The 51,880-nt window shown below is 59.8% G+C and carries 42 protein-coding genes and 2 pseudogenes; 20 read left to right on the forward strand and 24 right to left on the reverse strand.

Annotated elements, in window-relative coordinates; genetic code table 11:
- A partial coding sequence (locus GSQ77_RS12900; protein ID WP_367889662.1) for a hypothetical protein occupies positions 1–342 on the forward strand: 342 nt, incomplete at its 5' end.
- A gap of 188 nt (positions 343–530) precedes the next feature.
- Here GSQ77_RS12900 and GSQ77_RS12905 read toward each other — a convergent pair.
- Entirely contained in the window at positions 531–1,421 is an 891-nt protein-coding gene (locus GSQ77_RS12905) for an AraC family transcriptional regulator (RefSeq protein WP_158902599.1), read from the reverse strand.
- A 196-nt stretch (positions 1,422–1,617) separates the two neighbouring features.
- Here GSQ77_RS12905 and GSQ77_RS12910 point away from each other — a divergent pair, with 196 nt between their 5' ends.
- From GSQ77_RS12910 to GSQ77_RS29790, 6 genes are all read left to right on the forward strand, one after another.
- Positions 1,618–2,400, forward strand: a complete 783-nt coding sequence (locus tag GSQ77_RS12910; RefSeq protein WP_158902601.1) for an SDR family NAD(P)-dependent oxidoreductase — start codon at positions 1,618–1,620, stop codon at positions 2,398–2,400.
- A 94-nt stretch (positions 2,401–2,494) separates the two neighbouring features.
- The gene (locus GSQ77_RS12915; protein WP_158902604.1) at positions 2,495–3,265 is read left to right on the forward strand and encodes an IclR family transcriptional regulator; all 771 of its coding nucleotides are present in this window, start codon (positions 2,495–2,497) and stop codon (positions 3,263–3,265) included.
- 33 nt (positions 3,266–3,298) lie between these two features.
- The gene (locus GSQ77_RS12920) at positions 3,299–4,549 is read left to right on the forward strand and encodes an MFS transporter (protein ID WP_158902607.1); all 1,251 of its coding nucleotides are present in this window, start codon (positions 3,299–3,301) and stop codon (positions 4,547–4,549) included.
- Positions 4,550–4,602: 53 nt separating this feature from the next.
- Complete coding sequence (locus tag GSQ77_RS12925) at positions 4,603–5,628, forward strand: amidohydrolase family protein (protein WP_158902609.1); 1,026 nt, start codon at positions 4,603–4,605, stop codon at positions 5,626–5,628.
- A 9-nt stretch (positions 5,629–5,637) separates the two neighbouring features.
- Positions 5,638–6,333 carry a 4-carboxy-4-hydroxy-2-oxoadipate aldolase/oxaloacetate decarboxylase gene (locus tag GSQ77_RS12930; RefSeq protein ID WP_158902612.1) on the forward strand — a complete coding sequence of 232 codons (696 nt, stop codon included), beginning with the start codon at positions 5,638–5,640 and terminating at the stop codon, positions 6,331–6,333.
- Between the two features lie 217 nt (positions 6,334–6,550).
- A complete protein-coding gene (locus GSQ77_RS29790) occupies positions 6,551–8,101 on the forward strand; it encodes a methyl-accepting chemotaxis protein (RefSeq protein WP_158902615.1) in 1,551 nt (516 codons plus the stop codon).
- 23 nt (positions 8,102–8,124) lie between these two features.
- On the opposite strand, the gene GSQ77_RS12940 is transcribed toward GSQ77_RS29790, so the two are convergent.
- Entirely contained in the window at positions 8,125–8,829 is a 705-nt protein-coding gene (locus GSQ77_RS12940) for an antibiotic biosynthesis monooxygenase (protein ID WP_158902617.1), read from the reverse strand.
- A gap of 248 nt (positions 8,830–9,077) precedes the next feature.
- Between GSQ77_RS12940 and GSQ77_RS12945 the strand changes: the two genes are divergently transcribed.
- Positions 9,078–9,962, forward strand: coding sequence for a PTS sugar transporter subunit IIA (locus tag GSQ77_RS12945; RefSeq protein ID WP_254067572.1), 885 nt, complete (start codon positions 9,078–9,080; stop codon positions 9,960–9,962).
- On the opposite strand, the gene GSQ77_RS12950 is transcribed toward GSQ77_RS12945, so the two are convergent.
- The 3 genes from GSQ77_RS12950 to GSQ77_RS12960 all read right to left on the reverse strand — a co-directional run bounded on the left by GSQ77_RS12950 (position 9,937) and on the right by GSQ77_RS12960 (position 15,413).
- A complete protein-coding gene (locus tag GSQ77_RS12950; protein ID WP_158902620.1) occupies positions 9,937–11,370 on the reverse strand; it encodes an MFS transporter in 1,434 nt (477 codons plus the stop codon). The genes GSQ77_RS12945 and GSQ77_RS12950 overlap by 26 nt on opposite strands.
- A gap of 116 nt (positions 11,371–11,486) precedes the next feature.
- Complete coding sequence (locus tag GSQ77_RS12955; RefSeq protein WP_158902622.1) at positions 11,487–13,784, reverse strand: TonB-dependent siderophore receptor; 2,298 nt, start codon at positions 13,782–13,784, stop codon at positions 11,487–11,489.
- Positions 13,785–13,952: 168 nt separating this feature from the next.
- The gene (locus GSQ77_RS12960; RefSeq protein WP_158902625.1) at positions 13,953–15,413 is read right to left on the reverse strand and encodes a TonB family protein; all 1,461 of its coding nucleotides are present in this window, start codon (positions 15,411–15,413) and stop codon (positions 13,953–13,955) included.
- A 276-nt stretch (positions 15,414–15,689) separates the two neighbouring features.
- Between GSQ77_RS12960 and GSQ77_RS12965 the strand changes: the two genes are divergently transcribed.
- From GSQ77_RS12965 to GSQ77_RS12975, 3 genes are all read left to right on the forward strand, one after another.
- Complete coding sequence (locus GSQ77_RS12965) at positions 15,690–16,466, forward strand: hypothetical protein (protein WP_158902628.1); 777 nt, start codon at positions 15,690–15,692, stop codon at positions 16,464–16,466.
- On the forward strand, positions 16,466–17,716 hold the full coding sequence (locus tag GSQ77_RS12970) for an AAA family ATPase (protein WP_174246427.1): 1,251 nt from the start codon (positions 16,466–16,468) through the stop codon (positions 17,714–17,716). Before GSQ77_RS12965 ends, GSQ77_RS12970 begins: the two co-directional genes overlap by 1 nt.
- A gap of 80 nt (positions 17,717–17,796) precedes the next feature.
- Complete coding sequence (locus tag GSQ77_RS12975) at positions 17,797–18,822, forward strand: hypothetical protein (protein WP_158902630.1); 1,026 nt, start codon at positions 17,797–17,799, stop codon at positions 18,820–18,822.
- Positions 18,823–18,868: 46 nt separating this feature from the next.
- Here the strand turns inward: GSQ77_RS12975 and GSQ77_RS12980 are convergent, their stop codons facing one another.
- Both GSQ77_RS12980 and GSQ77_RS12985 read right to left on the reverse strand, forming a co-directional pair.
- A complete protein-coding gene (locus GSQ77_RS12980) occupies positions 18,869–19,141 on the reverse strand; it encodes a hypothetical protein (RefSeq protein WP_367889663.1) in 273 nt (90 codons plus the stop codon).
- Positions 19,142–19,405: 264 nt separating this feature from the next.
- Complete coding sequence (locus GSQ77_RS12985) at positions 19,406–19,780, reverse strand: Rap1a/Tai family immunity protein (protein ID WP_158902632.1); 375 nt, start codon at positions 19,778–19,780, stop codon at positions 19,406–19,408.
- A gap of 257 nt (positions 19,781–20,037) precedes the next feature.
- Here GSQ77_RS12985 and GSQ77_RS12990 point away from each other — a divergent pair, with 257 nt between their 5' ends.
- Both GSQ77_RS12990 and GSQ77_RS12995 read left to right on the forward strand, forming a co-directional pair.
- The gene (locus GSQ77_RS12990; RefSeq protein ID WP_158902635.1) at positions 20,038–21,021 is read left to right on the forward strand and encodes a GyrI-like domain-containing protein; all 984 of its coding nucleotides are present in this window, start codon (positions 20,038–20,040) and stop codon (positions 21,019–21,021) included.
- Positions 21,022–21,379: 358 nt separating this feature from the next.
- Positions 21,380–22,273 (forward strand): annotated as a pseudogene (locus GSQ77_RS12995) (autotransporter domain-containing protein); the annotation flags it as partial.
- A 2-nt stretch (positions 22,274–22,275) separates the two neighbouring features.
- On the opposite strand, the gene GSQ77_RS13000 reads toward GSQ77_RS12995, so the two are convergent.
- Genes GSQ77_RS13000 through GSQ77_RS13010 form a run of 3 tightly spaced genes read right to left on the reverse strand, consistent with a single transcriptional unit; the run spans position 22,276 to position 26,718 of the window.
- Complete coding sequence (locus GSQ77_RS13000; RefSeq protein WP_158902638.1) at positions 22,276–23,556, reverse strand: HlyD family efflux transporter periplasmic adaptor subunit; 1,281 nt, start codon at positions 23,554–23,556, stop codon at positions 22,276–22,278.
- 34 nt (positions 23,557–23,590) lie between these two features.
- Positions 23,591–25,111, reverse strand: a complete 1,521-nt coding sequence (locus tag GSQ77_RS13005) for an efflux transporter outer membrane subunit (protein ID WP_158902641.1) — start codon at positions 25,109–25,111, stop codon at positions 23,591–23,593.
- Between the two features lie 44 nt (positions 25,112–25,155).
- Complete coding sequence (locus GSQ77_RS13010; protein WP_158902644.1) at positions 25,156–26,718, reverse strand: DHA2 family efflux MFS transporter permease subunit; 1,563 nt, start codon at positions 26,716–26,718, stop codon at positions 25,156–25,158.
- Between the two features lie 309 nt (positions 26,719–27,027).
- Between GSQ77_RS13010 and GSQ77_RS13015 the strand changes: the two genes are divergently transcribed.
- Both GSQ77_RS13015 and GSQ77_RS13020 read left to right on the forward strand, forming a co-directional pair.
- Positions 27,028–27,960, forward strand: a complete 933-nt coding sequence (locus tag GSQ77_RS13015) for a LysR family transcriptional regulator (protein ID WP_158903023.1) — start codon at positions 27,028–27,030, stop codon at positions 27,958–27,960.
- On the forward strand, positions 27,957–28,967 hold the full coding sequence (locus GSQ77_RS13020; protein WP_158902647.1) for a phosphatase PAP2 family protein: 1,011 nt from the start codon (positions 27,957–27,959) through the stop codon (positions 28,965–28,967). The genes GSQ77_RS13015 and GSQ77_RS13020 overlap by 4 nt, the downstream gene beginning before the upstream one ends.
- Here GSQ77_RS13020 and GSQ77_RS13025 read toward each other — a convergent pair.
- Entirely contained in the window at positions 28,961–30,295 is a 1,335-nt protein-coding gene (locus tag GSQ77_RS13025; RefSeq protein WP_158902650.1) for a PLP-dependent aminotransferase family protein, read from the reverse strand. The two genes, GSQ77_RS13020 and GSQ77_RS13025, sit on opposite strands and share 7 nt — an antisense overlap.
- A 95-nt stretch (positions 30,296–30,390) precedes the next feature.
- Here GSQ77_RS13025 and GSQ77_RS13030 point away from each other — a divergent pair, with 95 nt between their 5' ends.
- Positions 30,391–31,008 carry a DJ-1/PfpI family protein gene (locus GSQ77_RS13030; protein ID WP_158902652.1) on the forward strand — a complete coding sequence of 206 codons (618 nt, stop codon included), beginning with the start codon at positions 30,391–30,393 and terminating at the stop codon, positions 31,006–31,008.
- Positions 31,009–31,022: 14 nt separating this feature from the next.
- Here GSQ77_RS13030 and GSQ77_RS13035 read toward each other — a convergent pair whose 3' ends face one another.
- The 6 genes from GSQ77_RS13035 to GSQ77_RS13060 all read right to left on the reverse strand — a co-directional run bounded on the left by GSQ77_RS13035 (position 31,023) and on the right by GSQ77_RS13060 (position 38,708).
- Positions 31,023–31,463, reverse strand: coding sequence for a CBS domain-containing protein (locus GSQ77_RS13035; protein WP_158902655.1), 441 nt, complete (start codon positions 31,461–31,463; stop codon positions 31,023–31,025).
- 87 nt (positions 31,464–31,550) lie between these two features.
- The gene (locus tag GSQ77_RS13040) at positions 31,551–34,703 is read right to left on the reverse strand and encodes an EAL domain-containing protein (RefSeq protein ID WP_158902658.1); all 3,153 of its coding nucleotides are present in this window, start codon (positions 34,701–34,703) and stop codon (positions 31,551–31,553) included.
- Complete coding sequence (locus GSQ77_RS13045; RefSeq protein ID WP_158902660.1) at positions 34,700–35,500, reverse strand: ABC transporter substrate-binding protein; 801 nt, start codon at positions 35,498–35,500, stop codon at positions 34,700–34,702. Before GSQ77_RS13045 ends, GSQ77_RS13040 begins: the two co-directional genes overlap by 4 nt.
- Before the next feature lie 60 nt (positions 35,501–35,560).
- Positions 35,561–36,829: an MFS transporter gene (locus tag GSQ77_RS13050; RefSeq protein WP_158902662.1), complete on the reverse strand. Its 1,269-nt coding sequence runs from the start codon at positions 36,827–36,829 to the stop codon at positions 35,561–35,563.
- 111 nt (positions 36,830–36,940) lie between these two features.
- A complete protein-coding gene (locus tag GSQ77_RS13055) occupies positions 36,941–37,651 on the reverse strand; it encodes an SDR family NAD(P)-dependent oxidoreductase (RefSeq protein WP_158902665.1) in 711 nt (236 codons plus the stop codon).
- 130 nt (positions 37,652–37,781) lie between these two features.
- On the reverse strand, positions 37,782–38,708 hold the full coding sequence (locus tag GSQ77_RS13060; RefSeq protein ID WP_158902667.1) for a LysR family transcriptional regulator: 927 nt from the start codon (positions 38,706–38,708) through the stop codon (positions 37,782–37,784).
- 304 nt (positions 38,709–39,012) lie between these two features.
- On the opposite strand from GSQ77_RS13060, the gene GSQ77_RS13065 reads away from it, so the two are divergent.
- Positions 39,013–39,273: a hypothetical protein gene (locus GSQ77_RS13065; RefSeq protein WP_158902670.1), complete on the forward strand. Its 261-nt coding sequence runs from the start codon at positions 39,013–39,015 to the stop codon at positions 39,271–39,273.
- A 98-nt stretch (positions 39,274–39,371) separates the two neighbouring features.
- On the opposite strand, the gene GSQ77_RS13070 is transcribed toward GSQ77_RS13065, so the two are convergent.
- From GSQ77_RS13070 to GSQ77_RS13100, 7 genes are all read right to left on the reverse strand, one after another.
- Complete coding sequence (locus GSQ77_RS13070; protein ID WP_158902673.1) at positions 39,372–41,456, reverse strand: bifunctional diguanylate cyclase/phosphodiesterase; 2,085 nt, start codon at positions 41,454–41,456, stop codon at positions 39,372–39,374.
- 202 nt (positions 41,457–41,658) lie between these two features.
- A complete protein-coding gene (locus GSQ77_RS13075; RefSeq protein WP_158902675.1) occupies positions 41,659–43,380 on the reverse strand; it encodes an iron ABC transporter permease in 1,722 nt (573 codons plus the stop codon).
- Positions 43,380–44,315 carry an ABC transporter substrate-binding protein gene (locus tag GSQ77_RS13080; protein ID WP_158902678.1) on the reverse strand — a complete coding sequence of 312 codons (936 nt, stop codon included), beginning with the start codon at positions 44,313–44,315 and terminating at the stop codon, positions 43,380–43,382. Before GSQ77_RS13080 ends, GSQ77_RS13075 begins: the two co-directional genes overlap by 1 nt.
- A 46-nt stretch (positions 44,316–44,361) precedes the next feature.
- On the reverse strand, positions 44,362–45,051 hold the full coding sequence (locus GSQ77_RS13085; protein ID WP_158902681.1) for an ABC transporter ATP-binding protein: 690 nt from the start codon (positions 45,049–45,051) through the stop codon (positions 44,362–44,364).
- Position 45,052: 1 nt separating this feature from the next.
- A complete protein-coding gene (locus tag GSQ77_RS13090; protein WP_158902682.1) occupies positions 45,053–46,198 on the reverse strand; it encodes a porin in 1,146 nt (381 codons plus the stop codon).
- A gap of 248 nt (positions 46,199–46,446) precedes the next feature.
- A complete protein-coding gene (locus GSQ77_RS13095) occupies positions 46,447–47,091 on the reverse strand; it encodes an HAD hydrolase-like protein (protein WP_158902684.1) in 645 nt (214 codons plus the stop codon).
- A 334-nt stretch (positions 47,092–47,425) separates the two neighbouring features.
- Positions 47,426–48,334 carry a LysR family transcriptional regulator gene (locus GSQ77_RS13100; RefSeq protein WP_158902686.1) on the reverse strand — a complete coding sequence of 303 codons (909 nt, stop codon included), beginning with the start codon at positions 48,332–48,334 and terminating at the stop codon, positions 47,426–47,428.
- Positions 48,335–48,527: 193 nt separating this feature from the next.
- On the opposite strand from GSQ77_RS13100, the gene GSQ77_RS13105 reads away from it, so the two are divergent.
- From GSQ77_RS13105 to GSQ77_RS13115, 3 genes and pseudogenes are all read left to right on the forward strand, one after another.
- Positions 48,528–49,961, forward strand: a complete 1,434-nt coding sequence (locus tag GSQ77_RS13105; protein ID WP_158902687.1) for a M20 family metallopeptidase — start codon at positions 48,528–48,530, stop codon at positions 49,959–49,961.
- A gap of 122 nt (positions 49,962–50,083) precedes the next feature.
- Complete coding sequence (locus tag GSQ77_RS13110; protein WP_158902689.1) at positions 50,084–51,391, forward strand: MFS transporter; 1,308 nt, start codon at positions 50,084–50,086, stop codon at positions 51,389–51,391.
- A 33-nt stretch (positions 51,392–51,424) separates the two neighbouring features.
- Positions 51,425–51,880: pseudogene (locus GSQ77_RS13115) on the forward strand (serine hydrolase); the annotation flags it as partial.

Below are 51,880 nucleotides of genomic sequence, written 5' to 3' on the forward strand. Positions count from 1 at the left end.
GCAACGGATGTTCGAAGACTATCAGCTTTGCAGAGAATGCCTATGAGCAAGCGAGAGTTCGCATTTATTAGCTTTTATGATGAAGTTACGCAGCAAGTGAAGTTCTGTGTCGTGCCGCGTGCGCATGTACAAGCCTCGATAGACAGGGCAGTGATTTTGAATGCGGCGCCAGATGCACCAGAACATTCGAGCGACCCGATCACCGATGAAGATGCCCGCAAGCTTGGAGGCATTGCATATATGTGCCATGCAAGAGAGCACCTCGAACTTCGCGAGCGGCTTCAGATCACGACGGAAGAACCGACGAACTGGTCACCGACTCCTCCGCCCTCCATTGATTGATCGTTAAGGAGGAATAGGAGGCGACGTGATCTGGAACGAAAACGGGTCTATCGAATTCAAAGAAGGTATTCCGGACGACAACTTTCATGGCTATGCCTACTGACCGGGCCTCGAAATTGAGCGACCACGCGCTGGCACACGCGACATTTATCATATCCGGCGACGCTGTCGAGCCACTCCCAAATACCTCAACTCCCAATCGCTTTTAACGCAGCCACATCCCGCTTAGGCGGCGTCCCGAACATCCGTGAATACTCACGACTGAACTGAGACGCACTTTCATACCCAACCTGATAAGCCGCAGTTTCCACATTGGCCGCATCGTCCGCCATCAAACGGCGCGCTTCAACCAGCCGCAGTTGCTTCTGATACTGCAACGGCGTCATCGAAGTCAGCGCCTTGAAATGCTGATGAAAAGATGACGGACTCATCTGCGCCGCTTCGGCCAGCTCCTCAATTCGCACCGTGCGTGCATAGTGATCGCGCAGCACATAAATCGCATTAGCAACACGTTGCGTGTGGCTATTCGGCAGCGCAATTTTGCAGACCTCACCGGCATGAGGCCCGGTCAGCAACCAAAAGCAAATCTCGCGCATGATCGCTCGCTGAAGCACCGCAATCGCATTGGGCGTGTCGAGCAATCGTATCAACCGCAACACACAATCGGCCAAAGGCCCATCGCAGTCGCTGACGAACACGCCTAAACCGGCGGTCCCGTTGGGCTTCGGCGGAGCATCCAGTTCTTGCATAACTTCGCGCATCACGCCGATGTCGAATTCGACGGTAACACCAAGAAAGGGCTGCTGGGCACTAGCTTGCGTGACGCGGCCAAACGCAGGAAGCTCGACGCTTACGATCAGCGCTTGCATCGCCGTATAGTCCAGAACTTTCTTACCGATAGATATGGACTTGCCACCTTGAACCACCAGGCAAAGGGCAGGTCTGTAGATGAGATGAGCTGGTATGGCCGGGAGGGCCCGACGCATGAGAAACAGGCCGTCGATCGGCGTAATGAACAGACCATCACCGCCATTAGCGTCCATATGTCTGCTGATAACTTCGACCAAATTTTCTGACATTGCGATTTCCGAACCGAGGAGGCCACCTTTCAACACATACGGTGGAAGATTGAAGCCCACAGCATAGCGGGAAATGTAGAAGGCGTACGAACATAGAAACTGTAGGATCAGGCAAGAAATTCGAAAGATCGGGTATTCGCACGGCGGCTGCCCAAACGTAGACTGACTACTTGAAAACTCACTTAAGGATGCTGCGATGACAGATAAAACTGCGAACCCGTCACAGACGAAACTTGCGATCGTCACAGGCGGCAGCCGTGGTCTAGGCCGTAACACGGCACTGAACCTCGCGAAGAAAGGCGTCGATGTAATCATCACCTACCATTCCAATCAAACCGAAGCCGACACTGCTGTCGCCGCAATCCAGGCCGAAGGTCGCAAAGCCACCGCGCTTCAGTTGGACGCAAGCAACGTCTCCTCCTTCGATCCGTTTGTCGCTCAAGTGCAGCAAGCGCTTGCCAAGACTTTCGGGCGTGACCGGTTCGACTGGCTCGTCAACAATGCTGGCACGGGGCACTACGCGCCATTCGAGCAGACAACAGAACAAGCCTTCGACGAGATGGTGAACATCCACCTCAAAGGCGTGTACTTCCTGACGCAAAAGCTCTTGCCCGTGATCGCCGACGGCGGCCGCATCGTGAATGTTTCCAGCGGCCTCACGCGCTTCACGAATCCCGGCTCGTCAGCCTATGCCGTGATGAAGGGTGGGGTTGAGGTGTTGACGCGCTATCTCGCCAAAGAACTGGGTCCGCGCGGCATTGCCGTGAACACGGTCGCGCCCGGTGCGATCGAGACGGATTTTGGCGGGGGCAAGGTGCGCAACAGTCCGGACCTCAAGCGCATGATCGCCGAAGGAACGGCGCTGGGTCGCGTGGGTCTGCCCGACGACATAGGCCCAATGATCGCGTCGCTACTCTGCGATGACAATCGCTGGGTAAACGGACAGCGGATCGAGGTGTCGGGCGGGGTGCTGCTGTAATCGCGCCCATGCGTTGACGCGTTTGCCTAATATCGGTAAAGTAGTTCTATCCAATGAACGCAAGTTCTATCAGATAGAACAACAGTGAGTTACCGTGGCAAGATCGCGTAGCACCACCCAAGCTCCGTTAGGCGTGTCAGCCAGCGGTATCGATGTCCTGGACAGGGCCGTCGCGATTCTGGTTGCCTTCCGGCGCGACGACCTGCCGCTCACGCTGACCGAGCTATCGGTGCGTACGGGTTTGTACAAAAGCACGCTCTTGCGTCTCGCACTGGCGCTTTGCCATCACAGGCTGTTGATGCGGCTCGACGACGGTCGCTTTCGGCTCGGCTCCGCCACGCTGAACCTCAGTTCCCACTACGAATCCAGCCTCAACCTCGGCGACGTCCTATTGCCGCCGATGCGCGAGCTGAACGCCGAACTCGGCGAGGCCGTGTCATTTCACGTGCGTGAAGGCGACCATCGCGTATGCCTGTACCGCATCAAATCCCGCTTTTCGATTCGCGCCGAGGTGCAACAGGGCGACGTTCAGCCGCTTGACCGTGGCGCCGGCGGCCGAGTGCTGTTGGCATTCTCCGGTGAGGAAGGCGAGCCCTACGACTCAATTCGCAAGACGTTCTGCTACGCCTCTTTCGGCGAGCGCGATCCGGAAACATCCGGCATCTCGGCGCCGGTGTTTGGCGCACAGCAACGTCTCGTCGGCGCGCTCGGTATCGTCGGACCGACGAGCCGCATGAGCGCTGCCGAAATGGAACGGTACCGCCCGCGGCTGCTGGTGTTCGCGGCCCGCGCAACCAACTTGCTCGGTGGCGACGCCGCTGCACTCGTCGCTGCCGCCAATATCACGGCACCTGGCGCGGCCTAATAAAAAAAAGCATTAAACAAGGAGACGTAGACAATGTTTCAATGGTTCACCCACCTCTCGAAATCCGAGAAGCGTACGTTCTGGGCTTGTTTCAGCGGCTGGGGCCTCGACGCGATGGACACGCAGATGTACGCGCTCACGATTCCCACGCTAATCGCGTTGTGGGGCATCACCCGCGGCCAAGCCGGCATACTCGGCACCACGGTGCTGATCATGGCGGCATTAGGCGGATGGGCGGCCGGCATCCTGTCAGATCGCTACGGACGCGTGCGGATACTGCAAGTCACGATCGCATGGTTCTCGCTGTTCACCTTCCTGTCCGCGTTCACCGATTCGTTCTGGCAATTGATGCTCACGCGCAGCCTGCAAGGCATCGGTTTCGGTGGCGAGTGGGCCGTGGGCGCGGTGTTGATCAGCGAAACCATCGGTCCGAAGTTCCGCGGCCGCGTGGTCGGTGCATTGCAAGCCGGCTGGGCGATCGGCTATGGCATCGCTGTGCTGATGTCGACGGTGCTGTTCAATTACGTTCAACCAGGCATCGCATGGCGCATATTGTTTGCGCTCGGTATCGTGCCGGCCTTGCTGGTGCTTTGGATCCGCCGCAATATCGAGGAAGCGCCGGTATACGTGCGCCAGCAAGCGATAGCGCAGAAAAATCGCGACAAGGTCAGCATGTGGGAGGTGTTTTCCGGACCTAGCCGCGCGACCACGCTGAAAGCGATCTTGCTGACCTTCGGTATCTACGGCGGCAACTACGTGATGATCACGTGGCTGCCCGCGTATCTGAAGCTGGTGTTGAACCTGTCGATCAACAACATCGGCGGCTACCTCGCGATCAATATTCTGGGTTCCTTCGCAGGCGCTTTCCTGAACGGCTGGATGGCCGACGCATTCGGACGTCGCAAGACCTTCATGATCATCGCCTGCTGCCAGGCCGTCGCGGTAGGTGTGTACACACTCGCGCCGATCAACCTGACGGTGACGCTATTGCTCGGCTTCGTGCTCGGCACGCTGCAATCGGGCACCGCAGCCGGCACCGGAGCGTATATCGCGGAGCTGTTCCCGACGCGCATCCGCGGCTCCGCACAAGGATTGTGCGGCAACGCCGGGCGTGCACTGGGCGCGGTGATGCCGACGATGGTCGGCCTGCTCAGCGCAAAAATGCAGTTGGGTGCGGCAATGGGAGTCTGCGCGAGCGCCGCGTACTTCCTCGTCGTGCTGGCCGCATTCATGCTGCCCGAGACGCGGGGGCGCGACTTGAACGTTGTTCCCGAAACGAACTGACCTGACCTGATAGACCTGACGCTGCACCTCAATAACATGAAGGAGATACGCCCATGATTATCGACATCCACGGCCACTACACGACTGCGCCACCCGCGCTCGAAGCCTGGCGCAAGCGACAGATCGCGTCGCTCGACGGTGCGACGGCAGCGCCGTCAGCCTCCGAGCTAAGCATCTCCGACGACGAGTTGCGCGAGAGCATCGAAACAAACCAGTTGAAGAAGATGCGCGAGCGCGGCCTCGATTTGACGATTTTCTCGCCACGTGCGAGCTTCATGGCCCATCACATCGGCAACTTCGACACGAGCGCCACGTGGGCGGCGATCTGCAACGAGTTGTGTCACCGCGTGGCACAGTTGTACCCGGAACATTTCATCGGTGCGGCGATGCTGCCGCAGTCGCCAGGCGTCGATATCCGGACCTGCATCGCCGAGCTCGAGAAGTGCGTGCGCGAATATGGCTTTGTCGCGATCAACCTGAATCCCGATCCTTCCGGCGGGCACTGGACTTCGCCGCCGCTGTCGGACCGCTACTGGTATCCGATCTACGAGAAGATGGTCGAGTACGACATCCCCGCGATGGTTCATGTCAGCACGAGCTGCAACGCGTGCTTCCACACCACCGGCGCGCATTACCTGAACGCGGACACCACGGCGTTCATGCAGTGCCTGACGTCCGACCTGTTCAAGGATTTTCCGACGCTGCGGTTCGTGATTCCTCATGGCGGCGGCGCGGTGCCGTACCACTGGGGACGTTTTCGCGGACTCGCGCAGGAGATGAAGAAGCCGGATTTGCAGGAGCATTTGCTGAAGAACATTTTCTTCGATACCTGCGTGTATCACCAACCCGGCATCAACTTGCTCACCGAGGTCATGCCGGTCGAGAACGTGCTGTTCGCCTCCGAGATGATCGGCGCGGTGCGCGGTATCGACCCGCTCACGGGCTTTGCGTTCGACGATACGAAGCGTTACATCGAAGCGGCCAAGCTGAGCGCGGACGATCGCTACAAAATCTACGAGGGGAACGCGCGTCGCGTGTACCCGCGCCTGAATACCACACTTGCGGCACAAGGCCGCTAAGGAGCAGCAATGAATCCTTCCATGAACAATCTTGGCATCGTAAAGCGCGGCATCGAGCGCACCGAGCGCGCCATTGTCGAGCGCTTGCGCAAGTTCGGCGTTGCCACGGTGCATGAGGCGATGGGGCGTAGCGGCTTGATGAAGCCGTATATGCGCCCAATCTATACGGGTGCGCATCTGTGCGGTACGGCAGTCACGGTACTGGCACAGCCGGGCGACAATCTGATGCTGCACGTGGCGGCCGAACAAATCCGCGAAGGCGATGTGGTGATCGTTGCATGTACGGCGGAGAACGCGGACGGCATGTTCGGCGAGTTGCTGGCGACGTCGTATCGCGCGCACGGTGCGGTCGGCTTGGTCACTGACGCGGGCGTGCGCGACGTCAAGGAACTGAGCACGATGCAATTTCCGGTTTTCTCGCGCGCAATCAGTGCAAAAGGAACCGCACGCGCGACCTTGGGTTCGGTGAACGTGCAGGTGATTTGCGCAGGTGCGCTGGTCAACCCGGGCGATGTCGTGATTGCCGACGACGATGGCGTGGTGGTCGTGCCGCGCGAAGTCGCGGCGCAAGTGGCCGATGCGGCCGAGAAACGTGAGGCCGCAGAGGGAGCGAAGCGTGCACGCTTTACGGCAGGAGAGCTCGGCCTCGATATGTATCAGATGCGCGAGATGCTGGAAAAGATGGGACTGAAATATATCGATTAAGGTATTGGCAATGGGAACGAAAGGAAATTAACTTCCTTACGTTTCCATTGCGTTGCAAAAAAACTATTTCGCTTGTGTCGACATTAAATTGCATTCTATTATCTGCCCCGGACCTTCACGAACATTAAAATAAACGCTTCTTCTACAGCCTGGGCTCGGTTTGGTCGGCGGTAAAAGACCGAAGTTATCTGGTCTGTAGAGTCTGGATACGCAGAACATGTTGAATAAGATCGGGGCTAGGCTCACCGCCACTTTTGGGGCGGTGCTGGTTTTGTTGTTGGCGATTTGCGTGACGGTCAGCCTACTGATGGCGCGCATGAATGCGAATACGCAAACCATCGTCAAGGACCGCGCGGTTAAGGTGGCGCTGGCGAATCAGTTCAAGGAAGGTGCGTACCTGGGCAATCTCTGGGCGTACCGCGCACTCGACGAAACGACGCTCGAAGCGCAACAGGCCGACGTCGATCAAATCCAGGCTCAACGCAAGAAAAATGCGGCGCTCTACAAGGCGCTGCAAGACCGGATCAATACGGACGCCGAGCACGCCGCCTACGATCATCTTGTACAAGTGCGCACGCCTTACGCAGCGGCACTCGAACCTATCTACGCGCAATTGGCGCTCCATAACACCAACGGGGCGCACGCGGCGATGCTTGCCATCGTGCCTATGCAAACCGCGTTGTTCAAGGCGCAAAACGAATTTCTGGATTTTCAGCAAAGCGAAATGGACGCCGCGGTGCAGGACAGCGTCGACTCGTATGCGATGGCGCGCGCGGTCCTGTGGGGATTGGCGGCGTTGGCTTTGGTCATTGGGCTGACTCTGTGCGCGCTGGTGACGCGCTCTATCGTGCGGCCGTTGCAGCGTGTGGTTGAAGGCGCCGACGCTTTGGCGCAAGGCGACCTGTCCATCAAGATAGCGGTGACTCGGCAAGATGAAGTGGGCATGCTGGCCGACTCGCTGAACCGGGCGATTGCTCAACTGGCTCATATTGTCGGGGGCGTCAAGCAAGCCAGCCTGTCTATCTCAAGTGCGACTCACCAACTGGCGACGGGTAACACCGATCTATCGCAACGCACCGAGGAACAGGCCGCATCCTTGCAGGAAACCGCATCGAGCATGGAGCAGTTGACCGCGACCGTGCGTCAAAACGCAGACAACGCGCAACAAGCGAGCAAGCTGGCCGACGCCGCGTCGGGCATCGCGCAGCGGGGCGGTGAGGTGGTCGGTCGGGTTGTGGACACCATGCGTGGTATCTCCGACAGTTCGACGCGGGTGGCCGAGATCATCAGCGTGATCGAGGGCATTGCGTTCCAGACCAACATCCTCGCGCTGAATGCAGCAGTCGAGGCGGCACGCGCCGGTGAAGACGGGCGCGGTTTTGCCGTGGTGGCGGGCGAAGTGCGCACACTGGCCCAACGTAGTGCAACGGCGGCCAAGGAGATCAAGGAACTGATCGGCGAGTCGGTAAATCGGGTGGACGCAGGCTCGAAACTGGTCGAGGAAACGGGGAACACGATAGCCGAAATCGTTCAGTCGGTCAGGCGCGTGACCGACATCGTCAATGAAATCTCGTCGGCGTCGCTCGAGCAGAGCACCGGTATCGAGCAGGTCAATCAAGCCGTCGGCCAGATGGACCAGGTGACCCAGCAGAACGCCGCGCTGGTCGAAGAAGCTTCGGCGGCTGCGCATTCGATGGCCGAACAAGCGCACGCGTTGCGTGAAGCGGTATCGGTTTTCAAAGTGGACGAGCGCACGTCGAAGTTCTAACGCGGCTTCTCACGCATCGTGCTTCACTTGCCGGCGCGTAGTTCAGCTGGTACTGCGTCAGACAGTACTGCGTCGGGATAATATTGCGGCGCCTCGCGACGGTCGAACATGCCGTAGTCGCGTATGACACGCACGCGACGCAGTCTCGCGCCCTCGGGCAGATGGGCCGATGCCTCGAACGCCGCGGCCGCGCCTTGATCGCGCCAGGACATCAGCAGGATGATTTCACCGGGCGTGAGCACGGCATCGAAAACGTCCCAGGAAGTCAGGCCTGAAGCGTCAGGCGCCAGCCCCAACCACTTGGCGACATCCTCAGGCTTGCTCTTCTCGACCCACTCGGGTGGACGCGTGGCGTCGATCAGCGTCACCGTGGTCGCTTCGCCCGTCTGGGTCTCGTCAAGGCGCTGTTCGTGCAGGGCACAGCCTTCGGGCAATCGCGAGTCGCCCGTCAACTGGCCGACCCGCAGATGATAATCAAGGAAGACTTCGGAGCGACCTTTCTCCTGCACGCCGTGATGGACCGCCTGGGTGCGCCAGCGAACCAGCGCCTTCTCATCGCGCCAGCTCGACAGCGACAGGAGCCAGCCCTCGCGGGCGAGGCTGCGGTAGCGGATGTTGTCGACAAACCCCTCTACTTGTTCCAAATCCGGTCTAAGCAACTTGCCGTAGCCTAGATAGGCATCCCACCGATCCGATTTCGGATGAACCTCGAAAATCACTGAAAACATACGGTTGCTCCTCGTTCAGGCTCCTCGTGCAGGTGGTCTCGATAGGGGCCACCGGACAGTGCCGATATTGGCATAGATTACGCCGCCGCTGCGGACCGTCGATTCGGTCCGGATCGAACTGTCGCTGCGCTCATCGCTCATGCTTCCCCAATTGCGTCACGATGATGACAAGGTGTGCTTTTTTTACACTGTGTTAACGCGATCTTGGATAGCCTTGCAGTAGAGAAATATACGACAAAGGCTATCTGATGCGCTTCGCTGCAAGACTGCGGGCTCTCCTCGGATTGGGCAACGCCTCGGTTCATTCCCGCCAACGTCTCGAATCGGGACGCAATGTGATCATGCATGTCACCGTCGACGCACAGCACGCGACGCCGCTCAGGCAAGCGCTGATCCGCGACTGCGGCGATCAGCCGTGGACAATACGCGTCACGCCACTGCATGGCACCCGGATGCGTTTATCGCTTTATCTGCCCAAGGGCGAGGTGAAAGGGGCGATGCAACGCATCACGCGCATATCGCCAGCCGCCCAATTCGGCCGATTGCTGGAAATTCCGGACGCGGCGAGCGACGCATGGCGCAATTTCACGCATGTTGAAGCCCGCTCGCGGCCGCGCATCGATTTGATGAGATCGAAAAAATCCGAGGCCGAAGAGCCTGGCATCGGCGAGTTGATCTCGCAGGATCATGTGCTGCTTGGCCTGCACGTCGGTGGCCGGAATGCGCTCTTCCACTATGCTGGACGCTTCTTCTGCGAGCGGTATGCGCTGCCCGCGGAGAGTGTATCCGCCAGCCTCGAGGCACGCGAGGTGTTGGGTTCGACGGGGCTGGGGCAGGGGGTTGCGGTGCCGCACTGTCGAGTCAAAGGCTTGCGCCAGGCGTTGGCGCTATACGTGCGCCCGGCCACGGCAATCCGATTTGATGCGCCGGACGGGCAACCCGTGAGCGACGTGATCATCCTGCTGGTGCCCGAGTGGGCTAACGGCGTGCACTTGCGCCTGCTTGCGGAGATCGCACAATGCTTCTGCGACCACCATTTTCGCGACCAGCTCCATGCTTGCAGCGACGCGCACTCGGTGCAGCAGTTATTCGAGCATCATGATGAGCTTATGTCTGCGCATTCTTTAGCGTAGCGGCCGCTCGGTGGGGAATTCGCCACCAGATGAGCCCGAACGCGAGGACAAAACATAAGGCGAATGCGCCGAAGCCGACTCGTATGCTGACGGTCCAGTTGCTGATCAAATGCAAGGCGATGCCCATGACCGCGACGCCGGCGAGCGCTCCGATCTGACGATTTGCATTGAGCGTGGCCGCACCCACATTGGCGTCGTTCTTACCTGCCTCGTGCATGACACCCGTGATCATCGCGGGAATCGCGAGGCCCATGCCCGCGTTGCAAAGCGCGATCGGGGCGATCAGCATCCAATAAGGCACGCCGCCACCGATCAGCACGGCAAACGATGTTCCGATGATGGCGCACGAAAGGCCGATCAACATCACATGCCGTTCTCCCCAGCGGTTCGATAAATAGCCGGAACTCACGTTGAGGATCGAGAACATGCCCATGATGGGCAGCATGTCTATCCCCGTGACAAGCGCACTGGCGCCGTGGGCTTTCTGGAGATACAGGCTCACCAGGAAGACCTCGCCGAAGATCACGAAATTGACGAGGAAGCCCATGCCGTTGAGCGCCCAAAACGGCGCGTTATGCGCAAGCGTATGAGGAATGACAGGATGGGCAGCACTGCGCTCACGCATGAGGATCATGAGGAATGCGAGCGCTGCGATCGCCGCCGATGCGAGTATCCATTTCGAAAGCCAGCCGAACGTGGGGCCTTCGATCAGCACGAAGCTCAGTGCTGCCAGTGCAACCATGATGAACGCATGGCTCGCGAGATCGAATACATCGGCCTTGCGTAACGAGGGACGCAAGAACAGGGAAGTCAGGATGATGCCCAGGATGCCGATGGGCAAGTTGAGGTAAAAGATGCTGCGCCAGCCGAAGTTATAGACGAGCAGGCCACCAACGAAGGGGCCCGATCCCGCGGCGATGCCGACGATAGCGCCCCAGATGCCCAGCAGTTTGGTGCGGGTGACGCGATCGGGAAACGACTCGGTCAACAAACTCAGTGAGCTCGGCATGAAGAACGCCGCGCCGATACCCTGCAGTAAGCGCGCCGCAATCAGCATCACGCCCGAACTGGCGATGCCGCAAAACACCGACGCCGCGACAAACCAGGCAAGACCGATCATGTAGGTGCGTTTCGCGCCGAGCCGGTTCGCCAGCGCGCCACCTAGCAGCAGCAACGCCGCGAAGGTGAGCGTGTACGCGTCGATTACCCAGACCAACTCAGAGAGCGGCGCATGGAATTCCTGCTGGATGCTGCCGAGCGCCACGTTCACGACGGTGACGTCGAGCATGGCCATGACGAAGCCTAAGGAAACGGCCAGCACCACTCCGATTGTCCAGGCGCGTGTCGGTTTGGGCGCGCATTGTTCTGCCGAAGCGGCATCGCTAGGGCAGTCTGGAACTGAGGTCATGGTCGCATCCGTGGGTTTTTATCGCTTCAGCCGTATTATGAAGCGATAAAAAAATCGATGCAGTGTAGGGCGGGGCGCTCGGCTGATAGACCGCCACGCCCCGCTAGATCAAGCCATTAAAAATCGGCACGGACAGTAACGAAGGCGGCCAACGGCTCCCCAACATACGCTCCAGCCGCATTGGCTGCGACGAAATACTGCCGGTTCGTAATGTTATGCAAGTTGAGGTCGATGCCCCAGTGCGCTGCCTTATAGCCGAAAGCGGCGTTCACTATCACATAGGACGGGATCGAATTGACGTTGGTAATATCGCTATAACTCTTGCCTTCGTAATTCAGGCCTGCGCCGACGTGGAATCCAGGTATGCCGGCAATCGAGAACTGATAGGTCGTCCACAGATTGGCCATGAATGCCGGGGCGCCCTGAGGATGGTTGCCCACTGACGTGATGCCTTGTGGGTTATCGGTGATCACCGCGTGCTGGTCCGTTACATTCGCGAGAAGGTGCCATTGGTCAGTAATGCTCGCATCCAGCGACGCCTCGGCGCCCTTCGTCTTCTGGCTGTCAAAGACGACCGTCTCGATGGAGTTGATGGTCGTCAGCGAGGCAACGTTATCGCGAGAAACATCAAAGATGGCCGTGTTAAAGACATACCGGTTCTCGAGGAATGAGAATTTGATCCCGGCCTCATACTGCAATGCCGATTCCGGGGCGCCTATGCCGTTCTGCGTGTTTTCCGAGTTGAAGTTCGCAAAATGGCTTTTCGACACGCCGATATATGGCGACATCCACGGAAGGACTTTGTACAGCGCGCCGATGTTCCAGCTCACGGGGGCATCGTTGCGCGAGTCCGTCACGCCGGCCAGCAACGGTTGACCTGCGGTACCGAAGCGCCCGGGTACGGAAATAAGCGGAGTCAGCGACGTGTCCCACCAATCCTTGCGTACGCCTGCGCGGATCTTGAGTTTGTCGGTGACATCGATCTGGTCGGTGGCGTAAAGGCTGTAATAATCAGCAGATAAGTGATCGTCGTCGCATGAATGCGTCGCATCGCACAGGAACGTCAGGCCGGCCAAGGACGTTTCGGGAGGTACCGGCGCGAACGCATTGGCGATGTTGGGCAGATCGGCGGTGCTTCGCTGCGTATTGATCGTCTGATGCTGATACTCAAAGCCGGTCAGCAGGGTGTGCCCAACACTGCCGGTTGCGAACTTCCAGACGGGCTCGAGTTGGTAGTCGAGGTTGTTGTCGTTGTCGGTCTGCTCGCGTAGCTGTCGACCGACCACTTGGTCGCCGCTGATTTTCGTGCTCGTACTGTCGCCGTTCCCTAGAACGTCGAGCGAGCGATGCAAGTAAGAGAGTCGATTGTTGATCGTCAGAATGTCGCTGACTTTCCACTGATCCGTGAGCGTGGGGCGCACGTAGTTTTCGTGGGCGAAGGCGAACGGCGTCGAGTACTTCGCGTCGTCAGACACGCCCGTGATCGGCGAGCCATGGAAATAGATCAGGCCGTAGGAGTCTGGCGTTTCATGAATATTGCGAGCATCGAGTGCAAAATCGATCGTGTGGTTATCCACTTTCCACTCGAACGATGGCCGGGCCTCGTAATCATGGCTACTCAGACTGCGGAACCCGTCCGAATGCTCGAACGTGCTATCGATTCGGTAATTCAAGCCGGAAATGCCAGTCGGGCCGGTGATGTACTCGCTGTTCGAGACGGTGCCGAACGAGCCGCCTTCCACGCTAACGCCGTAGTGCAGATCCGGCGACGGCGTGTAATGAACGATATTGATCGTCCCTCCCGGCGGCCCGCTGCCGAACAGTGCCGATCCGGGTCCTTCGAGAATTTCGACTTGCTGGACGCCGTTGAGCGAGTGTGAAATGCCGCCTAGTGCGTCGCCGTCGGAAAAGCCGTCGCTATAAACCTGGGCATTCAGGCCACGGATCAAGAAGTGATCGTAATACCCTTTGGTATCTTGGCCGCCCACGTTGATACCGCTGGCGTTGCTGACGCTATCGCGCAGGTAATTGGCGCCCTGCTCGTTGAGCAGGGCACGTGGAATGACCTGGACGTTCGCGGGGATATCTTTGAGCTTCGTACCGGTCTTGCTGGACGCGGAGACTTGATTCGGATCGTTGACGTTATCGGGGGCCACTGCGGTCGCTTTGACCACGATCGCAGGCAAGGTCGTGTCATTGGCCGGCGCTGCGGTTTGATTGGTCGAAGCGGGCGGCTGTGCCTGTTGCTGCGCGGGGGCGCTTTGCGCGCGGGCGTCGGTGGCGGGCAGCGTGGCGCCCAGCGCAAGCAGGAACATAAGCCCGGGTATCGTTGACGCCAACGGCCTGAGCGGGCTGGCAGGAAGCGCGCGGCTGCGCAGCCGCGCTATGGCTGCGCCGGAGCGAAGATGGGACATGACAGGTTCTCCAAGAAGCATGAGGGCGGGGGACTTCTATCCTGTATGCCGATTGAGAATTCAAATCCCCTCACTTTTTCTTAAAGATTTTTTGTCCTTGGATAGTGACTTACGATGCCCGGGCGGGCATGCATCGGAATCGGGCGTGTGTGCTTCTACTCCCAACGGCTAACCCGCAGATCGAAGTACGATATTGAATACCATTGGTGTGACGCCATCCTCCTGCACCGGAAATGGGCTCGATGCCTGAACCGCCTGCAAAACGGCAGCATCCCAAGCAGCGTTGCCACTGCTTCGGGAGATGGTTTCGGAAAGCAACGCTCCGGCCGGCGTGCAGCGTATCGTTATCGCTGCTTCCACATCGAGAGGATAACTGGGCCACGCTATGTTGCGTGTGACCCGCGTAAGCACGACCGACGCGATGGTCTGGGGCGATATGGTTTCGATTTTTGCACTTCCGTGCGCTATGGCACGTCTGGCTTTCGAACTCGTGTCACCCGCCAGGATCATCCAATCGCGGTAGGGCTGAGGTGTAGCCAGCACCGCCCGAAAGAAAGTGCGTGCGTTCTTGCACCAGACTTCGGGTGGGCTATCTTTCAGGTGCGATACTATCTCGGCCACATTTCGCGCGGCGTCGGCATCACCGTGTATCAGGCCTTGCAGGGTCTGCATCATGGTCAAGATACCTATGGTGCGCTGGTCCTCCGTGACCTGAGCAGGGGGGAGCCCCAGTGCCGTTCGTTTAATGACTGCGAATCTGACGTCCAAATAGGTCGCGAGATCTTTGTCAGACATTTCTGCCAACTGCAGCGAGTGTGTGGCAAGGCGTGACTGCCTTTCGACGCCACCGCAATCCAAAGGCGCGCTGTCGAGCGCGTTCACCGTCAATTCGACAAGCCTGCTTCGATCTTCTGGCGAAAGTCTTAGCTCTCCGTCGGAGAAAAAAGTTGTGCGCATCGACGGATTTAGGGCCGCTAGGCCGGCCATATTAGGCCCAAGAAAGCGCCGGATATCAGGATCGCCGTCGGCGCGTTGCGTCCAACGTTCAACCTGGGAGGCAGCGACAGAATTGGGTGCGATATTAAGCTGTCGAAGAGCCGCATCCTGACTGTTCTCATTCGATGGTGATGGAAGTGAGGATGCGGTTGACTCCGCCGCTGTAGATGAAGGATTGGCGATTGACGTTGTGCCGCGCTGATTCGCCGACGGCGGATGGGGGGCGAAGTCGATCGTAATCTGATGCACAGCGCGACGCGCAATACCGTCTACTACATAAGGCGTGCAGGTTGCCCGAAGTATGGCGTTGCGAGCTGCGTCGTCGAATTTTTGATAGCCGCTGCTTCTATCGACGACAACCTGATCGATATGACCCGCCGCGTTGACTACATACGTGATATGGACGCTGCCGCTCACCCCCTGTTCGGGCTGAAGCTCGTCATAGGTCGGGATCTGTGTGCCGCAGGACCCTCCATGGGTCGGGGTGAGCGCATCGGCAAAAGCCGCAGGATTGGATTGGGCACTAGGAGCACGGGATCCAGACTGCTGAGCCGGCGCATACGATGCAGCTAAGAGTAATACTCCGGTGCAGGCAAAAAGGCGCGTAGTGTGCAGTATGGCCGATGCTTTCATTTTATTTTTTAGTCGCATTCTTCAATGTCTGGAATTTAGCACACGCGAACTAGGTTCTGCCGCGTAATTCAGATCGCTGGGCGGTCTATTCCCACTGATATTTGCGGCAAAAAAAGAAAAACACCGCAGTTGCATTTCAGAATTTTAAGCGTTTTAACATCCATTCGAGTTCCCAGCTTCCAGGGATTCGCGGTATCCTGTCTTTAATGTTGCAAAGCGGTTGAGTGCTAAAAATCGAAAGCCTGCACAAAATAACACTTCGGGATGACGTTCCCAATGGCCTTTGAAAGACCAAACTTTGAGCAAACTCCGCAGGCAAATAATCATTACAAAATACTTTCAATATTTACTAAATCCGCTTTAGCAACTGCGGTGCTTGCAGGCTTGATCGCGGCGGGTGCCTTATATACCTCAGGGACTCATTTGTTTGCATCGCCTTCCGGCGATGACGTCAGCGATGCCGATCAAAGGGCACGCATCGAAGCTTTCAATTCCCTTAAATTTCTGCTGGTATCGAGAGTGGTCGCGAAGGATATTCCCGGTGCCATTAATACGATGCATCTGGCCTCGGCCGATGAAGCAAAAATCCGGATTGAAATCGGTCAAGTTCCGAGCGCGTCGTCGCCCGCTGGTTCTGATATCAGTTCGTCCCATCCGCCTGAAGAACAGGGCAAGTCGGACACGGGCGCCGCGCCAGCCCCTGCGGACCATTCACCGGCCGTTGCCAGCGATGCGTTGCCATCGCGCTCTACGTCTTTAGCCAGCAACGGTTCTCAAATGACCCTCGCATGGGTTCGCCTATGGGATACCGACGTAGAGGATGGGGACGTCGTTCGCATAGATAGCGCAGGCTATTCGCGGACGGTGACATTGACTAGTGGCGGCGTTACATTTGCGATCCCGGTTCCTGCAAACGGACAGGTACGCATCACGGGCGTCAGAGATGGTGATGGTGGCGGTATCACGGTGGGTCTAGCTTCGGGATCGGCGCAGGCGATTTTGCCCATCATGAGCGTCGGCCAAGTGCTGACTTTGAACGTCAGGACAAACTGATGCGAGGGTTAAATTCATTCGCGACACGATTTGCTCCCCTGGCCTTCATTGTCATGGCGTGCATTGCGGTGGCCCAGTTCTTTTTTCAGCATAGTCCTGATCTCGCCCAGTTCGAACGCTACGCACATAACGTTGCGACTTTCTTGCGCGCTCATGCGTGGGGTGTGTTCGCCGTTGCCAGCGCTTTCTGGTTTCTAACCTTTGCAGGTTATTTCCACGATCGGCAACAAGGCAAAAATCTCGATGTTAATAAAGGCGGGTGGTTCATGGATGCACTTGACAGACTTACGAATCGGCGAGTGCTTGAGCAGAAACTCGAGCAGGATCCTGGGCCACAGATTATTGACTCTGAGAAGCTGGCTGCTTCGCTAAAAAGCAAGATCATCGGCCAGGATGCAGTCTGTGACGACATCGCGGCGCAAATCCGTCGTCGGCTTGCACTCAGGCAGCGCGACAAGCCGATTGGCGTATTCATTCTGGCGGGGCCTCCAGGGACAGGAAAAACCTATCTGGCGAAATGCCTTGCGGCAGAGTTGGAGCGCCGCCTGCTGCACTTTGACATGACGCAGTTTTCAAGTGGCGCGCACGCGGCTACGCAGTTATTCGGCGCGTCCAAAGGGTACGTTGGCTCGAATACCTACGGCAAACTAACTGCGGCTCTGCGCGACACCCCTGACGCGGTTGTCTTGCTTGATGAAATCGAGAAAGCTCACCCCGAGATCCACAAGAATTTTCTCACGGCCTGGAATGACGGTTTTGTCACCGAGGCGTCCGATGGTCGGCAAATATCGACCACGCGAGCGATCTTCATCCTGACTACGAATGCAGCAACGGATGACTTGCAGTCGTTGAGCGTCACGTTTGCAAGCGACGCAGACGAACTACGGCGTGCATCCACAAATGCACTACGCGAGGCAGGGTTTGCACCTGAAGTACTAAACCGCATCGATCGGATCTTTGTCTTCAAGTCACTTTCCGGTCTGGACATTGCACGTGTGGTAGCGCTGGAAATCGAAGCGATGATCAAAAGCTACGGGCTGGAGGTCGCTGCTGAAGGTATCGACCCAGATATCCTGCTTGACATGATGCGACGCCAGCAGCGGATCGGAGCCGGGGCTTCCTCAAGAGATCTCGTGCGTGCTGTCGAAGAATCTCTCGCCGACACCCTCATCGACGCAAAGCAGCATGGGCATACCAAGGTGACTCTCGTATCGGTGGAGGGTGGCGTTATCGCCAAGCCGGAACAATGAGTTCGAACAGCCTCGACCTTATCAACGGCATCGGAAAGTCTCTGTGGAGGCGCGCGCCGTTATGGCGTGTTTGCCTATCAATGGCTTTTTTGCTTTCCGTTGCCGTCGTGCGTTTTCCGCCGAATTGGCGGGCGACAGACGTTAAGCCGCCGTCGCCCACGCCAGAGGCGGTGACTTATAACTCGCAACAGAACCAAACGATAGTGCATGCCGCTCCAGCAGGCGACGTGACGCCCAACGCAAAGCTGGCGCATACCGTAACAGCACAGGCGTTGGCTAATACGATTCAGAAGCAACCAAACAAGGGGGCCACTAGCCAATCAATCACTGCTGTGCCAGCTTCGACCCGAACGACTAGAGCGCCGGCGAATGCGCAGATTTCGCTGGCATTGCCCAATGGTGCTGAGTCGAAAGATCCGTCCGGCCTAGACAATGCGCTTCTTGGCCGTACCTATCGCCAATCGATCTCTGTCATTGGTTTTGATGTGCCACTTCCCCCGGGACAGTGGGCCGAACTAGCAAACAGCAGCATTCATCTGCGTGGAGCATCGGGTATGGCTTATTTCCTGGGGCGCATAGAGCACAAACGACTTGTTGGCGGGGTCCGTGTGTTCGCGGTGCGCAGCAGTGACTTGCCTGGAACAGGTTTTTCCGCAGCGAATGGGTGTACAAGCGGAAATCCCGACCTGAACTACCTTTTCATTGAGTCGATAACGCCGTTCGACCACCAAGCATGCTGGCTGATCAACAATTTCTTTACTCCGCCTTTGCAACAGTGGGCGGATCGTGCCATCAGAATCTCCAGTCTTGATCGTGCAGCGGCCGGTGATCTTGCGGCAAAAGGGGTGAGCTATCCGCAGGATCTGGTAGACGTTCGATTTACAAGAGCTGAAAAGTGGGGGCTGCTCGAAGTGACGTATTTGTTTAATCCCGAAGGGGACGGGATAGCTTCCAATACCGCGCTCTCCGCACGTGAGTCGGATTGGCATGCGCCAAACATTGGCCGCTTCGCGGATAAGGTCGCGTACGTCGCAAAGATGCGTGATTGGGGGGAGAGTTTCTGGCCCAGGTTCCAGCAGGCGTTTGCGTCCGGCAAATCACCTTGAGTGGTGGGTGACCTCTGACTTTCGTTTTTCGCGGCAGACGGCGCATTTAGCCAAAGTGAACGTCGTCCATCATTCTCATATGATGGGCTTCCGTCGCGTCATCCGCCGGAAACATGCACTCGATACGCAGTTCCTGCGCGGCGATCGTTTGTGGTGTTCCGACGGTCGTGATCATCGAAAAATAATTCAACACCTTATTATCTTTCACAAAGCTAAGGGGTATGACGGGCATGGTGGGCGTGACTGGAGTGGCCCTTAAGGCTTTTGGGTTTTTCCAGTCGGTTTTTACGCCAGGGTAGGCGAGCAGCGTGGCCAGCAATTGGTGCAGCTTAGGAACTTTCGCCCGGCGACGAGCCCGCTGCCGGGGAGCGAATGAGGGCAGGCGTTGAGCGGTGCGGCGACATCCTGTTCTCCATCGAATGCATCAAGCAGCATCTTGCAACGCCTGCGGTGCGCGGTTTGCCTCCTTCATGCATGTGAGCCACTTCGCGTGAGTGCGCAAAGTAAAACTGAGTCAGTGGTTTATCGATTTCGATAGGCGACTTTCCTTACGTCACTCGCCGAAGTGCGCCTCGGCAGTCGGTCAATCGATCGCCGTGCTATGAGTCGCGCAAACCTGCCGCATTGCGCTCAGGACTATCGGTTGCATCTGCTCGCTCCACGACTCAGGGTGTGCATCAAGATACTGGTCGACAACGGTGCCGACTTGTCGCGCGTCGGCATGCATTGTTCCGACACAACGCCGTAGTTTCTCGATTTTCGTGTCTGGCGCGCCAAAGACGGGAGCGTAGGAAAAGCCATCGAGCACGCCGATGACGTAGGCGGTACGCATCGATTGGCTTCCGCCTCGAAACGATTTTCCTGTGAGAAACCCGTTGTTGATATCGGACGCCGGACTCGCGTGCGCGATCGAGCAAAGTGTGATGAGTGCCAAAGCGGCAGCCGTTGATTTGTTCATCGGATGTCGATTCAAAGAGTTAGGGTGCGCTATTGTGTGCCGCCATTGTGACGATTGATGCATCGGCCTTCCCAGTCTGCATCGGGGATGCATTCCTTATGCAAACGCCAAATGTCCGTTTTTGCGGAAGTTTGGAACTCAAGTTCTGGACGGTTCTGACGTATATACATGCTGATCTGTCCGGTCGATTCTTGAAAGTTTTTGTCTGGAGAAGCGAGGCGGGCCCGTAATTCTCGTTGGTTCGAATACCCATCACGATGCCCGAATCGATAGATGCAATTCAGCATGACTTGACTGCTCGAGAGCAGGCGCAGATCGACCGCGAGAAGAAGCTGTTGCACGCCGTGCCCCCTGCCGGTTCGCGCCATCCGCCCAAGCTGCGTGCGCCGCTGCCGGACACGCTCGACGACAGGCGCTTGGCGCAGGCCATTCGCTTCATGGAAAGCGGTATGGCCGAATCTGTGCGCATGACCGCTGTCGCGGCACACGTCAATCTGAGCCCTTACCATTTCCAACGCTATTTCAAAGAGACTATGGGTGAGACCCCCGCGTCCTATGTACGGAGGGTGAAACTCGACGAAGCGGCGGTGAGCCTGCTGATTAACGACAAGCAGGTGATCGAAATCGCGCTTGGTGCCGGCTACGGCAGCCACGAAGCCTTTGTGCGCGGGTTTTTTCGCCAGTTTGGTCTGGTTCCGACGCAATATCGGGTATATGCGAGACAAGCGGCGAGCCAGCCTCGACCGGAAGACCTCGCGCGCGCCAAAGCGGTGCTCGTTCGCCAGCGTCAACACATGCCGCTACTGGCGATGCGCTTTTACGGCTCCTATGCCAACGTCGAAATGCATTGGCAGAAGTTTGCGGCAACATTACGCGCGGCTGGCATGCAATTGGACGGACTGCAGGCGATCGGCGTTGCGCACGATAGTCCGGAAATCACGCCGAATGAACTGATCCGCTACGACTGCGCAATTGTCGCCCCTGGCGTTGATACCCCGTGCAGCGCGCTAACCGCGTTGACATTCCCGGCCGACACCTACGCATCGCTTGAGCATCACGCACCGTACGACGAGATCTTCGACACTTACCGGATACTGAGCATCGCGTGGCTGGCGAGTAGCGCGCAGGAATATGCGGTCGAGGTGATCAAGGCATACGAGCTCTATCGGGAACCGCCGTGGGAAAACCATCGCGGCGCGCAGCGATTCGACCTGTTATTACCGGTAATAAAAGTAACGTAATTTTTACGAGCAAACCGCAAGTTTTATCAAGCCGCCGCGATCCGTCACCAGTAGCAATAGCGGAACCCTCCTGGGCGGTAACGGTGGGGCTGGCAGCGGTTCCGTTTCAGCGACTACTGGCGCAGGTGGCGCAGGTGGCGACGGTGGGATGGGCGTTGCCATCACCGGAGCGGGTACGTTCACGAATACCGGCACCGCTACGGGTGGTGACGGGGGGAACGGAGGGTCGGTCAGTGACGGCGCCGAAACAAACGCAGGTGGGAACGGTGGGGCGGGTGGCGTCGGCATCAGCGGCTCAAACATCACGATCACCAACAGCGGCACGATTGTGGGCGACGTGATCAATAATGGTTTCGTAATGCCGGGTGGCTCGGTGGGTACGCTCACCGTTAATGGCAACTACAGCCAGGCCAGTACCGCGACACTGACCATCGAGGTCAATCCGACCACGGGTTCACAGTTGAAGGTGAATGGCGCGGCCAACCTGAACGGCAGTCTCGCGATCCTGTATGACCCGGGCACCTATGCGGCCACGCAATACACGATCCTGAGTGCGACCAACGGCGTGAACGGTCGCTTTAGCAGCGTGACCAACACCGTGCAAGCGGGCGCGAACCTCGGGGCGTTGCAGCAGTCCGTGAGCTATCAGGCCAACGAAGTCGATCTGGCGCTCACTGAAGCGGCAACGCCTGCGGCCCAGATCGTCGTTGGACCGATTGATACCAGTATCTACACCGCCTTGGGCTCGACACTCGCTCTGGGAGCACAAGATACCAATGCGGCCTTGCTCGATCGATTGAGCCAGCCGCGTGATACCGGAGCGCTTAACGGTTGGGCGACGGCCACCGGCGCGCATACGCGAATTGGTGCCACCAATGGCGAGCCGGGTTTCCAGGCCGACCAATATGGGTTCATGACTGGGCTCGATCATCAAGTTGGGAACTACACGGTTGGTGTTGCCGCAGGTTATAACCACGCCGATATCGATGAACAGACGACCGGTGATAGCGGCACCACCGATACGCTGCGCGCAGCGGTGTACGGCAATCGCTGGCTCGGTCCGGTTGGGGTCTCGGCGACCTTGGGCTATGGGCTGGACTTCCTGTCGCAGAAGCGTCCGTTTGGCGCAGCGATCGGCACGGCGACGGGTGACCACATGGGGCAGGAAGTGACGGCGGCCAGCCAAGCGAGCCTGCCGATGACGTTCGCCGGACTCACGTTGACGCCACGCCTGGGCTTGCGCTATGCGTACGTTCACGGCAATGCATTCGCCGAAGGCGGGGCTAATGGCATCGCCGGTGTCGCCATCTCGTTGCGCTCAATGATCTTCGCGATCTCCGCATCGGCTTGCGTGCCGTACTGCGCAAACACATCGGTGCGATAGCTCGTGTTCACAGCAGCGGCGAGCTGCGTGCCGGAGTCGTCGCGCGTGTCGGCCGCGACCTGCATCGACAGCCCAATGCGAAGCGGATGCGCTTCCAGCTCCTTCTGGTCGAACTGGATACGCACCGGCAAGCGCTGCACGATCTTGATCCAGTTGCCGGTTGCGTTCTGCGCCGGTAGCGTCGCGAACGCGCTACCCGTGCCCGCCGAGAAACCGATCACCCGTCCGTGGTACTTGACGCTCGAACCATACACATCCGCCGTCATCGTAATCGGCTGACCGATGCGCATGCGGCGCAGTTGCACTTCCTTGAAGTTCGCATCGACCCACACGCCGTTGAGCGGCACGATAGCCATCAGCGGTGTGCCCGGCGAGACGCGCTCGCCTACTTGCACCGAGCGTTGCGCGACGTAGCCCGTCACCGGTGCCGGCAGCGTATTGCGTGCGTAGTCGAGGTAGGCGTCGCGGACCTTGGTGGCGGCGGCTTGCACGTTCGGATGCTGTTCGATCGACGTGCGGTCGGTCAGCGCATGGTTCGATTGCGCCTGCTGACGAGCGGCGTCGAGCGATGCCTGAGCGACGGCCACAGCGTCGCGGGCGTGCGAGACGTCTTCCGCCGATACCGCGCCGGTGTTGAGCACCGCGACACGGCGCCGCAAATCGTCCTGCGCGCGCGCCAGGTCCGCCTCGCGCTGCGCGACGTTGGCCGCGTAGTAGTCGTTGTTCACGTAGAGCGTGCTCACCTGGCGCACGGCCTGACCGAGCGCCGCCTCGGCGTTCAGAAGGGCGATTCTCGAATCGGCCGGGTCCAGCGTGACGACCGGATCGCCGGCTTTCACGATCTGCGTGTCGTCCGAGTTGACCGCGTTGACTGTGCCGGTCACTTGCGGCGTGAGTTCCACGAGATTGCCATCGACGTACGCGTCGTCGGTCGACTCGTGATATTGCCCATACGTGATGTAGTACGCGCCATACGCCGCGCCCGCGACCACCACGCCGATGCCCAGGAGTGCGAGCCACAGCTTGCGCTTGCCTGAGCCGCCGGACGGCGCCGCATTCGGCGAGGTTGCGGCGGAGGCATTGTGGGCACGGTTGCTGTTAGCGTGTGCCGGGTCCGCACTCGTGCGGTCAGCCTTGATGGTATCGCTCATGTCAATTCACCAGAGAGTTTGCAAACGTGCCGGCTCAACGCGCGGCGACGGAGGAGTTGGAAAGCGCAGCTGAATCCGCGCTGCGGGATGCATGGGACGACGCATCAGACGACGTATCGACGTAGCCGCCACCGAGTGCCGATGCGAGCGCGATCTGCTGGTCGCGCCGGTTCATCAGCAAGTTAGCGACGGCCTGATCGGCCCGCAGCGTGTTCATGTCGGCGTTGAGCACGGTCAACTGGTTCGTCAGGCCAGCCTTGTACTGCGTGATCGCCAGATCGTCGGCCCCGCGCGCGGCTTGTTGCGCCGCTTGCGCATCGCCAAGCTGCACGTCGCTCGATCGGATTTGCGCAATTTGCGTCGCCACCGAGTTCAAGGCGGTAATGAGCGTCTGGTCGTAGGTTGCGACGGCATCATCGAAATCGGCGTAACGGCCCTTCAATTGCGCACGCAGCGCACCTGCGTCGAAAATCGGCAGATGGATCGCCGGACCCGCGTTGACCGTGCGGCTTGCCGCCGTCAGGAAGCGGCCGAAGCCGAACGAGTCCAGACCGATCGCGGCGCTCAGATTGATGTCCGGGTAGAACTCGGCCTTCGCCGCCTTCACTTCATGCGTAATCGCATCGACGCGCCAGCGGGCCGCGACGATGTCCGGGCGGCGGCTCACGAGGTCGGCAGGCAGGTGGTCCGGCAGGCGCACCGCGTCGCCGAGGCCAAGCGCAGGCCGCGCGACCGCGAGCCCGCGGTCCGGGCCTTCGCCCATGAGCGCTGCCAACTGGTAGCGAGTCGTCAGGATGCTGCCGTCGAGCTCGGCAAGCGCCGAGCGGGCGGTCGCGAGATTCGCCTGCGCCGTCTTGCGCTCGACGGCGGTGTCGAACCCGATCGCGATGCGGCCGGCCGTGATGCGGTCGATCTGTTCGCGGCGCTCGACTTCTTGCTGGGCAATATCGTGCAGTACGTAAAGCCGCGCAAGCTGGTTATAGGTGCGAGCGAGCGCGGTTGTGAGCGTGAGCTTGACGACCTCCGCGTCGGCCTCGCTTGCCTGCACTTGCGAGATCGACGCCTTCAGCGTTTCGCGATTCTTGCCCCACAGATCGAGATCGTACGAAAGCGTCAGCAGTGCACTGTTCTGGGTTTGCCAGGTGCCCGCGTAGGGCGGCGGCACGTCGAAGGTGCTGCTGAGCTGCTGGCGCGTGAGCGAGTAGTCGGCGTCGACGCGCGGCATCGTGCTGGCCTTCGCGGTGTCCGCATAGGCTTGCGCCCCGGCAATGCGGGCGCGCGCCTGCGCAATCGTCGGGCTGCCCTTGAGCGCTTCCTCAAGTAGGGCCTTCAATTGCGCGTCGCCGAATTGGTCGGCCCAGTCGGTCGCCGGCCAGTGACCCCTTTCAGCCGGCAGGCTTTGCGTCGTGTTGAATTGTTGCGGCTGGGCCATTTTCTGGTCGCTGTGTATGCCCGCATAGTTGGCGCATGCCGAGAGCACCGCCGCCAGGATCGCCGACAGTCCTGCTTTCATCGCGCGGGTACCGCTGGCGGATTGAGTGATCTGCGCTTTCATTTTCTGACCTGTTGGATTGATGGGAAAAAAAGGGCGAGCGCTGCTCAGTGGCCGCCCGCGCCCGCTGCGTTCTTCGCGCCGCTCTTGGTGGGCTTGGTAATCCAGATGAGCGGAATGATCACGATAAAGGTCACCGCCGACAGCAAGAACACATCGTTCACGCCGAGCATTGCCGCCTGCGCGCTTAATTGCGCTTCGAAAAAGTTCTGCGCTTTGAAGACATTCGCGTGCAGCGTCGTCTGAATCCCGGCAAGCGCATGCACATAGGCCGGGCTATTCATACTGGTCTGCTCAGCGAGTTGTGCATGGTGCAGGATCGTCCGGTCGTTCCAGATGGTGCTCATAATCGAGGTGCCCGCAGCACCCGCGAAGACCCGCGCGAAGCTCGACAGGCCTGCGGCAGCCGGGATTTTCTCCGGCGGCAAGCCCGACAGAATGATGGCCGTGAGCGGCGTGAAGAACAGCGCCATCGGGATGCCCTGCAGCAACGTTGGCAGAACGAGCGTGTAGGGGTCGACGTCCGTCGTGTACCACGAGCGCATCAGGAACACGCCCGCAAAGCAGAGGAAGGCGAGTGTCGCCAGTATCCGCGTGTCCGATTTCGGCATGATCTTGCCCATTACCGGCGCAAGGAATATGGCGAGGATACCGAGCGGCGCAATGATCAACCCCGCATCGACGGCTGGGTAACCCAGGCTTTCCTGAATCCACGTAGGCAGGATCACGAGGTTGGAAAAGTAGAGCGCGTACCCGATCGATATCGCGATGGTGCCACCCAGGAAATTGCGTCCCTTGAACAGACGCAGGTCGACGATCGGCTTGGCCTCGGTCAGCTCCCAAATCACGAAGAACAGGAACGCGATCAGCACGACGATAGCGAGCGCCCAGATCACCGGCGAATTGAACCAGTCGAGATCCTTGCCCTTGTCGAGCATGATCTGCAGCGCACCCACCCAGACGATCAGCGAGAAAAGCCCCACCTTGTCGACCGGCAGCTTGCGCGACGGCGTTTCGCGCTTGCGGTAGAGCGCCCAGATCACTGCGGCGGCAAACAGGCCAACCGGCACGTTGACGTAGAAGATCCACGACCAGCTGTAGTTGTCGGTGATCCAGCCGCCGAGAGCGGGTCCAGCGACCGGCCCGACCGTTGCGGTCATCGCCCAAAGCGACAGCGCACTCGCGCTCTTATGCTTCGGAAATGAGCTGAGCAGGAGCGCTTGCGAGAGCGGTATCATCGGCCCCGCCACTGCGCCTTGTATGACGCGGGCCACGAGCAGAGAGGGCAAATTCGGTGCGAGGCCACACACGGCGGAAGCCACTACAAACAGCAAAATCGAAGCCACGAAAAGCCTGACCTGACCGACCCGCTGCGTGAGCCAGCCGGTCAGCGGGATCGCCACCGCATTGGCCGCGGCGAACAGCGTGATGACCCACGTGCCTTCATCCACGGACACTCCGAGGTCGCCGGACATTGTCGGGATCGCGACGTTGGCGATCGACGAGTCCAGCACGTTCATGAAGGTGGCGAGGGCCACAGCGAATGCGCCCAGTGCAAACTGCCAGCCAGTCAATGGCGCAGGAGCGCTCGCGGTATTTGGCGGGTTCATGTTGTGTCCTTCATGTGACTTCATTAAGTGGCTTGATGGTCGGTCTTGATTTAGCTGTCACCGAATATCTGATATGTCAGATATTCGGTGAAAAAAATGGCTCACTTGTCGTGCGCTGGTCGACGGTGTGTCATACCTGCGGTCTTGCCATTGACCCTTGACCAGGAGGCCCATATTGATGGTCCTTGTTGACGATGCTGTGCGCCTATGCCGACTGCGAAAGGCGTTTGTGTTCGTTGATGCATGATGGACCGAGTCCATGGTTTTGCCGTACGATATTCCCGATGAAAACGTTCGATGGAGTTGAACATGTTGTCGGAGGAAGAACTGGCACTGCTGAACGCGATTCGCGAAACGGGGAGCCTGTCGCGCGCGGCGGCTCAACTGGGCAAGGCGCCGTCGACCGTCTCGCATGCGGCGCGCCAGCTTGAAAGCCGCTTCGACGCATTGTTGTTTGATCGTCGGCGCTACCGGTTACAACTCACGCCGGCCGGGCTCTTGCTGGCGGACGAGGCGGGGCGGCTCATGCAGGACATGGCGCGCATGACGCAGCGGGTTCGGCAGATTGCCAATGGGTGGGAGGACCGTCTGTGGATCGTGACCGACGAAATCATCGAGTTCGATCTGGTGATGCCGGTAATCCGTACGTTTGATGCGTTGCAATCCGGCGTCAAGCTGCGTCTGACGAATGAAGTGCTGCGCGGCACGTGGGAGGCCCTGCGGGATGGCCGCGCCGACCTGATTGTAGGGGCTACCAATGAGCCCCCTGCGATACCGGGTCTGCGATGGTTTGAGCTGGGTGAGATGGAATGGGTATTTGCGGTTTCACCGCGCCATCCGCTGGCGGCGGTTAAAGGCCCGCTCAAGCGGGAAGACATTTCGGCTCATCGTGCTATCGTCGTTGCCGATTCGTCGAGAGTGACGTCCGGACGCGCCTACGGACTCGTTGGCGGCCAGATGTCGCTGGCTGTACCCAACATGCGGGCGAAGATCCTCGCACAGCGCGACGGCCTGGGCATAGGCTGGCTGCCGAAACGGCGGATTGCATCGCTGCTCAAGCGCGGCGATCTGATTGAGAAAAATACAGTCGATCCCCGTGAGCCCAACGTACTTTATGTTGCCTGGCATGGCGATCACGAAGGGCGCGCTCTGCAATGGTGGCTGGAACAACTGCATCAACCGCGTCTCGCGCGGCGACTGCTGCAAGGGCTTGATATGTTTGATTCCTGGAACGGCAAATGAGCGAGATCGACTTATCTAAACGTCCGGTCAAATCGTACTTCCACCCATGGGCCAGCATTTTACTGTCGCCGCATGCCCGCCTGAACGCCCTTGCATGGGCCACTGTGATGGCGGTCATTCTCATTGATTATGGTTGGATGCGACAGGCCGGATTCACTGTGTCCGCCGGATCGGTGACGCGCAGCGTAACAAAGCTGCTGGTGCCGACGTGCGTAATGCTGATCCTTCGCGGCATCGCATTCATGCCTCGCTACTCAAAGGGAGTCGTACGCCTTCGTATTCACAACGGATGCGTGATTCTTCATGCAGTGGTGCTAATGAGTTTGTTCGCACAGGCCGCGGTGATTCTGCAAAACCTTGGTGTATCGCTCGCTCGACCATTGATCGACCACGAACTGATCGCACTTGATGCAGCGCTTGGATTTCATTGGCCCGATCTGCTTGCATGGCAGATGCGGCACCACGTCTCCAGTGTCGTGCTAGCGACTATTTACTTGAGCTACGTCCCCCAAGTGGCGCTTACAATTGTTGCGCTTGTTATTGCGGGGCGCGCCGATGATCTCGCTGATTTTATGTTGTTGTTCATGGCAATCGCGATTGCCACGATCCTGATTTCTGCACCATTCCCAGCTTCAGATCCCTTGATCCATTTTGGCTTATTGGGCCCACATGAGGATACGCCTTGGTCGCAATTCTATGCATTGCGAGAGGGATCGATGAGCATTTTCGATCTGGATAAACGGCAAGGACTTATCTCAATGCCGTCGCTCCACGCCGCCCACGCGGTCCTGTTTGCCTATGCGGTGCGGCACATTCGCTGGCTTTTTCCTGTATCCATCGTGTGGAATGTCGCGATGGCCTATTCAGCGATTCCATTTGGTGCGCACTACTTAGTCGATATTATCGCGGGGGTGGTACTCGCTGCAGCATCGATCGCAATCGCACGCTATCTGAAGCGCCGAAGGGGTGTCGAGTTCCTTGAACCGTCGATTCAGCCAACTCAATAAGAATAAGCACCGACCACGTCTCTAACCTTTTCCAGCGCCTGTCGCAGGGCGGTCAAATCGACGGATCCGAGCGCCAGGCGAATCGCATGCGGTACATGTTCTGATGTGGCGAACGGTTCCGCGGTCGACACGGCGATGCCCTCGCGCATGAGCGCCATCGCAACACGGTCGGCTCGAACCTCTTCGGCCAACGGCAGCCAGACGAAGTAGGATGCCGGATGGCAAACGCGTGGCAGTCCGGCGAGAACGTCGGCCGCGATGGATTGACGAGTCATCGCATCCTGACGCTTTTCGATCTCCAGTCGAGTGACGGTGCCGTCCTCGATCCACCCGCAGGCAATCGCCGTCATCACGCCGGGAGTGTTCCAGGTGGTTGCCCTGACCGCTCGCTCGATCAAGGGCACCCATTGAGCGGGCGCGGCGACGAATCCGACGCGAAGTCCGGTGGCTACACTTTTGGAAAGCCCTGAGATGTACACGGTCGTCTCGGGCGCAAGCGTCGCCAGCGGGGCCGGTGCGTCTTCGGCAAGGAAAGCATAAGCCGCGTCCTCGATAATGAGCAGCCCGTGTTTGCGGGCAATCGACGCCAATTGTTGCCGCAGTTGCGCACCCATCACCCATCCCAGCGGGTTGTGCAGTGTCGGCATCACGTACACGGCACGCACCGGCCGATTCATGCATAAGCGCTCCAACGCGTTAAGGTCGAGACCTTCACCCGCCATGGGAATCGGGGCGAGTTCCAGGCGATTCGCTTCAGCAACCACCTTGAACCCTGGGTAGGTCAATGCGTCGACCGCGACCACGTCGCCGGGCTGCAGAAGTGCCATGACCGTTGCGGCCAACCCATGCTGCGCGCCGCTCACAATCAATACGTGATCGGCTTCGACCGTCAGCCCTCGACACGCGAGGTGACGCGCGACAGTCGCCCGCTCATGCTGGCGTCCAGCGTGCGGTTGGTACCGCAGCAAAGCGTCCAAATCGCCGGAAGACGCGAGTTGGCGCAGCGCATTTCTTAGCAGTTCGGTCTGGCCGGGGAGGGACGGATAGTTGAAGTTGAGGTCCACCAAACCGGTGGCTGTGGCGTGCTGATCGATGCCCAAGCGGGGAGGCAGCGAGGTTTCCCTGACGAATGTGCCGCGCCCGGTTTCCCCGCTGACCAAACCCATCGTCTCAAGCTCGGCATAGACGCGTGTCGCAGTGACCAGGGCCAGCCCTTCCTTGGCTGCCAGTTGGCGGTGGGTCGGCAAACGGGTGCCCGGCGGCAAGCGCCCGGCGCGGATGTCGCTAGCAAAAGCGTCGACTAGCAGCTTGTAGCGAGCACGGGCCATCGCGGATTGTATCCATGACAATAATTTGATTGTACTGATTTTCGTGCCTATGATACCCGAGATCCAAGCCCCTTTTTGCACAGGAAGACGACACCATGCACATTGCCATTCTCACCTTCGAAGGTTTCAACGAACTCGACTCGCTAATCGCGCTGGGTGTCCTCAATCGCGTCAAGAAGCCAGGCTGGCGCGTCTCGATCGCCAGCCCCACGGCGCGCGTACGCTCGATGAATGGTGTGGTTCTTGAATCCCACGTGTCGCTGCGCGAGGCCAGTGATGCCGATGCGGTCATTGTGGGCAGCGGCATAGGTACGCGCGAAGTGGTCGCCGATGCGGCGATGATGGCGCAGTTGCAGTTCGATCCGGCTAGGCAGCTACTCGCGGCGCAATGCTCCGGCACATTGGTGCTGGCCAAACTCGGTTTGCTCGATGGGGTGCCGGCATGTACGGATCTGACGACGAAACCGTGGGTCCAGGAAGCCGGCGTTGACGTCTTGAACCAGCCCTTTTTTGCCAGCGGCAATGTTGCTACCGCGGGGGGATGTCTCGCGTCGCACTACCTTGCTGCCTGGATCATCGGGCGCCTGGAGGGTATCGAAGAGGCGGTCAAGGCGATCCATTACGTCGCTCCGGTAGGGGAGAAAGACGATTATGTTTCGCGCGCAATGGGACACATTGCCCCGTTCCTGCAGGACAAGCCCGTCACCGTTTGACCCAGGAGCGGTGTTCAGTAACGCTCGCCCGAAATGTAATGTTCGAGCTGCTGGATCGTGAATTGCTGTTCGGCGATGATGTTCTTCACCAAGTCGCCGATCGAGACCATGCCGACCAGCCGTTCATGATCGATCACGGGCAGATGGCGCATCCGGCGCTCGGTCATCAGCGCCATGCATTCGTCGCTCGTCTGGTCGAGCCGCACGAAGCGCACCGCTCGACTCATGATGTCGCCCACCGGCGTGTCTTTCGACGAGCGGTCCATCAGCACCACTTTTCGCGCATAGTCGCGCTCCGTGATGATGCCGGCGATGTTATCGCCATCGGTGACGACCAGCGCACCGATATGCTTTTCCGCCATTAGTTTGATCGCTTCATACACGGAATCCGATACCGCGACCGTGTAGACACCTTCGTTGGGTTTGGATTTGAGGATTTGCGCGACGCTGGTCATAGTGCGGCTCCTAGGTTTGTCCTCGTGAGAGACAGACAATTCCAGTATAGGCCGCTCCTGCCCATTCGGCGACTGTCGGGCAAATACCTAGTGCGGTCCGACACTCAATCGCTTGAGGGGGTCGCGGTAGCTACCCACCGCCGAGAACCGAACCCTGCTTACGAACTCTTCAAATTCCGTGATAGGCAGCGGCCGGCAGAAATAGTGCCCTTGATAAGCGTGACATCCCGCGCTGGCCAGGAAGTCCCGCTGCGCTTCGGTTTCCACACCCTCGGCGATCACACCCAGTCCGAGGCTCTTGGCCAGCGCCACGATGGTCTTGGCAATAGCGGCATCGTTGGGGTCGATCAAGACGTCACGCACGAACGATTGGTCGATTTTCAACTGATCCAGAGGCAGACGCTTCAGATACGACAACGAGGAATATCCGATACCGAAATCGTCGAGTGCAAACACCACGCCCCGGGCCTTGAGCTCGCCCATTTTCTGGATGATGTCCTCCACGTTGTCCACCAACAGGCTCTCGGTCAGCTCCAGTTTCAGCCTATGCGGGTTGGCGCCGGTTCGAGCGATGATGGTCAACACCGTATCCACGAAGTCGACTTCGCGGAACTGCTGGGCGCTGACGTTGACCGCAAGGGTGAGGTCGGCCATTTCCGGCTGGCCTGCCCATACCGCCAACTGTGTACACGCGGTCTCGAGCACCCAGTGGCCGAGCGCCAGGATGATCCCGGTTTCTTCGGTTAGTGAAATGAAATCGGTCGGCGGCACGATGCCGCGCTCGGGATGGTGCCAACGCACCAGCGCTTCGGCACCGGTTATATGATCGCCGTCGCCGAGCACCTGTGCCTGGTAATGCAGCACGAACTGATTGCCCTCGATGGCTTTACGCAAATCCACCTCCATGGCGGCGCGTTCCACCACGACGGTCTGCATCGCGGGATCGAAGAAACATAGCGCATTGCGCCCGGTTTCTTTCGACTTATACATCGCCAGGTCGGCCTGCTTCAGCAGTTCGTCTATGGAGGTCTGGTGCCCCCGGAATACCGTGGCGCCAATACTCGCGGTGCTGCGGTATTCGGTATCGTCGAGTTGATAGGAGCAGCCGAGAACCGCGAGGATTTTTGCGCCCACGACTTCGGTCTCGCGCATCGCGCCTTGCCGGCTTTCGTTCAAGCCGCCCAGCACCACCACGAACTCGTCGCCACCCACGCGCGCGACCGTGTCGCCCTCACGTACGGCGGCGGCGAGACGTTGCGCCACTTGTTGCAACAGCAGGTCGCCTTTGTCGTGGCCCAGCGTATCGTTGAGCGTCTTGAAGCGATCGAGGTCGACGAACAGCAAGGCGCCACAAGACACGCTGCGGGCGCTGAGCGCTATGGCCTGTTTCAAGCGATCGAGCAGCAGGGTGCGATTGGGTAAGCGAGTCAGCGCATCGAAGAAGGCCAACTCCTTGATCCTTTCTTCCGCGATCTTGCGTTCGGTAATGTCGTGATGGGTGCCGACATAATGGCTGACCACACCATCGTCGCCCGTCACGGCTGAGATCGTGAGCCATTTCGGATAGATGTCGCCGTTCTTGCGGCGATCCCAGACCTCTCCCTGCCATCCGCCATCGCGTTGGATCGTGTCCCACATCTCGCGGAAAAACGCCGCATCATGGCGGCCCGACCCGAGTATGCGCGGGTTCTTGCCCACGACTTCCGCGGCCGTGTAGCCGGTACACTCGGTGAACGCCGAATTGACACGCAAGATCGTGCTGCTGGCGTCGGTCACCATCATGCCTTGCAGCGAGTCGAACGCGACCGCGGCGATGCGAAGCTCGGCCTCGACCTGTTTGCGGTCGGTGATGTCGCGTCCACTGGTGCGAAAGCCTGCCAAAACGCCCCTGGAATCACGGATGGGGACCCAGGAAACGGAAAGCCAGACCAGCGAGCCGTCTTTGCGTACGCAACGGAATTCCAGGTTATCGCCGCGCAAGCCCTGGAACCCCTTCAGGAATTCGGCGCTCACGCGGGGCAAATCTTCGACATAAATCAGCGTGCCGGCAAAATCGCTCATCGCCATGCACTCGTCCACGGTGTAGCCGGTGTATTCCTTGACGGATGGGTTGATCCAGCGTGGCTTGCCATCCGGTCCCCACCAGACTTCCCAGTTGACCGTGCAGTCGGCAATGGCGCGGAATTTCTCCTCGCTCTCGCGTAATTCGCGGGTCATCTTGGAGGCCAATCGCATGGCGCGGCCTCGGCCTGTCACCATCAACCAGGCGAGCAGCGCGAGTAGCAGGCTCAGGCCGGTGCCCGCGCAGGCGATCAACAGGCCGGCATTGCGGGCGAAGCGGGCTTTGAAGTCGTGCTGGGCGCTCATCGATAGCGTCCAGTCGTGTCCCGCGATGACCAGATACTCGTTGGCTGAAATGGCCGGGGGCATGTGCTGTCCGACGAGATCGGAGGAGCGATGCAGCAGTGTCGCGGCGGACGGTTCGACGCCGTCGTATATGGCCAAAGAAAGGCCAGGCGGCTGCTCGCCGTAAAGGCTGGCGATGACATCGTGCATGCGGAAAGAGGCATAGACCCAGCCGAGCAGGTGTGCTCGGCGCTCGGCGACGCTGTCCTGCCGCTGGCCTCGGGCGTAGATCGGCAAGTACATGATGAAGCCGGGCCGCGCATCCTTCTCGCTATCGACCGACAAGCGGACTTTGCCGGAAATCGCAGCCATGCCAGAATCGCGCGCCTTTTCCATGGCGAGCCGGCGTACCGGGTCGGCCCAGGCGTCAAAGCCTAGCGAGGCGCGATTGCGGCCGGTAAACGGTTCGCGCTGGACGATGGGCGCGTAGCCTTCGCGCATGCCCTGGGGCTGGACGGTGTAGTCCGTAAAACCGAGCCGGCGCATCGCGGTGACATGAGCATTCTCTTGCTTTGCCGGCACCCATTGGGTGATCCCGATGGCCTGGACGCCGGAAAAGTTGGCGTCGAGATTGAGCGTGCCGACGTAGTCGTGGAAGGTCTCGCGATCCAGCGTGCCGGTAGCGGCGAACAGCCCCTGCACGCCGCGCAGCATCAGTTCGTAGGTCGCCATGCGCTGTTCGACACGACTGACGGTGTCGCCCATCGAGAAGTTGAACTGCGAGAGCAGCTCATTGTGGGCGGCTTGCCGCTCGTGATCCCACACGATCCAGGTAACGCCAAGCGCGGCGGACAAGATCAGCAGGGGCAGCAGGATCAAGCGTGTCCAGGTCACGGTGGGGGCTGGAAATCGACCATCGAATCGGCGAGGTCGTGTTTGAAGTACTTTTCGAAAATGCGGCGCACGGTGCCATCGGCACGCATCTGGTCCACCAACGCGCGCCACTTGGCTTGCTCTGCGGGCGATAACGCCTTCTTCGACATGATCAGGCCGTGGGGCACCGCAGGGTCGTTGAACTCGATAATGGTGGTGACGCTGCGGATGTTCTTTTCATCCAGGGCCGGGTAGTCGAACGGCTCCATGATCATGCCTTGGATGCGCCGCAGGATCAGTGCCTGATACAAGGGATCCAGGGCGCCAGCTTGCGTGACGCGATTTTCAGACGCCAGCTTGTCGACCAGCCGATTGGCCGAGTCGCTGTAGCGGAAGCTGCGGATCACACCGAGCTGAAAACTGTCGGTGTGCTCGAAATCGCTCAACTTGCGGATACCGGCATCGTTACGTACCAGTAAGTAGTATTTATTGCTGAAGTACCAGGCGAACGAGGCGTACTGGTTGCGTTCGGTGTTCGCGATGCCGGACAGGCTGAAATCGAGCGCACCGGACTCGATCAGTTGCCAGATGCGGGCGCGCGACATGACGCTGACGCCGATCTGGCAGCCGCTGCGGCGGGTCAGCTCTTCGGCGAAATCCTTGTCGATCCCTGTGTCGGTATCGGCGGAGTAGAGCAGCCCGTGATCGTGCAGCGCCAGCGTGAAAGGACGTGAGCAATCCGGACCGGTGCCGGCCGCAACCGCGCAGCCAACGCAGCACATCGCGAGCAGCAAGCCTAGAAGACAATGTCGGATCACGAATTAGCCACGGTGGTCGAAGTGGCTAAAGTATAGAGATTTTTTAACCCGTTGCCTATTTCAGGATACCCGTACCGGGCGACTACGAGCCCAGTGATTGAGCGCGGCACATGCGACCAGCAGCGAACCGGTGACGAAGAACACGGAGTGCAAACCGATATGTACACCGATCTGTGCGCCGATCAGTGGCCCCACGACCTGTCCGGAAAACTGTGCGGACTGCAGATAGCCGAGCATCTTTCCCGAATTGCGGTCATCGACCGAGTGCCGAACCAGCTTCGCGATCGAAGGCAACAAGCCGGCTATCGTCATTCCCATCAACCCGCGCAAGGCCGCCAATTGCCACCAATGCGTGACGAACGCCTGCGGCACCATCACGAGCCCGGTCGCCACCAAGCAACCGATGATCACGTTCCAGCTGCCGATGCGGTCTGCCAGAGCGCCGAGCCGTGCCGCAGTCAGGATGCTGCCGAACGCGGAACACGCCATCACGATGCCGGCTGTGCGTGCGAGCTTGTCCGTCGGCACGTTGAGATGGGCGATATAGACGGTGATGATAGGCTCGATCGACATGTTGGCGAGCAGCACCATCATCGCGGTCAGAAGCAGTGCAGCGGTGACGATGCGATTCGTCGGATTCGTTGCTGCAGATGCGCCGACGTTTTTCCGTTTTGCGTCGGACTCGGGATGGAAGTCTTCACGCACCAGCACGATGGTCAGGAGTGCTGCCGCCGCGATCATTGCGCCGCCCGCGAAAAACGTGCCGCGGATGCCGATCCAGGTCGGCAGGAAACCGCCGATCAACGGTCCGATCAGATTGCCGGCGAGCGCGCCGGTAGAGAGGATGCCGAGCGCCCATCCCGCACGTTCGCGCGGTGCCTGCGTGCCTATCATCACGATGGCAGCCGACGCATAGCCGCCGATCAAGCCGGCCATCAAGCGCAACACCACGAGTTCGACCACGCTGTGCGCGAGGCCTATCATCGACATTACAATCGCCATGCCGATCGCCGCGCGTACCAGCATGGGCTTGCGGCCATACCGGTCGGCAAGCCGCCCCCAGATCGGCGCGGTCACCGCGGTACCGAGAAAAGTCGCACCGAACGCGACGCCTGACCATTGCACCACCGCCGCTGGCGATGTGACGCCCAACTGCTGCACATACAGCGGCAGGAACGGCAACAACATGCTCAGGCTGACGAGCGTGGTGAACGAGCCGATCACGCAGATGACCAGGTTGCGTCGCCAGTAAGGCGTGTTGCGCTCCGCGTAACTGCTTCGGTCTACGCTTGCCTGGGTGGCGGTGATCGTGTTGGCGGACGGGTTCATAGGTTTACTCGGGTTTGGGCTTGGGTGTCGAAACGCGCTTGTCAGAGTACGGCTGCTGAAGTGTGGCTACATATGTGCGGCGGTCTAAGTGTGGCCGCCTGAGCGCGAGTATCAGAAGCCGACGTTGCGGCCGCCGTCGACGTGCATGATTTCGCCAGTCACGAAGCTCGCGGACTCCAGATAGAGAACCGCTTCGGCAATGTCCTCGACTTCGCCTATACGGCCGACCGGATGCAATTTTGCGAGTGCCTCGTGTTTGTGCGCCGGATGCAGCGGCGTACGGACGACGCCTGGTGCCACCGCGTTGAACCTGACGCCGCGCGACGCATACTCGATTGCGAGGGAACGGGTTACCGCATTCAAGCCACCCTTGGTCATCGCGGCGAGCGCGGCGGGCAGGGCGGACGTCGGCTGGTCGACGAGGGCCGCGGTGATATTGACCACGTGGCCGCAATGCTGCTTGACCATCTCGGCCACCGTGAGTTGGGTGAGGTGAAAAAAGCCGGCGAGATTGGTGCCGAGCATCGCGGCGTAATCAGTTTCGGAATATTCCGTAAATGGCTTCGCGACGAAGATACCCGCGTTGTTCACAAGGCTATCGATGCGGCCAAAGCGCTCCAGCGCGGCGTCGATCACGCGTTGAGCGGTTTGCGGCTGCGAAATGTCGCCGGCTACCGCCAGCACGTCAGGATCGCTGTGCGGTTTGATCGAGCGGGAATTCGCGACGACGCGGTAGTGACGATTGCGGTACGCGTTGACGAGCGCTGCGCCTATGCCTTGCGACGCGCCGGTGATGATGACCACCTTTTGTTCAATACCCATTGCTTGCTCCGAAGTTTGGGGTACAGCCCCCAGTGGGCTGTAGCGATCCGTATTTGATGGAGCCAGTGTAGGTACTATCGCGGCGCGAGGGAATCGCCGACGTGCGGTAGGCATTCTTCCGCGTGGCGGTTTAATCGGTGTCGGTGATCTGCTTCATTTCCTTGAAGCGCGCGCGCAGGAGCGGCACCGCGAAATCGACGAACGCGCGCACCTTGGGCACGGCGAGCCGGCCATGTGGCGTGAGCAGATGAGCCGGCAACGGTGGGTGCTCGTGATCGGTCAGCAGGATGCGCAACGAACCGTTTTTTACCTGCTCGGCAATGTGATACGAAAAGAGTCTCGTCACGCCGTGCCCTTCGACCGCGGAGGCCACCGCGCCCGCGACGCTATTGATGATGAATCTCGGTGCGAACTGCACCGCTTGAGCCACGGCGGAGTTGTTCGCCGGTGGGAAGCTCCATGAATCGACACCGAAATGCGTCATCGAGATGATCTGATGCAGGGCGAGATCGGCGGGTTCGGCAATGGCCGGATGTTTGGCGAGGTAGCGGGGCGCGGCGGCCACCACGCGCCGCACCTCGCCCAGCGGAAAAGCGACCAGTGTCGAATCGGCCAGATGCGCGATGCGCATGGCCACGTCTATCCCTTCCTCGATCAGGTTGACTGGGCGATCGAGCAGATGCAAACGCACGGTCACGGCCGGATATTTGGCGATGAACTTGTCGAGGATGGGCCGCAAGAAATCCTGCCCGGCTGCGACCGGCGCCGTCAGCGTCAGCATGCCGCGCGGCGCGGAGCGCTCGCCGGCCACGAGTAGGTCGGCCTCTTCGAGATCGGTCAGGATGCGACGGCACGACACGGCGTAGCGTTCGCCGGCTTCGCTGAGCTTGATCGCGCGCGTCGTGCGATGCAACAGCGCCGTGCCGACGTGGGCTTCGAGAAACGCAATGGCCCGGCTGACCGCCGCCGGCGAACGACCGAGCCGGCGGCCGGCGGCAGCCAGGCTGCCTTCGTCGAGCGCGGCAACAAATACCTTCATTGCGTCGATTCGATCCATTCTTTTCTGCCGCAGGGAGAGTCGATGAAGTGAGGGGCGATATCTAATGCATGCGCGACTGCATGCGCTGCTATCGCTATGCGAGCATAGTCGTGCAAGATTCTGAGACGTCGGCTCAATGATAACTGCATCGCGATAATATGCAGACAACATTCCCTCTATGCATTCGGAATATTTCCGCATTCCCTCTACAATCCTAACTACGTCCCACGCCTCTTTTCATCTCGAAAAAATGCTTATCGCGTCTGCATTTTCGAGATAAATGGACGGCGTGGCTCGCGACCCTCTAGTACAGGATTTCACCATGACAGAACCGTTATATGACTATGCCGATGACTTCGACCGTGCCTCCAAAATTCCGATCCATGGTCCTCTGCAAATGCGCACAACCCCCGCCGGCGCACTAGAGGTTCTCTGCTATCAACAGTACGGACGCGAAGTCGTACCGACCGTATTGCAGTTCGTTTCCGATGCCGCTGGCCAACTCGTTCACGACTTATACGAAGGCGTTCGACGAGGCGACATCCACCTTGAAATATTGACGCCCGGAAACGGAATCCAGTAGTCATCCGAATGGCTACAAAAAAAGGCAGCGCGTCCCAGATTGCGACGCGCTGCCCTGTACTGAACTGAACTGCGAACTGAACGCCTACCTACACTCGCTCAAACCTTCTCCATCAACGCGTCCTCGCGCCTCGCCGCCTCGATAAAAAGATGCGGGGCCATCGGCCGCCCGAACAGATAGCCTTGCAGCGAGTCGCAACCCAGATCGGTCAGGAACGCATGCTGAGCGGAGGTTTCCACGCCTTCGGCCACCACCTTGAGTTTCAAGGTGTGCCCCAGCGCCACGATAGCCGAGACAATAGCGGCATCTTCCGCATTGTTCGCCAGATCGCGCACGAAGCCACGGTCGATTTTCAATTCGCTGGCCGACAGCCGCTTCAGGTAGAGCAAGCTCGAGTAACCGGTCCCGAAATCGTCGATGGAAATTTTCACTCCCAGCGCATGAAGTTGCTGCAGGGTATCGAGACTGGCCTCGACGTCGAACATCGCGGTCGATTCGGTTATCTCCAACGTCAAGTATTCGGGAGCCAACCTATGGCGCGCCAGGATAGAGCGCACCATGACGATCAACGCCGGATGCGCAAACTGCAGCGCCGACAGGTTGACGGCGATGGTCCAATGTGGATTGCCCGCATCGTGCCACGCGCACATCTGGCGGCAGGCTTCGTCCAGCACCCATTCACCGATCTGCACAATCAAGCCGCTCTTTTCGGCGGCCGGGATGAACTGATCGGGCATGACCATCCCGCGTGTGGGGTGTTGCCACCGCAATAAGGCTTCGGCGCCGATCAACCTGCCGCTGGGCCCGTCGAACTTGGGTTGATAAAACACGAGCAATTCTTGCCGCGCCAACGCCGAGCGCAGGTCTCTAAGCAACTGGTGCCGCTCCTGCACGTTGACGTTCATCGAGTCTTCGAAAAAGCAGTAGCCGTGGCGCCCCATCGCCTTGGCGTGGTACATCGCGGCATCGGCGTTCCTGAGGAGATCCTCCTGCAACGGACCATTGCCGGGGTACATGGCGATGCCCACGCTGGTTGAGACGCGCAGTTCCTGGCCGCCGAGTTCGAAGACTTCTTCGATGGCGGCGGTGATCTTGTCGGCAATCGTGGCGGCGTCGCTCGGGTCACCCACGCTGGCCAGCAATACGAACTCGTCGCCGCCAACCCGGGCAATCGTGTCCTGGTTGCGCACGCAAGCGCGGATGCGGCGCGCCACCTCGATCAGCAAGTCGTCGCCCAGATGGTGGCCGAACGCATCGTTCACGGCCTTGAAACCGTCGAGATCCATGAACATGACAGCGAAGCGGCTTTGGTCGCGATCGGCGGTGCGGATCGCCTGGTCGAGGCGGTCTTCGAGCAGCACGCGATTGGGCAGCTTGGTCAGGCTGTCGTGCAGTGCCAGATGCAGCAACTCCTTGTTGGCTTCAGCCAGCGAGCTGGCCAGAATCTTGGTGCGCGATTCCATCCGCATGTCGAGCACCGAGATGAGCAAGGTGATCGCCAGCACGGCCAGCGTGACGATGATGACCAGAAACGGCAGCAGGCCGTTTTGTCCGCCTTCACGGGCCGCGCCGCATATGCTGCCCAGCGGAAATTCGGCGGCAGCCATGCCGGTGTAATGCATGCCGCAGATGGCCAGGCCCATCACCAGCGCCGCGCCGAGGCGGAATAGCCGCACGTGCGATGCGTTGCGGCGCAGGTTGAATGCAGCCCAGAGCGCAGCGCCCGACGCGGTAACGGCGATCACGATCGACAGGGTGAAGAGGCCGGGGGTGTACTCGATCGCGGGCGTCATGCGCATGGCGGCCATACCGGTGTAATGCATGGCCGCAACGCCTGCGCCCATCAGCGCTGCACCCGCGCACAGTCTCAGCCACGGTAGCGTGGCCTGACATACCAGCCATAACGCAAAGGCCGAGGAAGCGATCGCGATCAGCAGCGAGAACAGGGTAAGCGGGAGATCGTAGCCCAGTGGAATCGGCAAATTGAAGGCCAGCATGCCGATGAAATGCATGGACCAGATGCCGATGCCCATTGCGCAAGCGCCGCCGGCGAGCCACCAATGGGTCGCGTGCCCCTGCGCGGTGGAGATGCGCCCGGCCAGGTCCAGCGCCGTATAAGACGCGAGTATGGCCACCAACAGCGAGAATAAGACGAGCAGTGGGTTGTAACTGCTGACGAGCATCAGTGTTTCCTTGCATGGGGCGCTCCACGCACAGCGGCCTTGCTTGTCAGTCAACAAGCAAGGCCGGCTCGGCGGGGCTGAAAAGAGGGAGCATGCTTGCGTTATCGGCAAGACCCTACACAACTTAAGGCGCCACGCATAGTTTTCTTTATGTGAGGTGTTGCTTGAATCCCCATTTCGTGGCGGACTCGATCATGGCGTGCTACAGCGCCCGGTCGAAGCGGCTGGCCCAACGCGCGCCGAGCCCAAGCAGCGCGCCGCTGATCAGTATTGTTACCGCTCCCATTGCCATGCCGTCGCCTATCGACCCCTGTTCGAACTGCTGCCAGATATAAATCGACACGGTTTGCACACCGCTGGGCGCAAGCAGCAGCGAGGTCACCAATTCACGCGAGGCGATCGCGAACACGATCAACATCGAAGACACCAATGCGGGCGCCACCATCGGCATCACGATGCGCACCAGCACGCGGCCCGCGCTTGCGCCGTGCACGCGTGCGGCCGCTTCCAGCCCCGAGCCGATCTGGCGCAGTGCCGCGCTCGTGTAGCGAATCGGGTAGGGCAGCAGCAGGCAACTATAGGAGAGCAACAAAATGCCCCACGTGTTGTAGGGCGTGACGGGCCAGAACGGCTGATTCCACGCAAGGATCAAGCCGACCCCCACGACGATGCCGGGCAGTGCGTGCGGCAGCAGCGTGAGCGCGTCGAGCACGGTGCGTCCACGCAAGCGAGTCTTGACCACGTACCATGCGCTCAAGAAACCGAGCACGCCGGTGAGCAATGCCGTACCGGCGGCCAGTGCCAGGCTGGTGCCCAGCGCACTCGCGCCTTCGCTGCCCGATGAAAGCGCTTTGAAGTGAGCCAAGGTCATATTGCCCACCGAGAAGCCATCGGACAGCGTTCGCGAGAACGCCGTAGCGACGATCGCAAACAGCGGCGCGAGCGTCGCGGCAAAAGCCACGCAAGCGAATGTCGCGAGAACCGGCCAACGCCAGCCGCCGAGTTCGCGCGGTGTCGTAGCGCTCGGCTTGCCGGTTTGTGTTTCGAAGTTGCGACCGGCGAGCACCTTGCGTTGCAAAACGAAGGCAGCAAGCGCGAGCAGTGACAGCAGTAGCGAAAGCACCGAGGCGCCGGGCAGGTCGATCGGCCAATCGGAGAAGCGTTCTTCGATCGACGTCACCATCAGGTTCACGCCGGCGCGCGAGCCCAGCGCCGCGGGAATACCAAACTCTTCGATCGACATCGTGAAGGCAAGCAACAGGCTGGCCGCGATGGACGGCAGGATCAGCGGCAAGCTCACGCGCACGAAACTGCGCCAAGGTCCCGCACCGAACACGCGCGCGACATCGCCCAAACGTGAGCCGGTTGCCGCCAACGCGCGCGAGACGGCGAAATAGACCACGGGAAATACGTTGAGCGTCATGGCCAAGACCACGCCCTGGAACGAGAACAGGAAGTGCCCAAGGTTGACGCCGCAGAATTGTTCGAGATATCCATGCGGTTGCAGCAAGAGCATCCAGCCCAGCGCAGCAAGGTAAGGCGGAATCAGGAACGGTGCGAGGAACAGCAGATCCCACATGCGCGCACAAGGCAGCTTGAATAGCCCGCGTATGGCGCCCAACGGTATCCCTATCAGTGAGCAAGCCAATGCGACGGTCGCACCGAAGCGCACGGTATTGCCCAGCAACGGCAGCGTATCGGAGCGCGCCAGCGTTTGCCCGAAGGCCCCGAACGGATGCGCAAACGAGCCGTGAGCCAGGTCCGGAAACACGGCTTGCAGCACGACGAAGCCGATCGGCAACGCGACCAGTAGGCACAATACGGCCAATATGGCCAACCCAGCCAGCGTCGGCGAGAGCCGCACCGCCGGGTTCGATCTGCTCGCTGCTGCCGACGCGCTGACACGCGCAGCCACGTTAGCCATCAATGCTCGCCGAACAGCGTGTTGAAGCGCGCGAGCACCTCGGCACGCGAACGCGTGTTCGAGCCGTTATCTTGAGGCAGGAGCTTGAGGTCCTTCAGTTGCGCGCGATCGGTGCGGATATCGTCCCGAGCGGGGATCAGCCACGCATCGGCCACCATCTGCTGGCCTTCCTGCGATAACGTGTAGTCGATGAACGCGCGTGCGTCAGCCTGGGCATGCGAGGTCTTGAGGATCATCATCGGCCGCGGTGCGATCACCGTACCGCTCGATGGAAAAATCACCTTGATCGACTCGCCGTTTGCGGCGGCACCATAGGCGACATAATCCACTGCGCCGAACACGGCCGATTTCGCGCCTTGCAGCACTGGGTTGATCGCCTGGGCGTTCGGCCCCAGCACCACCATCCCGTTCTGATGCAAATCGCCGAAAAGCGTCCACGCCTGTTCTCCGAGCCGCTCCTGCAGGCCGAGTAAAAGGTCGAGCGAGGCGCCCGAAAGCGCCGGGTTCGGCGTGGTCACCTGATTGCGATACGCGGGTGCGGCCAGATCGCGCCAGTCTTTCGGCTCGGGTTTGCCGGTGCGCGTGTTCCACACGATGCCCAGTGCGGAGATACCTTGCGCAACGTAGGACGGCCCCTTGAACATGGCGGGCACATGGGTTGCATTGGGGCTTTCGTAATCGAGTAGCCAGCCGCGTTTTTCCAGATCCTGCGCGGTATCCCAGGACGCGGAAATCAATACGTCCGCGTGCGGGTTGCTGGCTTCGGCGTCCAGACGCGCCATCACCTTGCCGGTCGTCGCCTGGAACAGGTCGACCTTGATGCCGGTTTTACGCTCGAAACCGAGCGCGAGTTTCTTGCTCAGATTACCCGGGCCGGCGGTGTAAACGGTAAGTGCATTTGCCTGGGGAGTGCCCAGACCAAGTATCAACGACATGGCAAAAGTAGAGATTATTCTTGAACTAAACATTGTAGCGATTCCCTTATCGATGGGTGGTTTTCTCGACGCGCCCATGCGCGAGCACCACGATTCGATGAGCCAGCGCTTCCGCTTCTTTTTGATCGTGCGTAACGTACACCGCAGTCGTGCCGAGCTGTTCGAGCAGCGTGCCAAGCTCGTCGCACAGACTCTCGCGCAAATTGCTGTCGAGGTTGGAGAGCGGCTCGTCGAACAACAGTACGCGTGGCTCGGCGACGATGGCGCGTGCCAGCGCGACGCGCTGTTGTTGGCCACCCGATAGTGCGGACGGACGTAGATCGCCCATGCCTTCGAGGCCGACGCGTGCGAGTGCCGTGGCCACGCGCTGCTTGCGCTCGGCGCGCGCGACGCCGCCCATTTCGAGCGGGAACGACACATTGCCGGCGACCGTCATATGTGGCCACAGCGCGTAGTCTTGAAACACCATGCCTAGCCCGCGACGCTCGGGCGGCAGGCAGGTTTGCGCATCGGCCATCGTCTGTGTGCCGAACGCGATGCGCCCAGCATCGGGCCGCAGCAACCCGGCCAGCAGCTTGAGCAGCGTGCTCTTGCCACAGCCGGACGGACCGAGCAGCGCCAACGTGGTGCCGCCCGGCACATCGAGGTCGATGCCGTCGAGTACCGGCTGCGCGCCGAATACTTGTCGCAGCCCGCGTACTTCGATCGCAACACCTGCCTCGGTTGTTTGCCGCATCTTAGAACCTGTGACGTATGCCGGCCTGCGTGCCGAACTGGTTCTGCCCAGCCACCACGTTGGTACCGAAGCCGTTCAGACCGAGATTCGATCCGCCGCGGTTGAGCACGTAGCCCACGTTGATATAGACATCGGTGCGTTTGGACAGGAAGTAATCGGCGTCAACCTGGAACGACCACGGATCGCGAGACGTTCCGTAGAAATTCTGATACATCGCCGTGCTGGAAAATTGCATGGCGGGTGTCATATGGTACGTCGCGCCCACCCAGTAGAGGCTGGTCGCTTCGACTGCGCCGGTCGATAGCGTGCTCAAGTGCATGGCCTTCGAGTTCAGGTAGCGATAGCCGCCAAACAGATCCACCGTCGAGAGTTGATACTTCACGCCCGCGCCGATGCGGCGGTCCATATTGCCCTGGTAGCCGCCGGCCTTGACCGTATCTGCCGCCGTCGGGCTGGTGCTGCCGCCGTTCTTTTGGTCGTAGACCAAGGCTGCGCTGAAATGGTTGCCGGTGTACATCACGCCGGCTTCGATCACGCGTGCGAGCTGCGTGTCGCCGGCAGGTTGGGCGCCGTACGTGATGTCGTCAAAGCCGAGACTGTATTGGGCGAGGGCCGTGAAGCCGGCGAAATTCTTCTCGTAGCGCACCGTATTGTCGAGCCGATCCGAGAACGCGGGATCCTGCATCTTGATGGCGTAGACCGCGTTGTCCAATGGGTTGAATTTGCTTACCCAGTCGAGGAACACACCGCCCTGGCGCCCGAACGATATCGCACCGTAGGTGTTGTTCGACAAGCCGACGTAGGCGAGCCGGCCGAATTCGCGGCCGCCTTGCAGCAGCGCGCCGGAGTCGATGTTGAAACCGCTTTCGAGCCGGAAGAACGTCTTGGTGCCGCCGCCCAGGTCTTCCGCGCCGGTGAAGCCCCAACGAGAGCCGGACATATTGCCGGACGTCGCGCGGGTGATGCTCTGCGATTGGCCGTTGGTGCCGGTAGCGGTGTGAGTCAGGAATTCGACTCCGCTATCGAGGATGCCATACAAGGTGACATAGGAGGATGAAGCGGAAGGCTCGGCGTAACTAACGTTCGGCAAGCTGGCTAAACCAGCCAGGCAGCAGCCGACCGCCGCGATGCGGTAAGAATGTTTCACGAATTGTGTCCTCTTTGGGATTAATTTGAATCGCAAATGTAAGCTAACTTCAAGTCAGCAAAATGACAGGAAAGGACGTGTTGTATTTGTTGTGACGGGGTGGGCGACGACGACGGGGGAGTGCGATGCGCGGATCGAGTGGGGTAATTGAGGGAGACTAAGTTAGTGGGGCGAGCGGGGATGTGTGGCGGTGAGAGGGGCAGCGCGGTGGGGGATGTTGGGGCTTTATGGTCTGTTATTCGGCATCGCTAATCAGCCGCTGATCGCTTAGGCGGATTCGCCAGGGTGAGCAGATCTTGGGGTGTCTTGAAGATCGCGTCGGGCTGTAACGGGAGCATCGCACGTAGGTCGGTGTATCCCCACGCGACCGCGCCGAACGGAATACCTATCTTCCGAGCCGCGTCGGCGTCTCGTATCTCGTCGCCGATGTAGATGGCGTTCGCTTTCTCCATCTGGGTTGCCTGCAGAACGCGCCGCAGGCGACGTGCTTTGCCAAACAGCGTGGCGCCACACTCGAGCGCTGCGAAGCGGCTGATCATTGCGTGACCTAGCACCGCTTCAACATTGTTGAGGGAGTTTGACGTCGCCACGGCCAGCGTGATTTTCTGATCTGCGAGGGTTTGAAGCACGTCAACTATGCCGTCGAACGGGCGGATTTCGTCGATGCGTTGTCGCATGATGTCCCTGAAGTCGGCGAGCACTTTCGGCACACGCCATAAGGGCAACTGAAGCTCTCGAAGTATTTCGTTGGCGCTCGATCCGCGCAGTTTGTCGACGTCGGTTTGCAGAGGCATCCTGAAATTGTGACGCTCCGCCAGATCGCCGAGCGTATCGACGAACAAGGGAAACGTGTTCGCGAGCGTGCCGTCGAAATCGAAGATTGCGAGTTTCATGAATTTCATGTTCATCGTTAAGCTAGCCAATACCATCGGCGAGTTTGCCCGGTTTCGGACCGCGAAAGTCATTTTACTTTGACGCGGGTTAAGATCGCCTCAATAGGCTTGCCCAGTTCAGCGATGTCTTTCTAGTCATCAATTTACGCAAGGTCAATAAGCGGGAGACAACAAGATATGTCGAGCAACCCCAAAATCATCGTGCCATCGGACGCAGAAGAAGCCGAGATCAATCGTGGCATTGCCGCTGATCCGGATACGTTTGTTCCAAGCGATGAGCAATTCGCACAGATGATGTGGCACGGTGGCCGGCCGAACGGTGGCCATAGTCTATTTACCGATCCAACCGCGTCGGATCATGAATCGCCTCCACCAGCAAATCCAAAAACGCTTTAACCGCAGTCGGCAGAGTGCGCCCAGCCATGGTTTGTACTTGCAGCGTGCGCTGATGCAACTCCGGGTTACTGATAGGCACGGCAGTAAGCCGGTCCGGCTTGAGCCGGCTGCGCACCGTGAGATAGCCGCTCAGGGTGACCGCGTCGGTCTGTTGCACAAAGCTATACAACGCCGCGTGGTAATTGCTGACGAACACCGGATCGAAAAGTATCCCTTCCAGGCTGCAGCAAATATCGAACAACTGCCTGAGCGTCACCCCCGGGCCCGACATCGCTAGCGGGTAGGGCAACAGGTCGGCCAGCGACACCGTCTTGCGCGTGGCCAAAGGATGATCGCGGTTGACCAACGCGAAAATCGGCGCGCGCTGAGCGTAATGCACGTTGATGTCTTTCTCCGGCGACAGGCTGAAGCACACCGCGATATCCGCGCTGCCGTCGCGCACACGCTGCGTAGCTTCCGTCGGTGCCATGACGTCCATCTGGAAGTGCGCGCCCGGATAGGTTTCGCGAAAACGCACGAACACCTGCGGCAGGAAATCGCGAGCGACACCCTCTGAGCTGGCCACCCGCAAGGTCGCTCGGCCGCCCGTGGTCAAGCCGCGGATTTCCTCCGTGACGCGCTCGGTCTCCAGCAAGCTGCGGCGAGCGTGCGCCGCCAGCAGCCGCCCAGCTTCGCTCAACACCATGCCGCGCGGACGCCGCTCGAACAGCGGCGTTCCAATCTCATCCTCGAGCTTCGCGATCTGCCGGCTAAGCGCCGACACAGCGACAAACAGCCGCTCCGATGCCTTGCTCAGCGAGCCGGTGCGGGCCACTTCGAGGAAATAACGTAGTGCATTGGTTTGCATGGGTGCGCCTGAGTTTTGTCGCTGAGCTTCGCTGCTGAGCTTTACCACCGACCTTTGCCGTTTCGGCAACGATAATTGGAAAATATTGTAATTGTCTATAAGTTTTGTCGGCCGCAAGATCGTGCCATGACCTTTTAGGGCCCATGGACGGCGCTTGCCCGTGCGCCGGTGGGCCCATATCCAGGAGAACAATATGACGCGCGATACCGCGATAGCCACCGCAACCGCCGGATACGATACCGGCGTTTTTCTCGAAGACCTGCGCCGCCGCGTCGCGTTTCGCACTGAAAGCCAGGAGCCGGACAGAGGGCAGCTACTGCGCGCGTATCTGGAAACGGAAATGATGCCGGTGCTGGCCGAACTGGGCTTCACCTCACGCGTGCTCGACAATCCGGCGCCCGGGTCCGGCCCTTTCCTGGTCGCGCATCGCCATGAAGGCGATGACCTGCCGACCGTGCTGACCTACGGCCATGGCGACGTGGTGCGCGGCTACGATGCGCAGTGGCGTGCCGGCCTGTCGCCGTGGGATGTCACGGTCGAGGGCGATCACTGGTATGGACGCGGCACGGCCGACAACAAAGGCCAGCACAGCATCAACCTGGCCGCGCTGAAGGCCGTCATCGATGCGCGTGGCGGACGGCTGGGCTTCAATCTCAAGCTGCTGTTCGAGACCGGTGAGGAAATGGGTTCACCCGGCTTGCATCAGTTTTGCGCGAACTTGCGCGATGAGCTGGCGGCGGACCTGCTGATTGCATCGGATGGTCCGCGCCTGGGCGCGGCGCACCCTACGCTTTTCCTCGGCTCACGCGGCCTGGTGAACTTCAAGCTCAGCCTGCAATTGCGCGACGGCGGTCACCATTCGGGCAACTGGGGCGGTTTGTTGCGCAACCCCGGGGTCGTGCTGGCCAATGCCATCGCATCGATGGTCGATAGCCGCGGCCGCATCCTGGTTGAAGGCCTGAGGCCGCAGGCGATTCCGGCGTCGGTGCGTCGCGCGCTGGCGGGCATCACCGTGGGCGGCAACCCGGGTGAGCCCGAGGTCGATAGCGACTACGGCGAGCCGGGCCTCACGCCCACCGAGCGCGTGTTCGGCTGGAATAACATGGAAGTGCTGGCCTTCAAGACCGGCAATCCCGAGAAGCCGGTCAACGCGATTCCGCCTTACGCATTCGCCTGCATGCAGATCCGCTTCGTGGTTGGCACCGATTGGGAAAACCTCGAACAGATCGTACGCCGCCATCTGGATGCACACGGTTTCGAATTGGTGCAGATCGAGGTCGAGCGCGGCATGCCGGCCACGCGTGTCGATCCGGACAACGCCTGGGTGCAGTGGGCGCTGGCTTCACTGCAACGCACGACCGGGCGCGCACCCACCTTGCTGCCGAATCTGGGTGGCACCTTGCCCAACGACGTGTTCGCGGAAATTCTCGGCATGCCCACGCTGTGGGTGCCGCATTCGTATCCCGGCTGCTCGCAACATGCGCCCGACGAGCATCTGCTCGGCTCGGTTGCGCGAGAGGGGCTGCAGATCATGGCAGGTTTGTTCTGGGATCTGGGCGATGCGGTCTCAAGCGGCCTCGCGCAGAAGGCGCGCGGACAGTACAAGCCCGCAAGCGTTTCAGCCTGACCGAGCGTCGTGCGCTTGTTCGTTCGTTCGCTGGTTTGTTGATTTGTCCGTCCACTCGGTCTTCGATGGCGTGCACCCCGACGCAGTAAAACAACCGTGTAGCACCACTAGAGGAATGCCCCATGAGTACTGATTCGGCCCAGGACACGGCACTCGCCGCAGCGCCTCATCAAAAAACCAGTGTGTTCCGTTTGATCCTGGCGACCTCGATAGGCAATGCGCTCGAATTCTACGACCTCATTGTTTACGGTTATTTTGCGACGACCCTGTCCAAGTTGTTTTTCCCGACGCACGACAAGACGATGTCGCTGCTGCTCACGTTGGGCACGTTCGCGCTGTCGTATCTGGCGCGGCCGGTGGGTGCATTGGTGCTGGGCTCATATAGCGATCGCTGCGGTCGCAAGGCCTCGCTCACGTTGTCGATCACGATGATGACGATAGGCACCGGGATGGTAGCGCTGATGCCCACGTATGCGGCCATCGGCATGCTGGCGCCGATCGGCATTTTTGCCTCGCGTTTGCTGCAGGGGTTTTCGGCCGGCGGCGAATTCGGCAGTTCGACGGCTTTCCTGATCGAACATGCACCCAAACGCAGCGGTTTCATGTCGAGCTGGCAGTTCTCCAGCCAGGGGGCGAGCGTTTTGCTGGCATCGGCCTTCGGTGCGGTGTTGACCAGCACGCTCAGCCCGGGCGATCTCGAAAGCTGGGGCTGGCGCATTCCATTCCTGTTCGGCATGTTGATCGGCCCGATCGGGTTGTATATACGCCGCCATGTCGACGAGACGCCGGAGTTCGAACGCATCAAGGCCGAGCCCGCGCAAGCTTCGGTTTCGCCAATACGCGAAGTGCTCACCACGCAGAAAGAGCGCCTGCTGATCTCGATCGGCTCGCTGGTGCTGACCACCACCGCCAACTACATGCTGCTCTACATGCCGACGTACGCGTCGCGGCAACTCGGGCTGGCGCAGTCCTACGGCTTCATGGCGACATTGCTCGCGGGCTTCATCGTGATGGTGCTCACGCCGATAGTGGGCCACTGGTCCGACAAGGTGGGCCGCACGCGCATCATGCTGGGCGCCGGGGTGTTGTTTTTCGTGACCGTCTATCCTGCGTTCATGTTGATGAACGCGCATCCTTCACTGCTGACGCTGATGGCCGCAGTGGGTTGGGTGGCGATCTTGAAGGCCATCTATTACGCGCCGATTCCCGCTCTGATGTCGGATATGTTCCCCACACGTACGCGCACGACCGGCATGGCTGTCGGGTATAACCTCGGGACCACGATTTTCGGCGGCTTCACGCCGCTCGCCGTCGCCTCGCTGATCGCTGCCACCGGCAACAATCTGGCGCCGGGCTTTTACCTGATGATCGCGGCGATCATCAGCCTGTTCACGCTCGTGTGGGCACGAGCTCGCTTGAACGTACACTAAAGCGCATATGCAATTGCATCAACAAGGAAACCTATGCAACCGATAGATTTGAAGTCCGCAGTGCAATTTTCGATCGGTCATGAATCGCTTTGGGATCGCGAAGTCGATGGCAACTGGGGTGTGCATCCCAACGACCCGCCACCCTGGAACCGGTTGCTCGGCCCCGTGCATGATCGCGGCCCGGTGTCGGGCGTCATCACGCTGGACGGTCAGCAGCTCGCGTCCTGGGGCGAACCCGATCGTGCCGACCTGACATTCAGCATCGCCAAGACGTATCTGGCCTTGCTCGCGGGCGTGGCTCACGATCGCGGGTTGTTGCCCGATGTCGACGAACCCGTGCATGTGCGTGTGCCCGGTATCGGCTTCGACAGCGAACACAATGCGAGCGTAACTTGGGCGCAACTGCTGCAGCAGACTAGCGAATGGCAAGGCGAATATTTCGGACTGTCCGATCAGGCCGACCACTTTCGCGCCGTGACGTTTGGAAAG

The sequence above is a fragment of the Burkholderia sp. L27(2015) genome, from assembly GCF_009765705.1.
Classification (GTDB): Bacteria; Pseudomonadota; Gammaproteobacteria; order Burkholderiales; family Burkholderiaceae; genus LMUX01.

What these genes read in the sequence shown, in the direction of transcription:
- GSQ77_RS12930 (WP_158902612.1), top strand. Translation starts at nt 5,638, where the DNA reads ATGAATCCTTCCATGAACAATCTTGGCATCGTAAAGCGCGGCATCGAG.
- GSQ77_RS13080 (WP_158902678.1), bottom strand. Translation starts at nt 44,315, where the DNA reads ATGTCGTTGATACTTGGTCTGGGCACTCCCCAGGCAAATGCACTTACC.
- GSQ77_RS13110 (WP_158902689.1), top strand. Translation starts at nt 50,084, where the DNA reads ATGAGTACTGATTCGGCCCAGGACACGGCACTCGCCGCAGCGCCTCAT.
- GSQ77_RS13035 (WP_158902655.1), bottom strand. Translation starts at nt 31,463, where the DNA reads ATGACCAGCGTCGCGCAAATCCTCAAATCCAAACCCAACGAAGGTGTC.
- GSQ77_RS13020 (WP_158902647.1), top strand. Translation starts at nt 27,957, where the DNA reads ATGAGCGAGATCGACTTATCTAAACGTCCGGTCAAATCGTACTTCCAC.
- GSQ77_RS12960 (WP_158902625.1), bottom strand. Translation starts at nt 15,413, where the DNA reads ATGAAAGCATCGGCCATACTGCACACTACGCGCCTTTTTGCCTGCACC.
- GSQ77_RS13065 (WP_158902670.1), top strand. Translation starts at nt 39,013, where the DNA reads ATGACAGAACCGTTATATGACTATGCCGATGACTTCGACCGTGCCTCC.
- GSQ77_RS12985 (WP_158902632.1), bottom strand. Translation starts at nt 19,780, where the DNA reads ATGAACAAATCAACGGCTGCCGCTTTGGCACTCATCACACTTTGCTCG.
- GSQ77_RS12950 (WP_158902620.1), bottom strand. Translation starts at nt 11,370, where the DNA reads ATGACCTCAGTTCCAGACTGCCCTAGCGATGCCGCTTCGGCAGAACAA.
- GSQ77_RS12955 (WP_158902622.1), bottom strand. Translation starts at nt 13,784, where the DNA reads ATGTCCCATCTTCGCTCCGGCGCAGCCATAGCGCGGCTGCGCAGCCGC.
- GSQ77_RS13100 (WP_158902686.1), bottom strand. Translation starts at nt 48,334, where the DNA reads ATGCAAACCAATGCACTACGTTATTTCCTCGAAGTGGCCCGCACCGGC.
- GSQ77_RS13050 (WP_158902662.1), bottom strand. Translation starts at nt 36,829, where the DNA reads ATGAACCCGTCCGCCAACACGATCACCGCCACCCAGGCAAGCGTAGAC.
- GSQ77_RS12975 (WP_158902630.1), top strand. Translation starts at nt 17,797, where the DNA reads ATGGCTTTTTTGCTTTCCGTTGCCGTCGTGCGTTTTCCGCCGAATTGG.
- GSQ77_RS13095 (WP_158902684.1), bottom strand. Translation starts at nt 47,091, where the DNA reads ATGAAACTCGCAATCTTCGATTTCGACGGCACGCTCGCGAACACGTTT.
- GSQ77_RS12910 (WP_158902601.1), top strand. Translation starts at nt 1,618, where the DNA reads ATGACAGATAAAACTGCGAACCCGTCACAGACGAAACTTGCGATCGTC.
- GSQ77_RS12970 (WP_174246427.1), top strand. Translation starts at nt 16,466, where the DNA reads ATGCGAGGGTTAAATTCATTCGCGACACGATTTGCTCCCCTGGCCTTC.
- GSQ77_RS13070 (WP_158902673.1), bottom strand. Translation starts at nt 41,456, where the DNA reads ATGCTCGTCAGCAGTTACAACCCACTGCTCGTCTTATTCTCGCTGTTG.
- GSQ77_RS13005 (WP_158902641.1), bottom strand. Translation starts at nt 25,111, where the DNA reads ATGAAAGCGCAGATCACTCAATCCGCCAGCGGTACCCGCGCGATGAAA.
- GSQ77_RS13075 (WP_158902675.1), bottom strand. Translation starts at nt 43,380, where the DNA reads ATGGCTAACGTGGCTGCGCGTGTCAGCGCGTCGGCAGCAGCGAGCAGA.
- GSQ77_RS13085 (WP_158902681.1), bottom strand. Translation starts at nt 45,051, where the DNA reads ATGCGGCAAACAACCGAGGCAGGTGTTGCGATCGAAGTACGCGGGCTG.
- GSQ77_RS13025 (WP_158902650.1), bottom strand. Translation starts at nt 30,295, where the DNA reads ATGGCCCGTGCTCGCTACAAGCTGCTAGTCGACGCTTTTGCTAGCGAC.
- GSQ77_RS13010 (WP_158902644.1), bottom strand. Translation starts at nt 26,718, where the DNA reads ATGAACCCGCCAAATACCGCGAGCGCTCCTGCGCCATTGACTGGCTGG.
- GSQ77_RS12920 (WP_158902607.1), top strand. Translation starts at nt 3,299, where the DNA reads ATGTTTCAATGGTTCACCCACCTCTCGAAATCCGAGAAGCGTACGTTC.
- GSQ77_RS12905 (WP_158902599.1), bottom strand. Translation starts at nt 1,421, where the DNA reads ATGTCAGAAAATTTGGTCGAAGTTATCAGCAGACATATGGACGCTAAT.
- GSQ77_RS12925 (WP_158902609.1), top strand. Translation starts at nt 4,603, where the DNA reads ATGATTATCGACATCCACGGCCACTACACGACTGCGCCACCCGCGCTC.
- GSQ77_RS12940 (WP_158902617.1), bottom strand. Translation starts at nt 8,829, where the DNA reads ATGTTTTCAGTGATTTTCGAGGTTCATCCGAAATCGGATCGGTGGGAT.
- GSQ77_RS12945 (WP_254067572.1), top strand. Translation starts at nt 9,078, where the DNA reads ATGCGCTTCGCTGCAAGACTGCGGGCTCTCCTCGGATTGGGCAACGCC.
- GSQ77_RS12965 (WP_158902628.1), top strand. Translation starts at nt 15,690, where the DNA reads ATGGCCTTTGAAAGACCAAACTTTGAGCAAACTCCGCAGGCAAATAAT.
- GSQ77_RS13000 (WP_158902638.1), bottom strand. Translation starts at nt 23,556, where the DNA reads ATGAGCGATACCATCAAGGCTGACCGCACGAGTGCGGACCCGGCACAC.
- GSQ77_RS13060 (WP_158902667.1), bottom strand. Translation starts at nt 38,708, where the DNA reads ATGGATCGAATCGACGCAATGAAGGTATTTGTTGCCGCGCTCGACGAA.
- GSQ77_RS13105 (WP_158902687.1), top strand. Translation starts at nt 48,528, where the DNA reads ATGACGCGCGATACCGCGATAGCCACCGCAACCGCCGGATACGATACC.
- GSQ77_RS29790 (WP_158902615.1), top strand. Translation starts at nt 6,551, where the DNA reads ATGTTGAATAAGATCGGGGCTAGGCTCACCGCCACTTTTGGGGCGGTG.
- GSQ77_RS13030 (WP_158902652.1), top strand. Translation starts at nt 30,391, where the DNA reads ATGCACATTGCCATTCTCACCTTCGAAGGTTTCAACGAACTCGACTCG.
- GSQ77_RS12990 (WP_158902635.1), top strand. Translation starts at nt 20,038, where the DNA reads ATGCCCGAATCGATAGATGCAATTCAGCATGACTTGACTGCTCGAGAG.
- GSQ77_RS13055 (WP_158902665.1), bottom strand. Translation starts at nt 37,651, where the DNA reads ATGGGTATTGAACAAAAGGTGGTCATCATCACCGGCGCGTCGCAAGGC.
- GSQ77_RS13015 (WP_158903023.1), top strand. Translation starts at nt 27,028, where the DNA reads ATGTTGTCGGAGGAAGAACTGGCACTGCTGAACGCGATTCGCGAAACG.